The sequence below is a fragment of the Nocardia sp. NPDC005825 genome (assembly GCF_040630175.1).
Taxonomy (GTDB): domain Bacteria; phylum Actinomycetota; class Actinomycetes; order Mycobacteriales; family Mycobacteriaceae; genus Nocardia.
Genome location: NZ_JBEXXC010000003.1, coordinates 455,445 through 511,802, shown reverse-complemented (window position 1 = coordinate 511,802; position 56,358 = coordinate 455,445). Strand labels below are relative to the sequence as shown.

Genomic DNA, 56,358 nt, shown 5'->3' with positions numbered 1-56,358 from the left:
GGACTCGTCTACTACTCGCCTCGCACCGGCATGCGCGAGGGCGAACCGATCAAGGCCTTCACCGCCCTCGGCGCCATCGCCGAGGGCCCGGCCTGGCAGGTCGAAGAGCAGGGCGGCTGCTTCCGCCCGTGGCGGCGCGCGGTCGACTACGACCGCGACGCCCGCCAGACCTCCATCGACACGCTGCGCGGCGAACTGGACCTGACCAGCGTCCCCAACTGGGGCATCGCGCTGCGACGCGGCCTGATCGAACTCACCGCCCACGATTTCGCCGTCATCTCCCGCGCTATGGTCGGCCGGTGAAGGCGAATGACGGACTGCACACCGAATTCGAGCACGCCGACGAAAGCCCCGGCCTCTTGCTCTGGCAGGTGACCAACCGCTGGCAGGCCGCCCAACGCGCCGCCCTGGCCCCCTTCGACCTCACCCACGTCCAGTTCGTCCTGCTCGCCTCCCTGACCTGGCTCACCGGCCGGTCGGGCGGCGACCCCGTCACCCAGCGCGACGTCGCCGACCAGGCCGCCACCGACCCCATGATGACCTCCCAGGTCCTGCGCACCCTCGAACAGAAGGGCCTGCTCGAACGCCACGAGCACCCCACCGACAAACGCGCCCGCTCGCTGCGCCCCACGGAATCCGGTGCCGCCCTGGTCAATCGGGCCATCGGCGCGGTCGAAGCCTGCGACCGCGACTTCTTCGATCCCCTCGGCGATCAGACCCCCCGCTTCGCCGCCGCCCTTCGCAGCCTCCGCGACCGCGACTGACCTCTCGACGCGACCGAACCGCTCGGGCGGACCGCGCTCCGGCCGGGCCGATTCGGGCCGCCACGCCGATGGCCGCCCGCCGTGTCGGAGGGCGCTGTCATGATGGAGCGCGTGACTGCCGCGACCACCCAGGCCCAGCTCCGGCTCGACGACCTCGATGCCGAGCAGGCGGCGGCCGTGCGCGCGCCCCGGGGACCGGTCTGCGTGCTGGCGGGCGCGGGCACCGGTAAGACGCGCACCATCACCCATCGCATCGCGCATCTGGTGTCGGCCGGGCACGTCCGGGCCGATCAGGTGCTGTCGGTGACCTTCACCGCCCGCGCCGCCGGGGAGCTGCGCAACCGGTTGCGGGCGCTGGGTCTGAGCGGCGAGGCCGGGCAGGTGCAGGCGCGCACCTTCCACGCCGCGGCACTGCGGCAGCTCAAGTACTTCTGGCCGCAGGTGGTCGGCGACGTGCCGTGGCGGCTGATCGACGGCAAATTCCCCATCGTGGCCCAGGCCGCGGGCCGTGCGGGCCTGCCCACCGACACCGACAGCCTGCGCGACCTGATCAGCGAGATCGAATGGGCCAAGGGCTCGCTCATCGCGCCCGAGGACTACGCGGGCGAGGCGGCCCGCCGCCACCGCGACGTGCCCTACGAGGCCAAGAAGGTCTCCGCGGTCTACACCTATTACGAGGCGCTGAAGAACACCCCCGACGGCCTGCTGCTCGACTTCGACGATCTGCTGTTGCACACCGCCGCCGCGCTCGAGGACTACTCCGCGGTGGCCGAGGAGTTCCGCGGCCGCTACCGGTGTTTCGTGGTGGACGAGTACCAGGACGTCACCCCGCTGCAGCAGCGGGTGCTCGACGCCTGGCTCGGCGATCGCGACGACCTGACCGTGGTCGGCGACGCCAACCAGACCATCTACTCGTTCACCGGCGCGAGTCCGACCTTCCTGCTGGACTTCTCACGCCGCTTCCCCGAGGCCACCGTCGTCCGTCTGGAACGCGACTACCGCTCCACGCCGCAGGTGGTGTCGCTGGCCAACCGGGTGATCGGCGCGGCCCGCGGCCGGATCGCGGGCACCCGGTTGCAGCTCATCGGCCAGCGTCCCGACGGTCCGGAGCCGGCCTTCGCCGAATACGACGACGAACCCGCCGAGGCGGCCGCCGTGGCCAAGGCGGTCGCCAAACTGCTGAGCGCAGGCGTGCCCGCCGCGGAGATCGCCATTCTCTACCGCATCAACGCGCAGTCGGAGGTCTACGAGCAGGCGCTCACCGAGGCGGGCATCCCGTATCAGGTGCGCGGCGGCGAGGGCTTCTTCCAGCGGCCGGAGGTGCGGCAGGCGGTGTCCGCGCTGCGCACCGCCGCCAATCGCGACGACCTGCCCGATGCCCGCGGCCCGAAACTGGTGACCCTGGTGCGCGCGGCGCTGGCCGGGGCCGGGCTCACCAAGGAGGAGCCGGTCGGCGTCCAGGCCCGGGAGCGCTGGGCCTCGCTGGTGGCGCTGGTCGCCCTCACCGAGGAATTGGCCGAGGCCGAACCGGAACTCGATCTGTCCGGCCTGCTGCGTGAGCTGGCCGCCCGCGCCGAGGCCCGGCACCCACCGACCGTGCAGGGCGTCACGCTGGCCTCGCTGCACGCGGCCAAGGGCCTGGAGTGGGACGCCGTCTTCCTGGTCGGCCTGGCCGACGGCACCCTGCCCATCCAGCACGTGCTCGGTCCGGACGCGACCGTGTCCGACGAGGCCGCACTGGAGGAGGAACGCCGCCTGCTCTACGTCGGCGTCACCCGGGCGCGCGAGCACCTCCAATTGTCCTGGGCGCTGGCCCGTTCCGCGGGCGGGCGCAAGGTGCGCCGCCGCTCCCGGTTCCTGATCGGCCTGGTCCCCGACGATTCCCCGGCCTCGCGCATCGCCACCCACACCACCGAGCGGCCCAGCGGTCCCAAGCGGGTCCACCCGACCTGCCGCATCTGCGGCCGCCCGCTGCTCAATACCCAGGCCACCATGCTCGGCCGCTGCTCGCGCTGCCCGGCCGACGTCGATCCCGAGCTGCTCGAGGCGCTCAGGGAGTGGCGCAAGGAGAAGGCCGAAGAGCTCTCGCTGCCGCATTTCGTGGTCTTCAGCGACACCACGCTGACCGCGATCGCCGAGCAGCGTCCGGCCGACGATCGGGCGCTGGTGGCCATCCCGGGCATCGGCGCCAAGAAGTTGCAGACCTACGGTGCGGACGTGCTCGCCGTTGTGAGGTCGAAAACCGCAGGTCAAAAATAGGTTGTGCGTATCTGTATAGATACCTAATGTGGTTCAGGTGCACAGGGGAAGACCCCGCGCGCACCGAGCACTGATCGCAAACGAGTGAAGGAGGGAGGCAGACCAATGAACAGCAACGCAGGCATCGCGACGACCGGCATCACCGCCGGCCGCGTCAGCATGGCGTCAGTCATGTCCGTTGCGCCCGTCTCCCTGGGGATCCTCGCTTCGCAGGGGATTCGTATGTCCGGCGTGAGTGGCGATCTTGGTCTTCAGGTCTTTGCAAGCAAAGCCCAAGCGGATCAGCAGATCGTGATCAAGCAGGACAAGCCCGAGGGCAATTGGTACCCGGCAACCGCAGTCGTTGACACCGTCACCGGCTCGGCCGTCGAAACCGCCACAGGCGCAACCGGATCCGAGCGACCGGTGCATCTGCTGGCAGCCCGCCCCAACACCACCGACCCAGCGTCCGTGAACAGGAGTCGACACCGAAGTCGACTCAGGTAGGGATTCACCTCCCAGACCTCCTGGCCACGGATCGCGACAGACGCGAAACCGTGGCCATAGTTTTATCGGCCTCCAGCCACCGGCACCGGTTTCGCGAAACCTACGAACGACCGATGCACGAGCTGAAGGAGAACGACGTGTCCACCACGGTCATCCGTGAACGAGTGACATGCCGCAACACCGTGGCCAACACGACCGCCCGCACCCGCCGGGCCGTCACCATCAATGTCCCCTGCCGCGCCGGCAACCCCGACCTGTGGTTCGCCGAGGCTCCGGCCCAGTTGGAAGAGGCCAAGGCGCTGTGCGCCAGCTGCCCGATCCGTCAGGGCTGCCTGTCGGCCGCCCTGGATCGTGCCGAGCCGTGGGGTGTCTGGGGCGGTGAGATCTTCGACCAGGGTGTCGTGATCGCCCGCAAGCGCCCCCGTGGCCGCCCGCGCAAGGTCACGGTGGCATGACCGCCCCGGCTTCCGGGGGAATTGAACGCATACGACCCGCTTACCTCCAGGTAGGCGGGCCGTTTTGCGTGTGGGGGCAGTATTACGAAGCGGCGCGGCGGGTTTCGGCGTAGCCGGGGACCCAGTCGTTCATCAGCTTCATGAAAGGCACCTCGGCGTCGAGCTGGGCGCAGATGCCGACCGAGCCGCCCAGGACCCGGAAGATCATCACGTGTTCGGCCGGAAGTTGCAGGGAGCGAGCCGTTTTCATCATCTCGGCATTGGAGATGTCGGTGGCCTTGCCCGCGACGCGCTGCATCCAGCGGCGGGTGAAGTGGAAGGTCTCGGTCTTGATCGGGTCGGTGAAGGGGCGGAGATAGTCCTGAATCTCCTGGATGCTCACCGTCTTTCCGGGAATCACCCAGCCATGGTCGTGCAGCAGCGCCACCAGCTCGTCGAAGCGCTCCTCGACCTCCAGCGCCACCAGTTCACCCAGGACCTTGGGGAAGCCGTTGGGCAGCGGCGCGCACGCGCCGTAGTCGATGACCGCGAGCCGCCCGTCCTCGAGCACCATGAAGTTGCCCGGATGCGGATCGGCGTGCAGCAGGCCCGCGATGGCCGGTGAGCTGAAATGGAATTCGCCCATCAGCGCCGCCACCCGATTGCGCAGCTCGACCGTTCCCTCCGGATCGGCCATGCCCTGCTGGATGATTCGCGAGACCGGGGTGGCATTGTCGAGCCACTCGGTGACGATCACCTTCGGCGCGCTGGCCACCACCTTCGGCACCAGGAAGCGCGGGTGCCCGTGGAACGCCTTGGCGAACTGGCGCTGGTGCCCGCCCTCGATCCGGTAGTCCAGCTCCTCCTCGGTGCGTTCGCTGATCTCGGCGAGGATCGGCTTGATCTCCGCGCCGGGGATCAGCGCGCCCATCATGCCCGCCATCCGATTGAGTGTCTTGAGATCGGCGCGCAGCGCCTCGTCGGCGCCCGGGTACTGCACCTTCACCGCGACGGTCCGGCCGTCGGACCAGACCGCCTTGTGGACCTGGCCGATGCTGGCCGAGGCGGTGGGCTGGTCGTCGAATTCCCGGAACCGTTGCCGCCAACCGGTTCCCAGCTGCTGGTCGAGCTGCCGGTGCACGGCCGCGACGGGCATGGGCGGCGCGGCGGCCTGCAGCTTGGTGAGCGCCTCGCGGTAGTGCTCGCCGAACTCCTCGGGGACGGCGGCCTCCATCACCGACAGCGCCTGTCCGAACTTCATGGCCCCGCCCTTGAGCTCCCCGAGTACGGCGAACAGCTGTTCGGCGGCCTTCTGATTGAGCTCGGCGTTGATCTCCTGCTTGTCTCCCCCGGCAAGTTTGCGGCCGAATCCGACGGCCGCCCGCCCTGCGATGCCGAGCGGAATCTTGGCCAGCTTGGCATTGCGGGAAGAGCGCTTGCTCACAATCTCTGACACGTTCCCATCATGCCGATGTCCCAGACGGTCCGCCATGGGATTCGGGTGTTCTGCCGGGTGACGAGGGGGAGTGGTTTCCATCACACCACCGCGTCCGCGCCGCAACCGCAGTCGGGATGCGGCGTCCAGGTCCGCCGATCCAGCCGCGCGGTGTCCGGGTCCCACTCCAGGGTGGCGTTCAAACTCGCCGGTGGCCGCTCCGCGCGGCCGCGAGCCACGGTCTCGATCTCGCGCAGCGCCAGCGCCGCGGTGAGCACGGCCACCGCGGGGGAAGCGCACCCGACCCGGCCCAGCAGCTGTGCGGCCAGTTGCGGCCACGCCGGTTCGGCCGCCGTGCGGTACAGGTCCGCACAACGCAGGCACGCGGTGTCGCCCGGCAGCACCAGCGGGCCGACGATCCCGGCCCCGTCACGAATCCGCACCAGCAGGTGCGGGACGCGCGCCCGCATGAGGTCGGCGACCAGCGCCGGATCAGGCACCAGCGTGTCGGACAGCACCAGCAGATCCGGCCGCTCCGGCCACGGCTCGCCCCTGCCCGCCGCTCCCGCGCGCTCATGAGAGTGCTTGGCCCGCAACCCGATCCGTTGCAGCCCATCGAGCAGCGCGTCCGCCAACGGACCGCGCCCGTGCACCCGCACCGTCCGCAGCCGGCTCCGCGCTTCCGCCGCCGCCAGTAGCCCGGCATCCGCCAGCTCCCCCAACAGCGTCCGCACGTCCTCGACCTCGAACCCCAATTCCCGTGCCCGCCAGAGGATCTCCGCCTCGGTTCGCGACCCGTCGAGCAGCCGCACCAACGCGGGACCCGATTCCACGGGACCGGGCGGTCGCACAATGACCGCACGCTCCGAACTCCACCCCAACTGCACCGCGCCATCCGGCCGCACCAGCACCGCGATCCGCGGATGAACCATTGGTCCGCGGGTGAAGGCACTCGCCCCTCGCGAAGGCGTCGTCGCCGTTCGCGGCGAGGTCGCCACGGCCGCGCGTGGCGGAGCCGCCGTTGCCGTCAGGGAGGGAGCAGCCGACGCCGTACGCGCGGGAGCCGTCGCGGTTCGTGCGGAGGTCGTCGTGGTGGGTGGGGATGTCACTGTCGTCATAGCGTCAGTCTGCGCGTCCCCGGACCTGCGGAAACCCGCGAAAACGCTTGTTGATCAGCGCTTTCGCGGGTTATCCACAACTCTTACTTCGCGTCTTCCCCGTCCGAGGTTCCGGTCTCGGCGTCGCCGCCGCGGGCCTCCTTCTCGGCCCGTTCGCGCGCCTCGGTCTCGGCCAGCTGCGCCAGCGGGTCGTCGAACACCGTCGAGCCGCCGCCCAGCACCGAGTCGATGAAGCCCGCCGGGGAGTCCAGGTCCGAGGAGTCGGGCAGCAGGTCGGGGTGGGCCCAGACGCCGTCGCGCTTCTCGAGGCCGGTGTCGTCGGTCAGTCGCCGCCACAGCGCGGCGGCCTCGCGCACCTTGCGCGGCCGCAGCTCCAGTCCGACCAGGGTCGCGAAGGTCTGCTCGGCGGGGCCGCCGGTGGCGCGGCGGCGGCGCAGCGTCTCGGCCAGCGCGCCCGCGCCGGGCAGCCGGTCGCCCACGGCGTCGCTGACCACGGTCTCCACCCAGCCCTCGATCAGGGCGAGCAGGGTTTCCAGCCGTTCCAGCGCGGCCTTCTGCTCCGGCGTGGTCTGCGGTTCGAAAGTCCCCTGGGACAGCAGCTCTTCCAGCTTGGACGGATCCTGCGCCAGGGTCATCGGGTCCAGGCCCGCCGCGGCCTGCTCGATGGCCGAGAAGTCCATCTTGATGCCGCGCGCGTAGTCCTCGACCGCACCCAGCACCTGCTGGCGCAGCCACGGCACGTGCGCGAACAGCCGCTGGTGGGCGGCCTCGCGGGCGGACAGGTAGACCAGGATCTCGCTCTCGGGCTGCTCGAGCCCGGCGCTGAATTCGGAGATGGCGGTGGGCAGCAGCGCGGCGGTGCCGGCGGGACCCAGCGGCAGCCCGATATCGGTGGAGGTCAGCACCTCCTTGGCGAGCTGGCCCAGGGCCTGGCCCAGCTGCGAACCGAAGGCGAGCCCGCCCATCTGGCCCAGCATGCCCATCATCGGCCCGGCGAATTCGCGGGCCTCGGCCGGCAGTGTCGCGGTCCACATGCCCGAAACCTGTTCGGCCACCGGGTCGCAGAGCCGCTTCCAGGTGGGCAGCGTCTCCTCGATCCAGTCGTTGGCGGTCCAGGCCACGGTCTTGCTCGCGCCGGCCGGGAAGGTGGTGGCCGCGTCGAGCCACAGTTCCGCCAGGTGCGAGGCGTCGGTCACGGCCTTCTGCGTACCCGCGGAGACCGGCGCCACGCTCGCGCCCAATTGCTGGCGGGCCAGCCGCTTGGCGATGTCGTAATTGACCGGTCCGGCCTGGGCCCCGCCCGGCTGACCCATGCTGGAGAACATGGCGCCCAGCTGCGAGAGCATCTGGCCGAGTTGCGAGGGATCGAATCCGCCACCGCCCGGGCCGCCCATGGCGAATCCGAACGGGTTGTTCGCACCAGAACCGCTGGACTCGTCGCCGGGCTTGCGCTCCGGGTCGTCGTCGCGATTCGAGAATCCGAACGGGAAATCACTCATACCCACTACGGTACTGGAGCCGCAGATCACACGAACCGCCGAGCGGAGCGCGGCAATGGCCTCGATGACCAGTACCCTTGGCCGCGTGAACCGTCGGATATTCACCCTGCTCGCCGCTCTGATCCCGATTCTGGCGCTGGGTATCGTTGGCAGTGTCGTCACGGTGCCGTTCGTGGCGCTCGGACCAGGGCCGACCTTCAATACGCTGGGCGAATTCGACGGTAAACAGGTGGTCGACGTGCAGGGCGCGGAGCTGAAATCCGCTTCCGGCAATCTCAATATGACGACCGTCTCCGTTCGCGATCAGCTGAATATCTTCGACGCGTTCCGGCTGTGGATCGGCGGCGAACACGGATTGGTGCCGCGCGCCGAGGTGTATCCGCCGGGGCAGACACGTGACGATGTAGACAAATCCAATCAGCAGCAGTTCAAGGATTCCGAGGACTCCGCCGAATTGGCGGCGCTCAACTATCTGAAGTTGCCGACCGCGGTCCAGCTCGCGAATGTCTCCGACGACGGCCCCGCCAAGGATGTGCTGCGCAAGGGCGACGAGCTGGTGACGGTGGACGGCAAGCACATCGTCACCGCGAAAGACGTTGTCGCCGCGGTCTCCTCGGTCAAGCCCGGCACCGCCATCGGCGTGGTCTTCCGTCGCGACGGCGTCGAGCAGACCGCCGAGATCACCCTGGCCCCGCGCCCCGACGACTCCGGCAAGGGCTACCTGGGCATCACGCCCGACGAGATCTCCAAGGGCCCGATCAAGGTGGCGTTCAATCTCGGCGAGATCGGCGGCCCCTCGGCCGGACTCATGTTCACCCTCGCCCTGATCGACAAGCTCACCCCCGGCGACCTGTCCGGCGGCAAGTTCGTGGCGGGCACCGGCACCATCGATCCGGACGGCAAGGTCGGCCCGATCGGCGGCATCCAGTACAAGATGATCGCCGCGCGCGACAAGGGCGCCGAGACCTTCCTGGTCCCGGCCGCCAACTGCAACGAGGCCGCGCAGCGCACGCCCGCGGGCCTGCGCCTGGTGAAGGTCGAGAACCTGTCCGGCGCGGTCCAGGCCCTCGACGACATCAATGCGGGCAAGGACGCGCCGACCTGCGGCTGATCCGCGCCCGGTGCGGGGTCAGAACTCGTCGGGGTCGTTCTCGAGGGTGTGCAGCAGCGCCTCGACCAGATTCGGGGCGAGGTTCGGCGCGGTGCGCAGGTCGAGGTCGCCGAACGGGTCCTCTTCCTCCTCGCTGGGCCGCACCTGCAGCAGCGACAGCGAGGTGCCGTCGCGCAGCACGCCGACGAACAGCCGGGCGTCGCGGCGTTCGGCGTGGGTGAGCGCCGCCTGGCGACCGGCCTGGTCGGCGGCGTCCCGGTCGGCGAGTAGGGGAGCGATGGCGTCGTCGAGCGACTGCTCGGCGGTCGGCGGCAGCACCACGATCTGCTGCACCAGCACACAGCCTTCGACCGAGGCCGGCCAGCTGGTGGTGCCCAGGAATTCGTCGAGCGCCATGGCGTCGGCCTCCCCGGCGATGTCCTCCGGGAACGGCTCCTGCGCAATGGGAGTCAGCGCGTCCTTCTCGTCGAGCTGATCCAGCAGCGCGGGCTCGGCGGCGACCAGGTCCGCGGTCGGGACCAGCGCGAACATCTGCGGCGGCCGGTCCCAGCCCTCACCGTCGACATACTCCGCGACTTCCCGAATGCACCGGTACAGGGCCGACGCCGCCCACTGCTCTGGATTCACCCGGTCATCCTCGCATCTCGTGAATACCTGTCCGACGCGGCAGGTGTTGGGCCGCGCGGCGGGCGTTTTACGTAGAGTGGGGCGCGAACGGTCCCCTGGGACCAGCTCGCATCATCGGACTGCGACGTTCGGCGCCGGTTTCCCGGCTCGGACGTCGCCGGACCCTGGGAGAGTGGCATCGTGGGCATGCGCCCCCCGACCGGCTTACCTTCGCTGTCGCGACGCAGCCGCATTCTGCTCGTCACAGCCCTGGTGCTGGCCGCCCTGTTACTGGTCGGGCCCCGGCTGACCGACGCCTATACGAACTGGTTGTGGTTCGGGGAGGTGGGGTTCCGCAACGTCTACCACACCGTGCTGCTCACCCGGGTGCTGCTGTTCCTGGTGGTCGCGGTGGTCGTGGCGGCGATCATCTGGCTGGCGCTGCTGCTGGCCTACCGCACCCGGCCGGTGTTCGTGCCGGTCAGCGGTCCCGGCGATCCGATCGCCCGCTACCGCACCACGGTGATGAGCCGGCTGCGCCTGTTCGGCCTGGGCATCCCGGTGCTCATCGGCGTGCTGTCGGGGCTGGTGGCGCAGTCGAACTGGGTGACGGTGCAGCTGTTCCTGCACGGCGGCTCGTTCGGGGTGCAGGACCCGCAGTTCCATCTCGACGTCGGCTTCTACGCCTTCGACCTGCCGTTCTATCGCATGGTGCTGAACTGGCTGTTCGTGGCGGTGGTGATCGCCTTCTTCGCGAACCTGGTGGCGCACTACGTCTTCGGCGGGCTGCGGCTGTCGGGGCGGGAGGGCACGCTGAGCAACTCCGCGCGGGTGCAGCTGGCGATCCTGGCCGGAATCTTCGTGGCGCTCAAGGCGGTCGCCTACTGGTTCGACCGGTACGCGCTGCTGTCGAGCACCCGTAAGGAACCGACCTTCACCGGCGGTTCCTACACCGACATCAACGCGGTGCTGCCCGCCAAGCTGATCCTGCTGTCGATCGCGGTCATCTGCGCCATCGCCTTCTTCGCCGGAGTCGTGCTGCGCGACTTGCGCATTCCGGCCATGGCGGCGGCGCTGCTGGTGCTGTCCTCGGTGCTGGTGGGCGCGGTGTGGCCGCTGCTGGTGGAGCAGTTCTCGGTGCGCCCGAACGCGGCGACCAAGGAGCGCGCCTACATCGAGCGCAATATCGACGCCACCCGCGCGGCCTACGGGCTCACCCCGGACAAGGTCGAGTACGTCAACTACAAGGGCGTCGCGACCAATGACCAGGTCAGCTCGCCCGCCGACCAGCAGACCATCAAGAACATCCGCCTGCTGGACCCGAACCTGCTGACCCAGACGTTCATTCAGCGCAATCAGCAGCTGCAGAACTTCTACGGCTTCCCCGACCCGCTCGACATCGACCGCTACACCGTCAACGGTGAACTGGGCGACTACGTGGTGGCGGCGCGCGAGCTCCAGCCGCAGAACCTGTCGGAGAACCAGACCAACTGGCTCAACAAGCACACCGTGTACACGCACGGCAACGGCTTCGTGGCCTCGCCCGCCAACAAGGTGAACGCGGCCCCGCCCAAGGAATCCCAGCAGGCCGGGCAGAGCGCGGGCAGCAATGACTCCAACGGCGGCTACGGCTATCCGGTGTTCACCGTCGGCGACATGTCCACGGTCAGCGACCTGATCACCAAGAAGGCCGGGCTCAAGGAGGCCATCCCGGTCGACCAGCCGCGCATCTACTACGGCGAGCTGATCGCCAAGAGCGACGCCGACTACGCCATCGTCGGCGCCAACGGCCAGTCCCCGCGGGAATACGACACTCCCACCGACCAGTTCACCTACGCCGGTGCCGGCGGTGTGAAGATCGGCAACTGGTTCAACCGGCTGGCCTTCGCGGCCAAGTACGCCGAGCGCAACATCCTGTTCTCGGGCGCCATCGGATCCGACTCGAAGATCATCTTCAATCGCAGTCCGCGTGAGCGAGTCACCAAGGTCGCGCCGTGGCTGACCGCCGACGGCAATGCCTATCCGGCCGTGGTGAAGGGCCGCATCGTCTGGATCGTGGACGCCTACACCAGCCTCGACAACTACCCGTACGCGCAGAAGACTCCGCTGGACGGCGCGGTCGAGGACAGCATCGATCAGGCCACGGGGCGTCTACTACCCCGCAAGGAAGTCTCCTACATCCGCAACTCGGTCAAGGCGACGGTCGATGCCTACGACGGCACCGTCAACCTCTACGAGGTGGACAAGAAGGACCCGGTCCTGCAGGCGTGGATGGGCGTGTTCCCGAACTCGGTGAAGCCGGAGAGCGAGATCTCCGACGAACTGCGGTCGCACTTCCGCTATCCCGAGGATCTGTTCAAGGTGCAGCGCGAGATGCTCGCCAAGTACCACGTGGACGATCCGGTGGAGTTCTTCAACGGCAACGCCTTCTGGTCGGTCCCCAATGATCCGACCCAGGAGGGTGCGGCCAGCAGCGCCCACCAGCCGCCGTACTACGTGCTGCTCGGCGATCCGAAAACCGGTAAGCCGCAGTTCAATCTGACCAGCGCCATCGTGGGCTACAAGCGGAACTACATGTCCGCCTACCTGCAGGCGAATTCGGATCCGGCGAACTACGGCAAGCTGACCGTGCTCCGATTGCCCGCGGATTCACAGACCTCGGGCCCGGGTCAGACGCAGACGTCCATGACGACGGCCGATCAAGTGTCGAGGGACCGGAACCTGTTGACGGGCGGCAATGTCAACAAGATCAAGTACGGCAATCTGCTGACTCTGCCGGTCGGTGACGGCGGCATCCTCTACGTCGAACCCTGGTATCTGGAACGCAATACCGGCGGTCCGAACGCGCCGTCCTTCCCGCAGCTGGTGAAGGTGCTGGCGAGCTACCGCGACAAGGTCGGTTACGGCGCGACGGTCAAGGAAGCCCTCGACCAGATCCTGCCCGCCGCGGGCAATGCCGCGACCGATCAACCGGGACAAGCGGTTACACCGCCCACCCAGGGCGCGACGCCACCGGCCAATCCGCCCCCGCCGACCGGATCCACCGGTAAGGACGCGGCGGTGAAGCAGCTCGACGACGCGCTGCGGCAGGTGCAGGACGCGCAGAAGTCGGGCGATCTGGGCGCGCTGGGCAAGGCGCTCGAGCAGTTGCAGACCGCGGTGAACAACTACCAGAAGGCCGGTAGCTGATCCGTTGAACGTGAGAGGCGCTGTCATCCGTTGGATGACAGCGCCTTTCGCTTTTCGAGGTTCGGAAATTACTGTCGCACAATAAGAATTATTGCCTCGAAATAGCGAAAGGTGCCGCGTCGCCATTGACGCAGCACCTTTCCATATCTTCCGAAAAGGAAGGAGATTCGGGTTACTTGCCCCAGGTCTCGATGAGGCCGGCGTTCGAGGCGAGGATCTGGTTGTACTGATCCTGCATGCCCAGCTGCTCGGCGACGGTGTTGGCGACGCCCTTGGCCTGGTCGATCAGGGCCTGGCGGTCGGTGGGGGCCGCGGGGGAAACAGGCGCGGGGGCCGCGGGCTCCGGGGCGGGCTCGGGCTCGGAGATGCCCGCGCGCAGGTACTGGCCGCAGACCGGCCAGGCGCCGACGCCCTGGGAGGCGAGCACGTTCTCGGCCACCCGGATCTGCTCGGCCTTGCTGGCGCTGGCGGCGTTGCCGGAACCACCGTTGGCGGCCCAGGTGCTCTGCGAGAACTGCAGGCCGCCGTAGTAGCCGTTGCCGGTGTTGATGCCCCAGTTGCCGCCGCTCTCGCACTGGGCGACGCCGTCCCAGTCGTGGGCCGGAGCGGCGGAGGCGGTCGCGGTGAAGCCGAACGGGACGGCAACAAGTGCGCCGGTGACGGCGGCGAGGCCGAGGGCGCGAGTGTTGATCTTCCGGTTCTGTTTCATGTGTTTTTCCCTCCCTGTGCCGACCGGCCCGGCGCGGATGCTCCGCCGTGTCCCTGTCCCCAGGAGTCGGGGTGCTCGACCGCGGGACAGGGTTTCCGGAGTGCAGCGGTTCGAGTCGGAGCCCATCGCAGTTTGGTCCGGGCCGCGACTGACGATAACGAGGAAATCTCGGCAGATCACGTCTTGATAACTTCAGAATTGCATGAAGCGAATGACTGAAAAATCGGCGTTGATGCAGGTTGGCTATGCTGTAAATGCTGAACCAGATCGGTCTGTTATCTCACCGTGATGTGACTCGAATCACCGGGAATTTGTGACTCCGGTCACGTTTCTGGCGTATGCCAACGGCCATACGCGTGCGCGAGGCTCTCAAATGGAGGATTTTCACTCCAATGGCTCCACTTAATGGGCAACCGTCCGGTCTGATTCGCCACGCACCCCTCGCCCGGCGTGCCCGCACCCCCGCAAAATCCCGTCTGACCACCCGATTTGGTGCATCTGCTAGCCCGTGTGTAATGTTGTGTTCACCGACGCGGGGTGGAGCAGCTCGGTAGCTCGCTGGGCTCATAACCCAGAGGTCGCAGGTTCAAATCCTGTCCCCGCTACTAAGTAGAAGGGCCCGGAACCAATCGGTTCCGGGCCCTTCTGCTATCCGAGTCGCCGCGGTTCAGGCGTGCGTCAGGTCGAGAAGTCGGCGCAACGTGATCAACTGCTCCTCGAACGGCGTTTCCAGCTTTGCCAGCAGTGTCGAGATCCCGGCCGCCCGGTACTGCTCGATTCGTGCGGCGATCGTCTCCGTCGTACCGACCAGGTTTGTGTGGCTGCCCAGTTCGAGCGGCACCGCCCGCCGGGCCTCCTCGCGATTGCCCGATGCCCAGAGTTCGGCCACCTGCCGCACCGCGGGCCCGAAACCGAGTCGGGTGAAAGCCTCGTTGTAGAAGTTGCGCCCCGCCGCACCCATGGCCCCGATGGTGAACGCGTACCCCTCGGCATGACGGCGAACCCGTTGCGCCGCATCGGCCTCGTCATCGGCGAACTCGACGGCGACCGGTGCGACCAGATCGAGGTCACCGAGGGTGCGCCCGGCTGATTCCGCGCCTTCGCGCAGGGGATCCAGGAACACCTCACCGGCCTCGGGAATGAAGGCATTGCCCAGCCAGCCATCCGCGGCCGCGCCGGTGAGGCGCAGGTTCGCCGGGCCCATGGACGCCACGTAGATCGGCACCTCGCGCGGCGCGACCAGCGGACGCAGCGCGCGCCCGGCGCTGTCGGGCAGCGGGAGGGTGTAGACCTCGCCGTCGTACTCCAGGGGCTCTCCGTGGCTGATCAATCGCACGATCTCGATGGTTTCCCGGGTGGTGCGCACCGGCTTTCGGAACCGCACGCCGTGCCAGCCTTCCATGACCCGCGGACCGGATACGCCGATGCCGAGCCGGAATCGGCCGCCGGACAGCTCTTGCAGGCTCAGTGCCGACGTGGCGAGCAGCGCGGGTGAACGGGAGCCCAGCTGGACGACGAAGGTGCCCAGTCCGATCGAAGTGGTCTTGGCGGCCAGGTAGGCGAGCCCGGTGAGGGCGTCGTAACCCCACACCTCCGGCACCCACAGCGAGGTGACGCCGAGTTTCTCGGCCTCCATCGCGAAGTCGGCCGCGCCGGGCAGGCGGGGTTCGATGACGACGCCGACCTGCAGCGATTTCCGAGTGGGCTCCAATGCGACCATGGACTATGTTATAGACCATAGAAACTGTTGTTGGGAACCCCGAAAGGTTTCACCGTGCGCTATCGCGATCAACCGACCGTCGAAGTATCCGAACGTGTCACCTGTACCCCCGCCCAGGCGTGGGCATTGGTCACCGACATCACGCTGCCCTCCCGGGTCTCCGAGGAACTGGCGACGGTGGAGTGGCTGGGCGAGTCGGACGGGGTCGTGGTCGGTGCGCGCTTCCGGGGTACGAACCGGCACCAGGCTCTCGGCGACTGGAGCACCGAGTGCGAGGTGATCGAGGTCGAAGCCGAGCGGCGCTGGGTGTGGGCGGTGCACGGTCCCGAAGGCGTCAGCGCCACCTGGGGTTTCGAAGTCGACCCGGCCAATTCCGGAGTGATCGTGCGGCAATGGGGCCGGATGGGACCGGGGCCGTCGGGCCTGAACGTGGCTATCACCGCCTTGCCGGAGAAGGAGGCCCGCATCGTCGCCAATCGCCTGGTGGAGTGGGAACGCAATATGCGGGCCAATCTGGCGGCTGTGAAGGCCGCCCTGGAACTCGAGGCCTAGCGATGGCGGAACGCGGGACGACCAGACGGCGAATGCTGATCGGCGGCGTGGAGCTGTTGCGCGAACGCGGTTCGGCGGGCGTGACCATCGATGCCGTACTGGCTCGCACCGGTGCGCCGCGCGGCTCGGTCTACCACCACTTTCCCGGCGGGCGGCGGCAATTGCTGAGCGAGAGCCTGGGGCTGGCCGGGGACGCCATCACCGATCTCATCGAGTCTTCCGCGGAAGACGGTCCTCGCCAGGCCCTGCGTCGCCTGGTCGAATTCTGGCGGCAGCTGTTGCGTGACGGCGACTTTCACGCGGTGTGCCCCGCCGTCGCGGTCGCGGTCGGCGGCTCCGAGGACGATCGCGCCCTGCACCCGGAGGCCGCCACCATCCTCGCCCGCTGGCGCACCGCTCTGGTCGCTTCGCTCACCGGCGCGGGAGTGCCCATGGTCCGCGCCGAAAGCCTCGCCACCCTCAGCCTCTCCGCGATCGAGGGCGCGATCGTGCTGTCCCGCGTCGAACGCTCCCTGCGACCCCTGGAACTGGTCGCCGCCGAACTGGAACCGCTGTTGGTCGCAGCGGTCGGCGGCTCCAGTGACCAGCGTTGACACCCATGTGGGATCCGACGCGATACCCGGATCGCAACATCACACGCCGGCCGACACTGCCCCGAGCGGGTCAGGGATAGGGGGTCGGCAGCGGCATGCCCCGCTCGGTCAGCACATCGCGCAACCGGTCGGGATAGTCGGTGATGATCCCGTCCACACCCTTGCCGATCAGTGTGCGCATGGTGGCCGCGTCATTGGGAGTCCACGGAATGATCAATATGCCGTTGTCGTGCGCCTCCTCGACCATGCTCCGGGTGATCAGCGGAATCTGCACCGAGCCGTCCGGCGGCAGCGACTCCATCGGCTGAATCGCCTTCGCGCCGAAGGATTTCGCGGTCTTGACCAGACTGCCGCCGTACATGATCGGATGCAGGCCACCCAGCCACGGCGAGAACGGATACACCTTGGTCGGGTCCGTGAGCGCATAGAGCGGCAGAGCCGGGTTCACCCGATGCATGATCTGCAAGGCGCCCCAGTCGAAGCTCTGGATCTTCACCGTGCGATCGAATCCGGACCGGCCCACCTCGCCGACCACGCGATCCACGAAGTCGGCGGCCGGCCGGGTGTCGCCGCCGGAAGGATCGGTCTTCAACTCGATGCTGAACGACATCGAGGTTGCACCCCGACTACGCGCGAGCTCGAAAATCTCGGCCAGAGTTGGCATTTTGGCACCGGGGGAGGTGTGTTGACCGGGGAAATCCGACTGCGCCTTCGAGCCGCAGTCCACGGTGCGGACCTGCTCGAAGGTCAGATCTTTCACCAGCTTCCCGACATACGGATACTGCGCGTCCCCCGAGGTGACCGGCCCGGTGTCATTGCATTTCGCACCGTCGACCTTGCTGTCGTGTGTGACGACGTCGTGGCCGTCCTTGGTGATCGCGACATCCAATTCGAGTGTGGTGACGCCGATTTCCAGCGCCCGCGCGAAGGCGGGCAGGGTGTTCTCCACCGTCAGTCCGCGTCCGCCACGATGGGCCTGCAAGTCGAAGGCGGCCGGCGCAGCCTGCGCGGGTGCCGGAAGTACCACGGCGGTCACTCCGAGCACGGCCGCGCTGAGCAGGAGACGGGTCTTCACGTCGCGAAACCTCTCGTCCAGAAATGGAACGCGTTACATCAGAACACGGGATGAGGCGCATGTCCGCCGAACCGCCCCTCCGGTTCTTTCCGATTCCGGCGCACCGGATTCGGCGGCGCGGGGCGGGCTAACTGTTCGCCAGGATCACGTACTGGGCAGCGGCGCGCCGGCGCACATCCTGCTCGTCATTACTCCAGACGAAGGCGATATGTCTGCCGAACGTCACGCCGCACTGGAACCGGACGTTGGCGTCGGCGGCCCAGATCGAGTCCTTGGCCTCGAAGCAGCGCGCCGCGCCCAGCTTGGGCGGGGCGTCGATGTCGCGCTTGATGTACTCGGCTCGGTCGGACTTCACCGTCCCGGTGAGAAACGTCCGCGCGGCGTCCTCGTCGCGGGCGCGCAGCACATTGCTCTCGTTGGTGGTCGCGCACCGGTCGATCCCGGCCTTCTCCGACAGGCGGTCCCGATGCGGTTGGGCGTTCTCGCACAGCGACGCCGCGCGGGGACCGATGCTGCCGTACGTGGGGGAGATCAGCTGCTGGTCATTGGTGACGAAGGCCCGGTGCAGCATCTGATCCGGATCGCGGGTCTGCATGGTCAGCGAGGCGTCCACGACCATGCGCACGTTGTCGAGCAGCGGGGACTGGGCGGTGAACACCTGGCCGACGCGCTGGGCGAGGGCGTCGGCGTCGAGTCGTGTCATATCCAGCGCCGCGATGATGGAGGTCACGAAGGTGCGGTACGACCAGGTCGCGCCGATGGTCGGCGAGGTCGGCCGATAGTGGGCGTGCGCCTGGGCGAATCCGGGGATCGGGATCCGGACATTGTCGGGGCTGGCGGCGAAGTCGACCGCCTCCATCTCCGTCGCCGCGCGGGCCGCGGCGTCCGGGTTCGGATAGGACATGGTCAGGATCAGCAGCATGTTGCCCTCCGGCTTGCTGCTCCAATCGGTGAATCGCTTGGTGAGACCGACCACCCCGTAGGCGCTGATCATCCCGTACTTCTCCATCACGGGCTGGGTGAGTGGCGTGCTGGTCCCGGCGATCATGGTCGCTGCCCCGGCCGGACTCGTCTGCGCGGTCCCGTAGCGGTGATCGAGGGAGGTGTCGATCTGGAACGGATCGGGCATGCCCTCGGCGATCGCGCTCGCGGCGAGGGCCCGGCCCTCCTCCACGGTGGGCGAGCCGGTGAACTTTCGCGGCGTGGTCGAGTAGTGGCCGACGTCGAGCGCGGCGAGGTCGAGTTCCGAACCGCCCGATCGGCGCAGCACCTGCCAGGTGACCAGACCGGCGATGAGCGCGGCCACGAGAACGACGATGCCGATGAGCAACGGCTTCCGGCGGGAACGAGGCGGTGGTGCGGTCTGCCGCGGTGGTGCGGCGTCCATCGGACCTGGCTGCGGCACACCGAAGTACGGCATCGGCATCGACCCGATGGTGGTCACGACCGGCGTGTGCTCCGGTGCCACCGCGGCTTTGGCGGCCACGGCCAGCATGCCCGCGGTCGGGAACCGGTCGGCCGGATCCTTCGCCATGCCGCGCGCGACCACCTGGTCGAGCGCCTGCGGAACCCCGGGCCGGATCATCGAGGGCGCGGGCGGGGGCGCGTAGAGGTGAGCATGCATCAGCTGCGGCGCCGTCTTGGCCTGGAAGGGCTTCAGCCCGGTGAGGCATTCGTGCAGCACGCAGGCGAGCGCGTAGGTGTCCGCGGCCGGCGTGGTCCGGCTGTCGGCGAACCGCTCCGGGGCCATATAGGAGAAGGAGCCGATCGCCGCCCCGATCGTGGTCATCCGTTCGGAGGTCATCGTATTGGCGATGCCGAAGTCGACCAGGTACACGAAGTCGTCGTCCGCGACCAGGATGTTGTCGGGTTTCACGTCGCGGTGCACGAGGCTGTCCCGATGCGCGGCGTCGAGGGCGGAGGCCACCTGCGCGACGATCGCGACGGCGCGCGCGGGCGGCAGGAAACCGTTGTCCGCGATGAGTTCTCGCAGACTCATGCCCTCGACGAGGCGCATGTCCAGGAACAGCTTCCCGTCGATCTCCCCGTAGTCGTGGATCGGGATGACGTGGGCTTCCTTGAGCCGGGCCGCGACGTGCGCCTCGCGCTCGAACCGTTGCCGGAACCGCGGATCGTCCGCGAGCCGTTCGGTCAGCACCTTCAGGGCGACGGTCCGTCCCTTGACGGTGTCGAAGGCCTCGTAGACCTCACCCATGCCGCCGCGTCCGATCATCCGGTCGAGCCGGTAGCGGCCGAACATCGTTCCGGCGCGCCATGATTCATCGGGCACGAGAATCCCTCCCCGGTCGGCGACGGCCGCGGATCGGGCGCGGCGGCGTCTCGGGAAATTGTCCTACCGGCGGGGGAGAGGGGCGGGGTATTCGGGCGATTCGGCCGCCGGTCGATCAGGCCTGCTTCCGGCGAGCCTCGAGCGCATCGAGAATGAGGTCCAAGCCGTAGGCGAATTCGGCGGTGTGGTCGTAGCCCGCCGCGAGGGCGTGGTCGACGATCATCTCCCGCAGGTGGGGCAATTGATCGGGAGGCAGGCCTTCGAGGATCCCGCTCGCCACGTCGTCGACGTCGGCGGGTGTCGTGATCGGCAGGTTCGCTTCTTGGAGAACGTATCCGCCGGTATAGCTGTCGATGAGTGAGATCGCGTGCGCGGCCAGCGGTAGCGGGAAGCCCGCTTCGCGGAGTACGCCGAGCACCGCGTCATGGCTGCGGAGCGTGGCCGGTCCCGGGTTGCGCCGGGAGTCCACGAGTCCGAGCGCCCAGCTGTGCCGCGAGAGAACCGCGCGAGCGGATCGGGCGCGCACGCGAATCGCGTCACGCCAGTCGCCGCCTCCGGACGCGGGGAGCTCGATCGCCGCGAACACCGTGTCGACCACACCGTCCAGGAGACCGTCCTTGTTCGGCACGTGGTGGTACAGCGACATGGCCTCCACGCCCAGTTCCTGTGCCACCCGCCGCATCGTGATCGCTTCCACGCCACCACGGTCCGCGACGCGGATGGCGGCCTCCAGCACGCGTTCCCTGCTCAGTGGTTGCGATGGTCGCGACACGGCGGCTCCCTGGACGAGGTGTTGACAGGCTTACGATCGTAAGTCAACCTTACAAACGTAAGGGTGACTTACGCATGTAAGGCACCGACGTCATGCGCGCTACCGTCAGAAGGAGATGCACCATGCCGATGCCGAGATGGTGGGGGCACGTGAACAAGCGGGTGTTCAACCCGCGCGCGATCGCGAGCGGGAAGTGGCCGGTGCTGACCCATGTCGGCCGCAGCTCCGGCGCGACCTACCGCACCCCGATGGACGCCTACCCGATCGACGGCGGCTACCTGTTCGTCCCCGTGTACGGATCGCGCTCGGACTGGGTGCGCAATGTCCTGGCCGCGGGCGGAGCCGGCCTCCGAATCGACGGGACGGAAGTGGAACTCACGGCGCCGCGTCTGGTCGGAGCGGGCGAGGCCATCCCGGCCTTCCTCGAGAAGGGGGCGCGGCCACCGAAATTGCTCCGCATCACCGAGTTCCTCCGCATGAACGTGGTCACGGACTGATCGTCCGCGCCACAGGGAGGCGGCTGCTGGGCGCTACCGCGTCACAGCGCTTCCGCGATCAGGTTCGCGAACGCCTGTCCGCCAAGGGCATTGGGATGGAACGGCGCGGCCGGGGAGGCTGGCAGCAGCGGCTCGATCCAGCGGTCCTGCGGGGCGGCGCACGAGTCGTGTCCGAGACTGGCTCGACGCAGATCGACGAAGGTCGCGTTGTGGGTGGCGGCTTGGTCGGCGATGCGGTCGCCGAGGCGGTCGATGGTGGTCTGCAGGTAGTCGGCGTCGCGGGCCGTGATCGGGGCCGCGAGGTCCGGGCATCCGCCGGGGCGCAGGTACTGGCCGTAGCTGGTGATCATGATGCGCGCGCGGGGTGCGCGACGCGCGATCTCGTCGAGGGTGGCGCCGATGGTCGAGGCGGCGGCGTCCACCTTGTCCGCCAGTTGGTCGACGCCGCCACCGGTGAAGCGGTCCACGCAGGCGCGGGCGGCATTGTCCGGCGCCGGGTTCAAGCAGCCGATCAGGTCCCCGAACAGTCCGGCGTCGTTCGCTCCGATGGTGAGGGTGACCAGATCGGTGCTCGCGCTCAAGGCGTCGTACTGCGGTGTCGCGCCGCGGCCCCAGCCGGGACCGGCCTTGTCGAAGTCCTGGGCTTTGGCTCCGGAGCAGGTCACGTTCCGGAAGTTCCGGATACCCAGGGTGGCGGCCAGTCGTGCCGGATACCCGTTGTCGACCGATTGCAGGCAGCTCGCCGAGTCGCCGCCCTGGGCCGGTACCAGGGGTCCGGCCGCGAACGAGTCGCCCAGGGCGACGTACTCCTCATAACTGTGCGGGCTCGCGTCGGCCGCGGCCGGCGTCGTGAGCATCGTCGCGAAGGCCGCCGCGGCGGCGAGGCCGGTCAGTGCGGAACGCATATGTCCTCATCTCGATCGAGGCTGAAATCTGTGCGAGTGTACAGATTATTCGAATCTGTGCGTTTGTACAGGATTTTTGGGTGATTCGCTGTGCCGCTGGGGGTTTCGAGGAGCTACTCGGGTTCCGGCCCGACGCGTCGCTGCAACAGCCGGTCGGCCGCGTCGCGTTCGGGCCCGGCGAGATGCGACAGCGTCAACGCGCGCAACGCCCGGTGCAGGGAATCGGCTTCCACCGCCCGGGTGCGCGGCCGGCCGAGGCGATGCAGCAGGAATCCGTCGATCATGGCCACGATCTGCCCGGCCGCCTCCTCGGGATCGACGGCCCCGCAGGCGCGCAGCACCCGCACGGCGAGCGCTTCGAACTGTTCGAGCGCCTCGGTGACGGGACCCTCCAGTTCGGGTCGCCGCCCGGCGTCCAGGTACAGCTGGAACTGGGCGATCACCGCGGTGCGGGAGCGGGCGGCGGTGACGGCGATGAGCCGCAGCAGTTCGTCGAGGGTGGGGCGTTCGGCGAGGGCGTTCTCGAACATCGGCCCGAATTCGGCGATGCGGTCGCGGACCTGCAGTGCGAGCGCCTCGTCGATCAGGTCCTGGACGGAGGCGAAGAAGTATCCGGTCGTCGCGCCCGGTAGGTCGGCGCGGGCGGCCACCTTTCGATGGGTCACCGCCGCGGGGCCTTGCTCGGCGATCAACTCCAGTGCCGCGCGGACCAGTGCCTCGCGCCGCAGCCGGCTGCGTTCCTGTCGGGGCTGTTCGCGCGCGGGACCGCCCATGCCTCCCAAACCCTGTTCGGCGCACAGGCATCCGGGCATCCTGTGCGAATGCCCAGATTCTAGTGCCTGCGGTGTGTCAGCCGTAGAGCTGGACGAATCGTTCGAGGGAGCGTTCGATATCGCCGCGCAGGGCGCGCGCGACGGCCGAGCCGATGGGGCCGAACAGCGGCGCGCCGCCGAGTTCGAAGTTCGCGGTGACCTGTGAGCCGCTCGAACTCGGTGCGACCCGCAGTTCGATGCCGAACTTGGTGCCGCCGATGCCGGAACCGTTGAGGATCAACCGGTTCGGGGGTTCGGCCGTCTTGACGGTCCAGGTGACGCGATTGCGGAAGCCCTTGACGGTGGCGACGCCGACCAGCCGGGTGCCGGGGGTGAGTTCGTCGGGGACCGTTCCGCGCCAGCCCTCGTGCAGGGTCAGCCACTTGTCCAGTTCGGGCAGGTCGGAGGCGTGCGACCAGGCCTGGTCGGGTGGGATCGGGACGTCTACGGAAACCTTGAGCTTGGCCACGGGTGCGATGGTATCCGTTACACGACGTAGCACTGAATGTGCAGGGGTCGGGTCGGCGGTTCCTCAGCAAGCCCACAGGCAATTCGGGAGCGGAGCAGGGGTTTCGCCCGTTGAATGGGTAGTGCTGGTCGACAGCACCCCGTGAGGCCGAGTCCCAGGAGGTCGGGTCGTGCACACCGAAGCCATCGAGGTGGGAGACGTCGAGGTCGATGCGGGGGCGCTGCTCGTCCGGGTGTCGGGGGCGGGGGTGAGCCGGTTGGGTCGGCGGACCGTCAATGCGGACGCCTTCGCCACGTTCACCGATGTGCGGAGTGGGCGTAGCGCTTTCGTGGTGGCCGACGGCGTCGGCGATCATCTGGCGGCGGCCCGGGCGGCGCGACTGGCGGCCTCGATCGCGGCCAAGGTGGCGGCCACCGAGGGTGCGGAGGCCGGAATCCTGGCAGCGCAGCGGGGATTGGTGGACGAGCTACCCGAGTCGGCCGCCGACTGTGTGCTGGTGGTCGCGGTGCTGCCGGCGCAGGGGCAGCCGGACGGGCCGTGCGATATCGCGTGGGTGGGGGACTGCCGGGCCTACCGCTGGAACGGCCGCGTACTGCATCGCATGACCACCGATCACACGGTGGCCGAGTACTTCCGGGCGCGCGGGCATGACCCGCTGCCCGGTATGCGGCATCTGGTGACCACGTCGGTGCGCACGGTGCGGCCCGGCGATATCGGCCGCGCGACCACCGGGTCGAGTTCGGGACGGCTGCTGCTGTGCAGTGACGGGGTGGGCAAGCAGCTCGGCATGCCGATCATCAAATCGATCCTGGCGCAGGGGTCCTCGGCGGGTCAGGTCGCGGAGGGGCTGGTCGGTGCGGCGCTCGGGCGGGGCGGCACTGATAACACGACGGCGCTGGTGGTGGACGCGATTCGCTGACTCGTCAGGACAATTTCCCCGAATCCACCCATACTGGTCGAGCGACCAACTAGCTTGGGCTCGACCGTTTCACTGGGCAGTATCGGGGTTTCGCCGTGGCAGACAGATCGACATCCATTCGCGCACGCATCGGCGAGCTGCTCCGGACACGCCGGGCCTCGGGTCCGCTTCGGGTCCTGGTGGTGCTGTTCCTGGTGGTGCCGACGCTCATCTCGGCGGTCTACATGTGGATCATGTGGGACCCGGAGCTGTACCTGAAGCAGGTCCCGGTCGCCGTCGCCAGCGACGATGTCGGCGGTATCTCCGACGGCAAGGCCCAGAACATGGGCACCGAGATTCTCGACACCCTGGTGTCGGGCGGCGAACTGCAGTTCCATCGGGTCAGCAGCGCCGAGGCGGTGCGAGGCCTGCGGGAGAGCCGGTACGCCTTCTCGGTCGTCATCCCCGCGGACTTCACCCGCAGCGTCCTGAGCGTGACCGATCCGGTGCCGCAGCGGGCTCGAATCGCGGTGTGGTACAACGACTTCAATGGGACGCTCGGGCCCGCCGTGGCCAATAGCGTGGTCGCCGACGCCCAGCGCCAGATCGCGGCGACCATCGGGCGCGGCTACGCCTCCCAGATCCTGGTCGGCGTCAACAGTCTCGGCGGGGGCATCGGGGACGCGGCCAAGGGCGCGACCCAGCTGGCGCAGGGCACCGCCCAGCTTGCCGATGGCTCCGGGCAACTCTCGACCGGCCTCGACGAGGCCGCCACCGGCGCTTCGCAACTGGTCGCGGGCACCCGTGAACTCCACACCGGCACCGTGCAACTCGCTACCGGCGCCCATGAACTGGTCACCGGCACCGATCAACTCGGCACCGGCGCGACCCAGATCCGCGACGGCGTCGACCAGATCCTCACGCCGCTGCTCGACCTGATCGGCCAGGCGCAGCCCGGCGACTCCGATTCGCTCGTCGGCCAGCTCACCCAATTGCGTGACGGCACCAAGGAACTGGCCCGCCAGCTGACCGACCCCAAGGCCGAATACCGCGCGGGCGTTCTCGCCCTGGCCGACGGCGCCACCCAAGTGCGCGACGGCGCGGCCGAACTCGGCACCGGCGCGACCGAACTCTCCACCGGTCTGCGCCAGCTCTCCGACGGCGGCCGTGAACTCCGCACCGGCGTCACCCAATTGGACGACGGCGCCACCCAACTCGACACCGGCCTGCGCGACGGCGCGGCCGCCGCACCCCGCATCACCGACCCCACGGCCTCCGCCGACGTGATCGCCGAGCCGGTCACCATGGACATCCGCAACCAGGAACCGAGCCAGGTGGTCCGCGGCGGCGACCGCAGCCACAAGGAGATCTCCCGCGGCGCCGGCCCCGCCCTGGTGGTCATGGGCACCTTCCTCGCCGCCATCGTGCTCTGGATGCTGTTGCGCCCGTGGCGAGGATCCGCCACCGGCCGCACCCGCGCCCGCCGCACCGCGATCCCCGCCCTGCGGTCCTCGGCGATCGGCGTGGCCGCCGTAATCGCCTGCGCCGCAGCCGCGGCCGCCTACTCCGCCTCCACCGGCTGGTCCCCCCAGAACTGGTTCGTCATGGCAGCCGTGATCGCCCTGGTGGGCGCCGTAGCCGCCACCACAACCCACCTGTTCGTGATCCTCTTCGGCCGAGTAACCGGCTCCATAGCCGCCTTCGCCTTCTACATGTTCCAGATCTTCACCTTCGGCGGCGTATTCCCCGCCGGCACAACACCCCCCGCCTTCCGCCCCTTCCAAGCCATCGCCCCCATGACCTACGCCCGCCGAGCCATCATCCGCGCCGACATAGCCCTCTACGACACCATGTTCTGGACCTCCACCGCCGTCCTGCTGGTGATGCTCGCCCTATCCCTGGCCTTGATGCTCACCGCCCGCCATTTCGCCACCGCCTCCGCCCGTTCGGAGTCCCCCTCCACCCCGGGCCTCGTCCCCGCCGAAGCCTGAAAACCGCCCCTGACCACCCGATTAGGTGCATCTCCTCCCCTCTGTGTAATGTTGTATTCACCGACGCGGGGTGGAGCAGCTCGGTAGCTCGCTGGGCTCATAACCCAGAGGTCGCAGGTTCAAATCCTGTCCCCGCTACTAGGAATTACGGCCCCGGAACCAATGGTTCCGGGGCCGTAATTCGTTGGAATGGCAACGGATTTGGCAACCCTAGTCAAACTGAATGGCACCCATCGTGTCGTGTCCCGCGCTCAGTGAAGGCCGCATCGGAGTGCGCGAATTGGTCCGCCATACCGAATTCCCCGGCTCCGATCGCAACAACGCTGATTTGAGCCCAGGTGGAGTCACGCACCACGCCATGCGGCATCGCATGAGTGCGTATGGCGGCATGGTTCCGCCCACTTGCGGCTTTGGCGACGATCGATCAGGACGAGCTTGCGAGGGTAGCGGACCGGATTGGTGTCTTGCGTTGGGCCGAGCTCGCTGTCTGCTATCCGGTGGGAGCTGATGCGGGCTGTCCGGGCAGGGTATTCAGCGGTATCGTCGGCCAACTCGGTTTCATCAGTGCGGTGCCGGTGCAAGGGTTTCCGGCATCAGCCGGCTGCGTCTTCGGGTCTGCGTGCCCCTTGAACTAGGGGCACCAAGGCGGTATCACTCGGTTCTTTGCGAACGATAGTGTTCGTGGGCCTGGGTTTCCAGGGCGACGGATGGAGTGACTACGTGAGTGGAGGAACCATGTTGGTTCGTCGAATCGGCTGGGGTGCCCAGTGTTTGGTGGCGGCGGGTGCGGCTGTGGCGTTGAGTGCCGCGCCGGCTTCGGCGGCGCAGGTGATCGATCTGGGGATCGGGTTCAGCAATGGAACCCTCTTCGTCGGCGGAACCTACGCCTTGAGTGCGACGGCCACCGGGGGTGCCATGGGGTCGGCTGCGTCGCTGCCTTTCATTCCCGGCGGTGTCGTGTTCGAGGACAACGGGGCCTGCGTCGGCACGGCCAAGCCGTCGTACTCGAGTTCCGCGTCGGTGAACTGGACTCCGAGCGTTGTTGGCGAGCACACCCTCACCGCCACGTACGAGGGCAGCCGCAAGACCATTGTTGTGAATGTGGTGCCGCTCGCGGACGGCACGACGAGCGTGCCCGCGAAGCCGGGCAACTGCTTGGGTACCGGTAGCGCGTAGCCTCAGCGCATCGAACGGTTCGCGCTCCCCGATGGATACGGGGAGCGCGAACCGTGTTCGAAGGGTCCGCCGTGCCATTGATGAAGACCATGGGGACCGTGCCCTCGAGCAGCGGGCGGACCAATCGGTCGCGCATGTGCAGCCGCTGCTGGACGAAGCGGCCCACCAGGTGAGCGGCCACCGTTGTGGCGGACCACGTCCAGCAGTGAATCCACCTCGGCCCCGGTGGGTTTCGTCTCCGGGCCGAAGAGTTCGGTGAGCGCACGGCGGATGGCCGATCGGGCGAGCAGCGGGCCGATCACATGTCCGGCGGGCGAGGGCAGAATGCGCTGAATCGGACGGGAGCGGTACACCTCGGCGAAGAGGCCGCGATTGAGGAAGATCGCCGCGTCGATCGACGGCCAGGTCGAGTCCTCGGCCCGCCGCGCCAGCAATTCCTGGACCACCGACACCCCGAGGTCGTGGCCGACGACCGTGAAGCTCTCGACGGCGAGCTCGCGGAGCACCCGCCATGGTTTTGGCAATGACCCCGCCCCCGGGGTAGCGTAATCCGCACCCGACGCGGGGTGGAGCAGTTCGGTAGCTCGCTGGGCTCATAACCCAGAGGTCGCAGGTTCAAATCCTGTCCCCGCTACAAACGAGGGCGGTCCTGACCAGTAGGTTTCAGGGCCGCCCTCAATCTTTATCGAGGTTCTTGGCAGCGGATTTGGCAACCGTCCGGTAATTCGGCGCTCAGTAGCACGGCGAACGCTGCGAAACCCATTGCTACCAGTCGTTTTCCGATGGACGCGGTGGCTGAGTCAGCTGATGAGATCCCGCACGGTGGGTCCCTGCCCGTTCAGGACCACGAGCTCGGCCCAGTTCCACAGCATCACCGGGCCCGCGAAAACCTGTGCTCCGCCGGTCTGCTCGCCCCATCCGAACGCACGAAGCAAGGACATCGATCACTCCTCGGTTGAGAGACGATCGCGGCGGCCGTTTCCATGGTGGGTTCGGCGTCGAGATCATTCCTTGGATGTGAAGACGAATTCCCTGACCGTGTGCGCGAACCGACGCGGCTCCTCCAGATGCCCCATGTGCCCGCTGTGCTCCAGTACGACAAGTCGCGAATTGGGGATCAGTTCGTGCAGTTCCAGTCCCCAGCGTGGCCCGCAGATGACATCGTGTCGGCCCACAATGACCAGGGCTGGGATCGTCAGGTTCGGCAACTCCTCCCGGTCATCGACGAGATCGGGAGTCAGGTCCGCGGTCAGGCCCGATATGTAGTTGGCCCGCAGCCCTTTTCGGAAGGCCGCCCACCGCTGTTCGTCGCCCCAGTAGTCGGCGAAATACGACGGCAGGATGCCCCGCGCGACGGCCAGGGTTTGTCGGTCAGTCGAAATGGACTGCATTTCGCCGAAGGCAGTGAGGACCTCACGCAGTTCGGGCCGGTCCGCGTGCGCGGCGGCGAACTCCCGAAGGCGGCGTTCAGCCTCTGCCCCGTGTTCGGCCCCGGTGACCGGTGCGCCCTCGTACAGGACGACACCCGCCAGCCGGGCTGGTCGATGGATCGCGTGATATGCGGCCACGAAAGCCCCGTGTGAGTGCCCGAGTAGATAAACCTCCGGAGCTCTCAGGTGCTCGATCAGCCGTTGCAGCGCAAGGCTGTAGCGCTCGCGGGTATAGCCGTGTGGATGCGTCGGCAGGCGGCCGGATTCGCCGGTGCCGAGAGCCTCCACATACACCATGGTCAGGTGTTCCTCGAGCTCGGGCATACGGAGGTACTCCCAGAAGATTCCGGGGCCGCCGGGGTGGGCGAAGCAGACAGGCCCACTCCCGTACACGTGATACCGCTGGGCAACCCCATCGGAATCGAAGGTGTGGACGCCGGTCGCGAGCGGATCGCTGATCTGGGCCGGGTTCGGTGCGGACATCACGCCGCCCGCAGCGGTGTGGCGAGGGACTTGCGCAGGGACGACGGGCCGACCAGCGGCAGCAGAGCCGCGAGGAGCTTGGCCTTGAACGCCTGGGGGGCTCGGGTCAGCTCGACATCGACACGGCAGCCGGGTAGGTCGGGTGTGATGCGGAAGACCCAACCGCCGCCCGCGCCGAAAAGCTTGGAATCCAGGGTGGTGACGGTGACGGTGTCACCGCCGGGGGTCCAGTCGTAGCGGGCGCGTTCCCATGCGGCGGACGTGCCCTCGGTGACCTCGGCCCAGTTCTCACCGCGGTCGTGAACGACGAAATGCTCGGTGTCGATACTCGGCCACACGTCGGGCCGAGTGGGTCCGAAGTCGGTGAGCACGTCCATGACCTCGGCGGGGGACAGGGTGGATATCAGGTGAAAACGGATAACAGCCATGGAAATACCTTCGTCGCCGCGGGCAGGTGGCCGAATCAGTCAGTTGACGTCGAGGTGACGTAATCCTGTTTCGGTGAGGGTGGCCGGCCGCGGGCCCGGGCCGGCAGGCGCCGATTACGTCATCCGACGCTCGCGGCCACTACCTCGCGGTTTCTAGCGTTCTTGCCATGAATATCAACAGACGATTCTTCGGTGGTGCGCTCGTCGCGGGCGCGGCCAGCCTGACCGCGGCTTCGCTGGCCGCCTGCGGCACCGATTCGGCCGCGACGCCCGCGACCACGACCCCGGTTCCCGGCGCGGACTTGCGGAAAGGCTCCGGCGAGCACACCACACTCGGTCCGATCAAACAGATCGATGCCGGGGTGCTCAGCGTCGGATACGCCGAATTCGGGCCCAGCACAGGGCAACCGGTGATCCTGCTGCACGGCTGGCCCTATGACGCCTACAGCTACGCCGACGTCGGGCCGCTGCTGGCAGCGGCCGGATACCGGGTGCTGGTCCCGTTCCTGCGCGGGTACGGCCCGACTACCTTCCTGTCCGCGCGGACCGTCCGCAACGGGCAGCAGGCGGCGATCGCGCGCGACATCGTCGACTTCATGGACGCCCTGCACATCGACACGGCCGTCCTCGGCGGATTCGATTGGGGCGCGAGGACTGTCGACATCATCGCCGCGCTCTGGCCGCAGCGGGTCAAGGCGATGGTCGCCGTGAGCGGCTACCTCGTCACCGTGCAGGCCGCCCAACAGCAGCCGCTGGCACCGGAGGCTGAACTCGGTTGGTGGTACCAGTACTACTTCGCCACCGAGCGCGGACGCCTGGGCTACAGCAAGAATCGGCACGACTTCAACAAGCTGATCTGGAAACGCGCCTCGCCCGCATGGAATTTCGACGACGCCACCTTCGACCGTAGCGCCGTCGCCTTCGACAATCCCGACCACGTCGACATCGTCATCTCCAACTACCGGTGGCGCTTGAGTCTGGCACCCGGTGAGCCGCAATACGATACCTTCGAGCAGCAATTGGCCGCTGGACCGGCCATCACCGTGCCCGCCATCACCATCGGCAGCGACTTCGATGGGGCGGCCAAGGACGGAAGGCCATACGCCGCCAAATACACCGGCAAGCACGAGCATCGCGTCCTCGACGGGATCGGTCACAATGTGCCGCAGGAGGCGCCGCGCCCGTTCGCCCAGGCGATCATCGACGCCGATCACCTCTGAACGCCCCCGACGGGACTTCGTTCACCCGCCCGGTCCATGGAACCGCCGGGCGGGTTCGTGTCCACAGCCTGCCGCGCTGCCGGAGTCCACCGTCGGGGTCGAGCTCGATGACGGTGTCGATGCCGATCCGGTCCAGGAACGGATAGTCATGGCCGACAGCGAGAATCGCGCCGCGATAGTCAGCCAGGGCATCGACCGGTTGGTCGACGCTCGCAACCGATCGCTCTACCCGAGCGAATGCTGTTGGTCGCGATAGGTTTCCAGCAGCCGCAGCCAGACCTCGCTGATGGTGGGGAACGACGGCACCGCGTGCCAGAGGCGGTCTACAGGGACCTCACCGACGATGGCGATGGTGGCCGAATGGAGCAGTTCGGCGACGCCCGGTCCGGCGAAGGTCGCGCCGACGATGATCCGGCGGTCGGGGTCGATCAGGACTCGGGCCCGTCCCCGATAGCCGGGATCGTGCTGGATCGCTCCGGCGACCCGACCGATATCGTAGTCGACCACGTCCACGTAACGCCCGGTGCGCGCGGCGTCCTCGCAGGTGAGGCCGACCGCCGCGATCTCGGGATCGGTGAACACGACCTGCGGCACCGCCTCGAGGTCGGCGGTCCCGGCGTGGCGATCCCAGCGTCCGGTGTCCAGCGGCTGCTCACCTGCTCGGGCGGTGATGACCGAGCCTGCGATGCGCGCCTGGTACTTGCCCTGATGGGTGAGCAGTGCACGGTGATTCACGTCCCCGACCGCATACAGCCATTCCCCCTCGACCGCGGCCACGGTGAAGGTGTCGTCGGTGGTGAGCCACTGACCGGGGGTGAGGCCGACGGTGTCGAGACCGAGGTCGTCGGTGCGAGGTGCGCGTCCGGTCGCGAGCAGCAGCTCATCGGCAATCAGCCGCGTGCCGTCGGCGAGAGTCAGGTGGATGCTGTCGTCGGGTCCTCCCGCGCGCTCGGCGGCGGTGATTGTGGTTCCGAACCGCAGATCCACTCCGGCTTCCCGCAGCCGCTCGGCGACCAAGTCCGCGGCGAAGGCTTCGACGCGACTCAACAGCCGGTATTCGCGGGCGATGAGGGTGACCTGCGCGCCCAAAGCCTGCCAGGCGGCGGCCATTTCGGTGGCGACCACACCGGCCCCGAGAATCGCGAGCCGGTTCGGTACCTCGCGGGCAGCGGTGGCCTCGCGACTTGTCCACGGCCGCACGGCATCCAGGCCCGGCACTGGGGGCAGGGCCGCGTAACTGCCGGTGCATACGGCGACCGCGTGCCTTGCGGCCAGCCGCACGGTCCTGCCGTCGGGCGTGTGGACCGTCACCCGCCGCGGTCCGTCGAGTCGAGCGTGGCCGCGGATGAGTTCGACATCGACGGAGGCGAGCCAGGCGACCTGGTCCCGGTCGTCCCAGTCGGCCACGATGCGGTCGCGATGCTTCAGGACCGCGGTCGCGTCGAGGGCTCCGGTTACCGCCTCCCGTACTCCGGGGAAGCGGGCGGCCTCGCGGTAGAGCTGTGCGGGGCGCAGCAGTGCCTTGCTGGGTTCGCATGCCCAGTACGAGCATTCACCGCCCACCAGTTCGGATTCGACGATCACCGTGCTCAACCCGGCGGCGCGAGTCCGGTCGGCGACATTCTCGCCGACCGGACCGGCCCCGATGACCACGACGTCGTATGTTCGAGTCTCGTTGTCGGACATGAGGTTTCCTTCACCCCGACTCAGCGGCCGGGGGCGCGCTGCGTGACTTCCTGGAGGAACCAGTCGTTCCCGTCCGGATCGGCGAACGCGGCGAACGATCCGTAGCTGCGCCGCTCCGGATGCGTTCCGGGAACTCGGCTTTCGGTTCCGGCGTGGTGGAACACGCCAGTGGCATCGTGGAACGGTCCGTCGACCGCGATCCCGTGTTCGGACAGCTCCGCGATCGTCTTCTCGATGTCGGTGACGATCAAATGCAGGCCGTGCTGGGATCCGGGCGCGGCCGCGGTGACTCCCGTGCCGAAGATGATCGAGCACTCCGAGCCGGGCGGAGTGACCTGCACGACGCGATAGCCGTCGTCCACGGGGAAGTCGGCGTCGAGCCGGAAGCCCAGGCGTTCGATGTAGAAAGCCTTGGCGCGGTCGACGTCGGCGACGGGCAGGACGATGACTTCCAATTTCAAATCCATGATCCGTGTTCTCCTCGAAGGTCTTTGGCTGCTGATCAGTGGGCGGAATTCTTGGCGGCCTGCTCGATCACCTCGGCCACCCGATCGGGATGCGAGACGGCGACCGAATGCGAGGCCGCGATCTCGGTGACCTGCGCGTGCGCCCGCTCGGCCATGAACCGCTGCGCCGCCACGGGAATGTTGAGGTCCTCGGTCGTGATCACATCCCAGCTGGGCTTGTCGGTCCAGGCGGCCACGGTCGCCTTCTCCTCCAAGGCCGACTGGAGGATCGGTCGCTGCGCCGCGGCGGCCAGGACGGCACGGTCGGCGGGGACATCGGCGGCGAACTGGTCGTGGAACCTGGCCTGCCGGATGTACAGGTCGGTGCCGGAACTGCCGTCGGGATTGGTGAATGCGACCGGGTCGAGCGCGCCGGGCAAAGTGGAGCCGGGGAACTTGTTGGTCAGCTCGAGCGCCGTCTCACCGGGCGCGGGCAGGAAGGCCGCCACGTAGACCAGCGCCTTGACCTGATCGCTGCCCGCCGCGGCGGTACTGATGACCGATCCGCCGTAGGAGTGCCCGACCAGGACGACCGGCCCGTTGATGTGGCTGACCAACCCCCGCAGGGTGACGGCGTCCGCGGCGGGCCCGCGCAGCGGATTCGCCGCCGCGACAACGGGATACCCGTCTTTGCGGAGCTTGTCGATGACGTCGTTCCAGCTCGAACCGTCCGCGAACGCGCCATGGACCAGGACGACGGTGGGCTTCGGCGCGTCTCCCGTCGGCCCGGCATGTGTCGTGGTGCTCGCGGTGCACGCGACGGCGAGGCTGCCCGCCGCCACCGCGGCGGTGACCGCCGCGATCGCCCGGCGGATACGAGGGCGTCGAATGTCGACCATGTCATTGTCCTTTCGAGGAACGGTGAAACACGTTGTGCGACATCCACTGTGGTTCCCGACCCGCGGCCGCCACATCCGTCAACTGACGCCGGACCATGACGTAGTCGCGGGCCTCGACCCCGCCTCCGCCGGTCACGGAAATGCGTCGCGCCCAGCGTCACCTGACTGATTCGCCGGGATGTGCGAGTCGGAGAACGTATTTCCATGACTACTACCCGTCTCCGCAAGCCTGAACGGCCGACGATCGCAGAGCTTTTCGTGTGCGGCCCGATAGCGATGCTGATCTGGTGGGAACCCCCGGAGGTGCGGTCATCGAAAGGCTGATCCGCTTGGGAGATCAACCGCCGCAAGTCGGGGGCTGGTTCGAGGCGGCGACGAACTCGGCCACTGACTCCGCGAACAGGTCGGCCTCCTCCAGATGCCCGAAATGTCCACTGTCCTCGAGGATCAGCAGGCGCGAGCCCGGGATCAGCTCGTGGAGCTCCGCTGCCCAGCGAACACCGCAGATCACGTCGAAGCGGCCGACCACCACCAGGGTCGGCACCCGCAGCGTGGGCAGGGCGGTCCGGTCGTCGATGAGATCGACAGCGCCGTATGCGTCCAGCCCGGAAACATAGGCAGCCCGGGTCGCATCCCGGAACTCGGTCCATCTGTTCGGATCTGCCCAATACGAGGCGATGCAAGCTGGGAGCACCCCGCGCGCCACCCGCACCATCATCTCGTCATCGACTATGTCGGGCATTTCGGCGAACGCTTTCATGACGCCCGGCAGCAGCGGATTACCGGCATACCGGTCGGTGAGCTCTCCGATCCTGCGCTCGACTTCGGCCCCGAACTCGGGGCCGGTGGCCGGTGCACTCTCGTACAGGACGAGCCCCGCCAGCTGGTCGGGGCGATGGATCGCGTGGTACTGCGCCAGGAATCCCCCGTGCGAATGCCCGAGCAGGTGAACGCGTTCGACCGGGAGACGGTCGATCAGCGCGGCCAGGTGTCCGCTGTACAGATCCCTGGTGTAACCGTGCGGATGCGTGGCCAATCGGTCGGAGTCACCGGTACCGGCGGGCTCGAGGTAGACCATCGTCAGCCGCCGTTCCAGCGCGGGGGAGCGCAGATAGTTCCAGGTGATGCCGGGTCCGCCGGGATGAGCTACGCACACCGGTCCGGAGCCGTGGACGTGGTAGCGCAGGGTGATGCCGTCGACGTCGAAGGAAGGCATTTTCGATCATCCTTTGTGTTGTGCGCGCCGACATGGCGCGGTGATCAGTCCAGCCGCGCCGAGGCCGAGCTCCCCAGCAGTGAGCTCCGAGCCACAGGAGCACCGTCCGGCATGTGGTCACCCTCGCCCGCATCCCGGAACCTCACATCAGTCATCTGACGCACGAATCGCGCGGACCCCGTGCCGGGTCTCCGGCGCGAGGGACCCGGGTACAGACCAGGGTTCACCGCGGGGGCGATGCGACCTGGCCCCGGGGATCGTGGACGACGGCCGAAACAAGTTCGCAGCACTGGTGGAAGAGGGCCGACGGGCATGGAAACGAAGAGCATGACGATGGTGGGTCGAGAGGTGGAACAGACGGAGCTGCTCGCGTTCGTCGAATCCGCTACGGGCCGGGCGCTCGTCCTGCGCGGGGAGGCCGGGGTCGGCAAGAGCGCGCTGCTCAGCCATGCCGTCGCGCTGGCCGAACGCGACGGTCACACCGTGGTCCGGGCCGCGGGGGTCGAAGCCGAATGGGCGCTGCCCTATGCCGGACTTCATCAGCTCCTCCATCCGCTGCTCGCGAACGCCGACGGGTTGGATGACGGGAGCCGTGCGGTGCTCGAGGCGGTGTTCGGTGGAGTGCACAGCAATCCGCCATCCGTCATGACGCTCGGCATCGCTGTACTCGATCTCCTTTCGCTGGTATCCGCGGAGCGGTCACTGCTGCTGGTCCTCGACGACGGGCAGTGGCTGGACGACGCCAGCGTGGACGTCTGCGGCTTCGTGGGGCGCCGCCTGGTCGGTGGCTCGGTGAGGCTGCTGGTCGCGATCCGTGTCGACATCGCGTCACGCTTCGATACCGCGGCGCTGCCCGAACTGCCGATCACCGCCCTCTGCGACACGGACGCGGCGTGCTTGCTGGACGGTCGATACCCGCAGCTGGACAAGCAGATTCGCCGCACAGTGCTCGAGCAGGCGCAGGGCAATCCGCTCGCGTTGCTGGAGATGCCCGCCCACCTCGCCGGCCGACCGGACGAGGCGGCGCTGGACGACTTCGCCCGGCACGGCCTATCACTGTCTCGGCGGCTGCAACAGCTTTACGGTGCACGTATCGCGGCCCTCGACGAGAGTGTCCGGACCGAGCTACTGATGGGCGCCCTCGACGGTGCCGGGACCCCGTCCGACGCCGACACCGTCGCTGGTCCGCGTTACCGCATGCTCGACGCCGACCAGGCGGTGGCCGCCGGGCTGCTCGATATCGACCCGGCCACCGGCGATTTCGCCTTCCGCCACCCGCTGGTGGGCTCGACGATCGTGCAGACGGCCACTCCCAACCAGCGCCGCGCGGCACACCGAACGCTCGCACACGTGCACCGAGCGCATCTCGAACGCCGGGCAACACACTTGGCGGCGGCCACCGTCGAGCCCGACGAGGAGGTGGCCGGAATCTTGGAGGCGGCAGCCGAATCGGTCACCCGGCGCGGCGGCGCGCTGGCGGCCGTGGCCTGGCTGACCCGGGCCGCCGAGCTCAGTGAGGATCACGGCGAGCGGTCCCGGCGATTGGCCGACGCGGCGTTCATCGCGGGCCATGCCGCTCGCCTCGGCCAGGCAGATCGGCTCGTCCGCTCCGACCTCGTATCCGGTGCGACCGAGTCACCGGCCTTTGTGCTGGCCTGTGCCTACCAAGCGCTCTACCAGGACGGGGACGTGCGTTCCACCCACCGGCAGGTCACCGCGGCGATCGTGCGGCTGCGCGACGGCGAGTCCGTATGCGGAGATGAAGTCCGCACCCGGCTGGTGATCCTCCTGCTGGCCATCAGCCAGTACGCCGGAGATCGCGCGACTTGGGAGCGCACTCACGAACTGCTCGCGTCGATGAGTGGCATCATCACCGAACCCGAGCGGATGTTCGGCGCTGTCTGGAGCGATGTGACCAGGCACGGCGCGGACTGGGCCGGATCCGTGGAGCGGGCCACCACGCACCTGCCGGACCTGAAGCCTTGGGAAGTCGGGCGTCTCGCCGTGGCGGCCTACCACCTCGACATCCTGAACCAGTACCGTCCCTACCTCCAGCACACCATGGACCGTGAGTTGAAGACGGGAGCCGTGGCCAGCGGCATGATCATGCTGCACCTGGTCATGCTCGACCAGTTGGCGGTCGGCGAATGGGACGCGGCCGAGGACACCGGGCAGCGAGTCCTGGAACTGGCGAAAGAGCATGGATACGGCCTTTTTACGGCCCAGAGTCATGCCTATCTGGCCCTGCTGGCGGCGCTGCGCGGACAATCCCAGCGAGCGCGAGACCTCCAGGCAGAGGCCGACGCTTGGGCACGCCCCCGCGGGCTGGGGTTCATCACCCAGGTGGCGGACTCCGTCGGCGCGATCGCCGCACTGAACTCCGGCGACTACGAGGTCGCCTACCTCTACGCCATCGGCATCACGCCTCCCGGAACGATTCAGCCCTACGCCTATCAGGCCCCGCGCACGCTGCTGGACCTCGTCGAGGCCGCCCGCCACACCGGCCGCATCGACCAGGCCCGCGCTCACGCCCTGGCCGCCCGGGACGCCGGACTGCCGGACGTATCGCCGCGTCTCGCACTGATCACCTACGGTGCGTTGGCGATGACCGCCGAAAGCGAACAGGAGGCCGCCGAGATGTTCGCCCGGGTCGAGTCGCAGCCGGAGGCTGAACGATTTCCGTTCGAGCTGGCCCGAATTCGGCTGGCGCACGGGATACGGGTGCGGCACGTTCACGGGCGGGCAGCGGCCCGCCGATACCTGGTGCTGGCGACCGAGGCATTCGAGCGGCTCGGCGCGGCGGGCTGGGCCGAGCGGGCGCGAGCCGAAGTGCGGACCACCGGCGCCGTTCCCCGGGCCGCGACGCTGAACCTGAGTTCGCTGACCTGGCAGGAACGCCGCATCGCCGACTTGGCGGCGGCCGGGCTGACGAACAAGGAAATCGGTAAGCGACTGCATCTTTCGCCGCGCACGGTCAGCTCGCACCTGTACCGCATCTTCCCGAAACTGAGTGTCACGACCCGGGCGGCGCTTCGCGATGCGCTGAGCCGAACCGCGGAGGTTTGAGTTCAGCGCTCGGTCCTCCGCGGACGTTCGTACAAGACGGTGCCCGCCATGGGGATTCCGCTGAGATCATCGCTCGTCGGGAAGAGCGCCGTCGAGTTCGCGACGGGAGGAGACCCCCAGCTTGGTGAACACCTTGTGCAGGTGCCACTCGACGGTCCGCGGACTGAGGAACAACTCCGCGCCGATCTCGGCATTCGGGCGCCCCGCGCCTGCGAGCCGCGCGATCTGCGCCTCCTGCGGAGTGAGGACCGATGGGCCGGAGGTCCGTTTGCGGACCGTCTCACCGGTGGCGAGCAGCTCTCGGCGGGCCCGTTCGGCGAAGCCCGCCATGTCCATGTGCACGAACGCATCGTGCGCGGCGCGCAGCTCGACGCGGGCTTGCGCGCGTCGGTTCCGGCGGCGCAGCCATTCTCCGAACAGCAGCCGGGTCCGGGCCTCGAGCACGCCGAGCCCACCGCGGCCGAGATGGTCGACGGCCTCGCGGTAGTGGTCTTCGATCTGCTCGGCCGAGCCGGCGGGTCCGGGTGCCTCGGTGAGGGCAATGGCGAGAGCGTGCGCGCCCAGTGCCCAATGTGTGCCGGTCCGAGCCCAATCGCCCAGTTGCTCGCGTGCGTCGGCCGCGACGGACTGCTCGCCGGTGCGAGTCGCGGCCTCGACCAGTTCGCACAGTGCCCAGTTGTGCAGGGCGAAGTCCCGGTACTCCAAGGCGGAACGGGCGGCTTCCATTGCGGCCGAATAGTTTCCGAGTCCATTGTGGAGTACGGCCCGCGCGCATCCTGCGACGCCGAGGAACCGTCCGAGGCCGCGTTGCTCGCCGTCGCGTTCCAGGGCCGCGATCGGGCCCAGCGCTTGTCGTTCTTGTCCTTGGTATGCGCTGATCATGGCCGGGGCAATCGTGGACGCGCTCAGGCGCATCGATTCCTCCGTGGCAGCGAGCTCCGCGAGCAGACCCCGGGCCTCGGAGAATCGCCCGGTGTGGATCAAGGCGATCGTGCGGTAGGTCAGCGCGGTCGGGATGAGCGACAACGTGCCGGTGGCTTGGGCGGTCGCGGTTGCGCGTTCGGTGATGCTCAAACAGCCTTGCAGGTCGCCCAATTCGATTGCGGCGGCCACCGCCAGCCACAACGCGCCCGGGTCGTTGCCGGCGGCGTAGCCGTCAAGCGCTTGCTGCAGGAACGGAATTGCGGCGCGCGGGCCATCCGCGGACCAGGTGACGAAGGCGCGCAAGAACGCCCCTGCCGGGTCGTGGCCGGGTGGCAGACCGCGGGCCGTCTCGGCGGTCTTCCGCAGACCGTCAGGTTCGATCCGACCGGCCCACATGGCCGCACCGAGCGCCGACAGGCAGGTTTCGCGCGCGGCGGCAGGGTCGAGATCCCGGAGTTGGGCCGTCGCGGCAAGCAGTGGCTGCACGGCGCCGAACCCTGGTTTGGCCAGGTACGACGCCAAGGCCCGAAGGCGCGCGGCCTCGGCTTGCCGCCGCGGGTCGGGCGGCCCCAGCTCGGCGGCGGCGAGCAGGTCGGGCACTCGGGCCGTTGCGCCCGCTGCGAGATACGTCCTTGCCGCGGCCACTGCCCGCCGGGCCTGCTCATCCGGGTCGGGGGTGAGTGCGGCGGCACGTTCCAGGAAGGAGGCGGCCGCGGCTCGGCCGCCGCGTGCCAAGGCCCGGTCGGCCGAACGTTCCAGCGCTGCGGCCACCTGCTCGTCAGGCCCGACCGCGGCGTGGGCCTGATGCCAGGCCCGCCGGTCGGGATCGAGCTCGGCGTCGGTGGCCTCGGCGAGGGCCCGGTGTGCCGCGCGGAGCGTGGCGGCCTCGGCGCCGCGCCAGACGGCCGAGCGCACCAGCGGATGACGGAACCGCACCGGGGCTCCCAGGGTGATCAGGTTCGCGGCCTCGGCCGCTGCCCCGGCTTCGAGTCCGATACCCAGCAGGCCCAGGGCACGCCACAGCAGCGGGCCGTCGCCGACCGGCTCGATTGCCGCGACCAGCAAGAGGATCCGGCTGTCGGCGGGCAGCACATCGATACGCCGACGGAAGCCATCCTCGACCTGGGTCGCTATCGGGGCCCCGCCGGGACCACCGAAGCCGAAGGCCAACTCGGTCGGCGACAGTCCGCGGGGCAGCTCCAGCAGTGCGAGCGGGTTCCCGCCGGTCTCCGCGACGATCCGGTCTCGTACGCGGTCGTCGACCGGCCCCGGCAGCACACCGTCGAGCAGTGTCCGGGCATACGGGTCGGCGAGCCCGTGCACGGGAAGCTCCGCCAGACCGGCGAATTCGTCAACGCTTCCGCTATCCGTGGTGCGCTCGGCGAAGACCATCGCGACCGACTCGGCGTCCAGCCGACGCCCGACGAAGGCCAGGATCCGCTGCGACATCAGGTCCAGCCATTGCGCGTCGTCGATCAGGCACAGCAGTGGAACCTCGGCCGCCGCCTCGGCGCACAGACCCAGGACCGCCATCCCGACCAGCAGCATCTCGGGTGGCTTCCCGGCGCTCAGGCCGAATGCGACGCGCAGTGAATCCTGCTGCACCGGCGGCAATTTCTCGAGGTGTGACATCAGCGGGGCACAGAGGCGTTGCAGGGCTGAATACGCGAAATCGGATTCCGCTTCGACACCGGCCGTGCGCACGGTCTGCCCTTGGGTCGCTTGCTCTGCCAGATGGTCGAGCAGTGCCGACTTGCCGACGCCGGCGTCACCGCGCAGGACCAGTACTCGGCTGCGTCCCCCGCGCACCTCGGCGAGCAGGCGGTCCAGTACCTCCAGCTCCCGGTACCGGCCGATCAGCTGGTGTCTCGCGTCCCGCGACATGCCACCTCCGGTAGAAGTTCCTCCCGGAGGAGCTTCGCCCATCCTACGAACTGCCCGAGCCCGGCTAATCGACTGTTCGCGACCGTCCCGGTGACTCAGCGCCAGATGACGGATGTGCGATGGCGGCAACCGAAGCGACAGTGGTGCGGCTGGTCATCGGCACAATACGAAAGGTAGTTGAGATGTCGCGTACATGGTTGATCACCGGCGCCTCGCGGGGCTTCGGTCGGCGTCTGGCAGAAGCGGCGCTGGACAGCGGGGACCAGGTTCTTGCCACGGCTCGGCGCCCGGAGCAGCTGGCAGATCTGGTGTCCCGCTATGGAGTCCGAGTTCGTACCGCGGCCCTGGACGTCACCGACGCGGACGCGGCCCGCCTGGCTGTGGACCGCTCGGTCGCCGCGTTCGGGCGACTGGATGTGGTGGTGAACAACGCCGGGTATGCCAACAGCGGCCCTATCGAGGAGATGACCGAGAAGGACTTCCGCGAGCAGTTCGAGGCGAACTTCTTCGGAGTCGCCAATGTCACCAGGGCCGCGCTGCCGGTGCTGCGCAAGCAGCGGTCGGGAGTCTTCGTGCAGTTCTCGTCCCTGGGCGGCCGAGTCGGCGGTACCCCGGGAATGGGTGCCTACCAGAGTGCGAAGTTCGCCGTCGAGGGCTACTCCGAGGTGCTGGCCAGCGAGGTCGCCCCGTTCGGAGTGAAGGTGATCATCGTCGAGCCCGGCGCCTTCCGAACCGACTGGCAGGGCGCGTCCATGGAGCTCCACCCGGTGGGGGCCGACTACGAGGACACCGTCGGCGCGATGAATCGGTACCGGCGGGAGAACAACGGAACGCAGCCCGGCGACCCGGCCCGTGCCGCCCGCGTGATCATCGATGTCGTCGGTCACGACGACCCGCCGCGTCGCCTGCTGCTCGGGGCACAGGCGGTGACGGCGGCCCTCACGGCCGGTATCGAGCGGGCGGAGGAGACACGGAAGTGGGCCGAGGCCAGCCGTGCCGCCGACTTCCCGGAGGGGCAGATCTCATGAACCGCAAGACATGGCTGATCACCGGTGCATCCAGTGGCATCGGCAAGGCGCTTGCCGAGTAGCAGCCAAGCTCGATCTGTTCCGATCAGAGTTCGACGCAGGCAAGGGTCTCGCGTTGAGCACCGACTTCCCCGGGAGCGCCGACAACGCGGTGCTCTGAAAAGGCTACGGTCCTGGTCCCCTAGCTGTGCCCGGAGTAGACGGTTGGTCCGGATGGCAGTGCTTGGTCGACTCCGCTCGGCGATCGTTTGAATCCTTCTGTGGGTCCGGCGCCTCTTGTGCATGTCCTGAAATGGCTGAAGGAGGGCGGCAATGATGTCCCATCGAAGTCTCGCGAGCGCATCGCTGTCTGTTCATTTGCTTCGTGGTGCGCTCGGATTCGGCTGCCTTGTAGGGGCTTTCGCGCTGACTGCCGCTGTCGGGGCGGTGGGTCTGTTGCTTGCTCCGGTCGGCATGATCGCCTTGCGCGGTTGCCCGGCGTGCTGGGTCGCCGGGCTGGTGGCAAGGATGTCGGCCGGGCGCCGACCACCTGAGTAGCGACCTACCGGAGGGGTTCGGGGTCTTCATCGAACCCCCTCCGGCAGTGTTCATTACACAGTTTCCGCTGGTGCTGGGGCGGGGACGGCACGTCGGGTACCGGCTACCAGCAGGCCGGTTGCGATCGCCATGATCGGCCATGGCGTGAGCGGCATGATCAACGCGCCCAGCGCGGTCCACGCCCCGAGCATCCAGGCGAGGAACGGCGGTGGGGTGAGGTCGCGTCGATCCAGCCACAGAACGGTCAGTCCGACCATGACGAGCGGAATCCCGAAGCTGTCCAACGACAGCCACAGTGCGCTGTTCGCGGGGCTCATCGCGGAGAGGTCGTCGTGCCACAGCGCGCCGCTGAACCAGTCACCGGCATATCGCGCGGCGCCTTCCAGGGTCAGGGCCAGGATGGTGTGGGCGGCTCCGAAGAAGACGATGAGCCGACCCGCCCAACCAATCACCGGACCACCTCGGTTCGATGCGAGGGCATTGCGGACGCCGCGTGCGCGGGGTGGGGGAGTCGATCGGACATGACACCGTCCTCTACTGTTATACGGTTGCGTATAACGCGAGGTTAGATCCGTTATACGGTTCCGTACAACATCAGGGTGAGGTGAATCACGGCATGGGTGCGTTGCGCACGCCGCGCGAGAAGTGGGTCGACACGGGGCTGGGGGCGCTCGAGTCCGGCGGTCTCGATGCCGAATCCGTCGGAGGGTCTGTGAGATGACGACCGACAGAATGCCGCACGGCAAAAGCGTTGAGGTGCACGGGATCTTCCAGAAGATCGCCGGGTACTACGATCGGATGAACTTCATCATGACCCTCGGTCGTCATCGCCGGTGGTGTCGTGAGGTCGCCGAGTGCGCGGCGCCACCCGCGGGCGGGGACCTGCTGGATCTCGCGACCGGTACCGGCGTGATCGCGCTGGAGGCGGCTCGTATCCATCCCACTGTCACCGTAACCGGTGCCGATTTCTCCGAGCGGATGCTGGCGCACGCCAGGACCAAGCCGGGGGCCGGCGCCATCCGGTGGCGGCAGGCCGATGCCGCCGACCTGCCCTTCGACGACGAGTCGTTCGACGCGATCACCGAGGGTTACCTGTTGCGCAATGTCGAAGACCTCGAAGTGGTACTGCGCGAACAATATCGGGTGCTCCGGCCCGGCGGACGCCTCGTCATCCTTGAAACCTGCCCGCCCAGTGGACCGGTGAAGCCGGTCGTGGAGTGGGGGATGCGCACGATCGTCCCGTTGCTCGGGCACTTGGTATCCGGTGACCGATCGTCCTACACCTATCTCGAATCCAGCACGCGCGATTTCGAATCACCGCAGCGGGTCGCTGACCTGTTGCGCCGAATGGGTTTTCGCGACATCGGATGGCGCAAGAAGTTCTTCGGGACGAACGTCATCCTCTGGGCCGACAAAGCGCGTTGAACAGCCTCGCCGGTCGGGTTGGACGGTGACAGCGCCCGGAACCCTCGGGTTCCGGACCGCTTTCGGACGAGGAGACCCGCGCCGGCGAGTCAGCTGACGAGGGTCATGAACTCCTCGAGGCTGAGCTTCTGGTCGCCGTTCAGGTCGGCCTTCGCCAGGATGGACAGTGCGGCGGTTCTGGCGGCTTCGGAGGAGAAGCCGTAGGCCTCGACTGCTTGCTTGTACTCCTCGAGGGTGATGAAGCCGTCACGGTTGACGTCGACCTTCTCGAAGACCGCCTTGGCCTCTGCCACGGTGAAACCACCCATGACCCACTCCTTCATTCTCTTCCCAACACCGAACTAGCCCAAGGAGTATCGCACCCGGCCGAGCGATTCAGGCGTCCTCTCTCGCTCGCTGCTGGACGCCGCCGAGTGGGTGAACTCCGCCGGCGCCGAGCGTCGCGTCCGGTATTGCCGCAGCCCGCTCACTACCGTGGAGCCATGAGCGAACGGATGGTGGTCATCGGCGGGGACGCGGCAGGGATGGCGGCGGCATCGCAGGCGCGCAGGCTGAGGGGCGCGGGCGAGCTCGAGATCGTGGTGTTCGAGCGGGGGCATTTCACCTCCTTCTCGGCGTGCGGGATCCCGTATTGGGTGGGTGGGGAGGTCGGTGGTCGTGACGAGCTCATCGCGCGTACTCCGGAGGAGCATCGGGCGCGCGATATCGACCTGCGGTTGCGGAACGAGGTCGTCGAGATCGATGTGGACGGGCAGCGCGTGCGGTCTCGCGATCTCGAGACCGGGCAGGAGTCCTGGACCGGATTCGACAAGCTCGTGATCGCCACCGGCGCCACGCCGATCCGTCCGGCCCTGCCGGGTATCGACGCGGCCGGGGTGCACGGGGTGCAGACCCTCGACGACGGCCAAGCCCTCATCGACAGCCTCACCTCGATTCCGGGACGGCGCGCGGTCGTGGTGGGCGCGGGGTACATCGGCGTGGAGATGGCCGAGGCGCTGATCCATCGCGGATATCAGGTGACCATGATCAACCGTGGCGCCGAGCCCATGTCGACCCTCGATCCGGATATGGGGGTGCTGGTCCGCGAGGCCATGCAGGGCATGGGAATCGAGGTTTTCGACCGGACCGAGCTGACTGCCGTCCGCACCGATGAGACCGGCCGGGTCACCGCCGTCGTGACCGAGGACGCCGAATACCCGGCCGATGTGGTGGTGCTGGGTATCGGTGTCCGTCCGGCCACCGATCTCGCCCGCGCGGCCGGTCTTCCGCTGGGGTCGTCCGGTGGCCTGCTCACCGATCTCGCCATGCGGGTGCGCGGACACGAGAACATCTGGGCGGGCGGTGATTGCGTGGAGGTGCTCGACCTCGTCTCCGGTTCCGAACGGCACATTCCCCTGGGGACGCACGCCAACAAGCACGGGCAGGTCATCGGTTCCGGCGTGGGTGGCGACTACGCCACGTTCCCCGGTGTGGTGGGTACCGCGGTCAGCAAGGTGTGCGATCTGGAGATCGCCCGCACCGGTCTGCGTGAGCGCGACGCGCATGCCGTCGGCCTGCAATTCGTCACCGCCACCATCGAATCCACGAGTCGCTCGGGCTATTTCCCCGGCGCCATGCCCATGACCGTGAAGATGCTCGCTGAACGCCGCACCGGTCGGTTGCTCGGAGTGCAGATCGTGGGCCGGGAAGGCGCGGGCAAGCGCATCGACATCGCCGCCGTGGCGCTCACCGCCCGCATGACCGTCGACCAGATCGTCGCCCTCGACCTCGGGTACGCCCCGCCGTTCTCCCCGGTCTGGGACCCGATCCAGGTCGCCGCTCGCAAGGCGGTCACCGCGGTCCGCCGCGACTCCGCGAGCCCGCGGACCTAGTCCATCCGGGGATCGCCGAGATACCGCAGGGCAGCGCGGGCGGCATGGGCGCCGCACATTCCGTGGGCGCCGGGTCCCGGTGGGGTGGCCGCCGAGCAGATGTACATGCCGGGCACGCCGATCGTATACGGAGACAAGGTGATCCGGGGTCCGAAGGTCAGCTGGCGAATGTCCTTGGATCCGGTCATGATGTCGCCGCCGACGTAGTTGGGGTTGTACGCGGCCATCGCGGTGGTGTCACGGACGGTGCGGCCGATGACGCGTTCGCCGAATCCGGGTGCGAAGCGTTCGATCTGGGCGGTGATCGCCGCGGTCGCGTCGCCGGTGTATCCGTTCGGGACGTGGGCGTAGGCCCACACCGGATGGATGTCGCCGGCCGAGCGCTGGGGGTCGGCCAGGTATTGCTGTCCGACCAGGACGAACGGTCGTTCCGGCATCCGTCCGGCGTGGATCTCGCGCTCGGTGGCGGCGAGTTCGGCGTAGGTTCCGGCCAGGTGCACGGTCCCGGCCCGGCGCGCGTCGGGATTGGTCCACGGCACGCCGTCCTGCACGGCGAAGTCGATCTTGAAGGCCCCCGGTCCCCGCCGGAACCGGCTCAGGGCCCGGGCGATTCGGGACGGGAGCCGGTCGCCGAGGATCCGGGCGACCGCATCGGGTGCGAGGTCGAAGAGCGTGACGTCGGCGGGCGGCAGCTGCGCGGCGGTATCGACGCGGACGCCGGTCTCGATCTTGCCGCCGAGATCGCCGAGCAGGGCCGCCAGCGCATCGGCGATCGACTGCGATCCGCCCGCGGCGACGGGCCAGCCGTGGCGGTGTCCCGCCGTCAGGATGCCCAGTCCGATCGCGGAGGTCAGGGGGTAGTGCAGCGGCCGGAAGGCATGGGCCGCGACGCCCCCGAACAGCGCCCGGCCCTGATCGCCGCGGAAGGCGCGGGCGAGGGCGGAGGCCGGCAGCAGGGTGGGAATGCCGAAGCGCGCTAGTGTCAATGGATGGTGCGGGACCCGCAGCAGCGGTCGCATGATGTCCTCGGCCAGTGCGTCGTAGCGGGCCGATGGCCGCTCGAACAGCAACCGCCACAGTGCCGCGTCGCCGCCGAGCCCGGCCGCGGTCTGCTCGACCGACCGGTACAGGACGCCCGCGCTGCCGTCGTCGAGCGGATGCGCACAGTCGATTTCCGGTGTGCGCCAGGCCAGCCCGTACCGCTCCAATCCGAGCCCGGCCAGGAAGGGCGAGCCGATGGCCATCGGGTGCGTGGCCGAGCAATGGTCGTGCAGCAACCCGGGGACGAGGGCCTCGCTGGTGCGGGTGCCGCCCCCGATCGCGTTCGCGGCTTCGAGGACGGTCACCCGCACACCGGCCCGGGCCAGCTCGACGGCGGCGGCCAGACCGTTGGGCCCGCTGCCGACGATGGTCGCGGTGCTCATGCGGTCGTCCGATTTCGGGTGGCCAGCCGGCGCAGCGCGGGCTTGTCGATCTTGCCGACCGCGTTCTTCGGCAGGGTGTCGAGGACCGTGATATCCGCTGGGAGTTTGTATTTCGCCAGTGAGTTCCGGAGGTGCCGATCGATGTCCGGGCCGGCGAGATCGCGACCGGGGCTGAGCGCGACGAACAGCACCGGTTGTTCGCCGTACACCGGGTCCGGGCGTCCCACGGCCGCTGCCTCGGCGATCTCGGGGAGTCGATGGGCGGCGGTTTCGATCTCCTTGGGATAGATGTTCTCCCCGCCACGGATGATCATGTCCTTGGCGCGGTCGACCAGGACGAGATAGCCGTCGGCGTCCAGCCGGCCGATGTCGCCGGTGCGCAGCCAGCCGCCGGCCAGCGTGCTCGCGGTCTCCTCGGGTTTGTTCAGGTAGCCGCGCATGACATTGGGTCCGAAGATGAGTACCTCGCCGGGCTCGCCGTCGGCGACGGGAGTGCCGTCGTCGGCGACGATGCGAATGTGCTGTCCGGGCAGCGGCAGCCCGACCGTGCCCGGTTTGCGTGGACCGGCCGGCGGATTGAGGGTGCTGGCGCAGGTGCCCTCCGACAGTCCGTAGCCCTCGACGATCGGCACGCCGTACCGGGTTTCGAACTTGTCCAGCAGCTCCACGCTGGCCGGGGCCGCGCCGCAGATCGCGAACCGCACCGCGGAGGTGTCCGGCCGCACGTCGGGCGGCAGATCCGACAGCATGGTGTAGATCGTCGGCACCGCCGAGAAATAGGTCGCCCGGCTGTCCTCGAGGCGGGAGAAGAACTCCTCCGCGCGGAAGCGACCGGCGACCGTGGTGCTCCCGCCCGCGAGCAGCGGGGACAGCACCGACACGACGATGCCGTTGACGTGGAACAGCGGCAGGACCAGCAGGCTGCGATCGGCGGGTCCGAGCGAGAGCGCCTGGATCACCATGCGGCACATCGCGTTCAGGTTCGCGTGATCGAGCATGACGCCCTTGGGGCGTCCCGTCGTTCCGCTGGTATAGATCAACAGCGCCAGCGCGTGCTCGTCGAACGTCGCACTGTCGCAAGCGGAGTGGTCCTCGGCGACCCACAGTCGCCACACCGGGATCGTCCGCACCGACAGGTCCTCGAGCGATTCCGCGGCGACCAGGACGGCCGCGCCGGCGTCGGCCAGCTGATAGGCGACCTCGGCGCGCACCAGGCCCGGGTTGATGGGGGTGACGGCCGCGCCGAGCCGCCAGGCCGCGAACAGGCACACGATCAGATCGGCGGTGTTGGGCAGCATGACCGCGACCACGTCGCCGGGGCCGACGCCGTTGGCGCGCAGCGTGCTCGCGGCGCGCCGGACCGCGTCGAGAAACGCCGCGTTGTCCAGCTGCGTGGTGTCGTCGGCGATCGCGTGCGCCCGTGGATTCTCGGCGGCGCGCGCGTCCGGTAGTTCGGGGAAGTTCATCAGCAGTCCTAGCCGGCGGTGAAGTGATCCACGCCCTCGAAATCAGGCGTAGTGACGTGGACCACGGTAGGGGGCGGCGGCCCGCGCGTCGCTGTCACGCGGTGATGAAGTACCTCCGGCGCTTTGTCTCCGGAGAACAAGAAGATCGGCAATCACATCCCGCACGATGGGTGCCCGTCTAGGGTGGAGGTGTGACGAACATGCGTCACCACGACGTCGGAGCCGACCGCTTCGTCGCGGCTGTCGCCGAGCGGATGAACGAACGGGTGGCCGATGTCAGCGTGGCCATCCGCATGTTCCTGGAAGGCGATATCGCCGAGTTGCGCGGCGACCCGCGGACGGGCGAACTCCTGGGCGCGAGCGTCGAGTCCAATGTCGGGACCATTCTGAACGCCTTGCGCTACAGTCTGCCGGTCGCGGGGATCCAAGCCCCGCCCGCGGCCGTCGAGTACGCCAGACGGCTTGCTCAACAGGGGGTTCCGGCCGCCGCCTTGATCCGCGCTTATCGTCTCGGGCAGCGCCGGATGACCGAACTCGTCTTCGCCGAACTGCACACGCTGGCCATTCCGGCGGATGACCGGATCACCGTCGTCGAGCACATCACCGCGATCCTGTTCGACTACATCGACCGGATCACCGAGCAGGTCGTTGCCATCTACGACGATGAGCGCGCCCGATGGCTGGAGAATCAGAACAGCATTCGCGCGGTCCGGGTCCGGGAGGTGCTCGAGGGCCGCACCAGCATCGACGTCGACGCGGTGACGGAGGCCATCCGATATCCGTTGCGCTGGCATCACCTCGCGCTGGTGCTGTGGTACCCGGAGTCCGAGACCAACGGTGACGCGATTCCGCGCTTGCAACGCTGGATCCGAGAGCTCGCCGACGCGGTCGGCGTCGCGTCGAGTCCGCTGGTCGTCGCGGCCGATCAGGTCAGCGCCTGGGCCTGGCTGGCCTATCGGTCCGATCCGGGCGACCCGGTCGCCGAGATCCGGCAGTTCGCGGCGGCGCGTCCCGGCAGTCCGGACATCGCCGTCGGTGCTCCCGGTCAGGGTCTCGAAGGATTCCGGTCCTCCCACGGCGGCGCCCAGCGGGCCCGCGCGGTGGCGGTGGCTCGCGGACTGCCCACCGCCGGTGTGGTCGCGGCGAGCGATCCCGGACTGGCCACCGCCGCGCTGCTGAGCGCCGATCTCGCCGCGACCCGGGCCTGGGTGGGCGAGGTGCTCGGTGAGCTGGCCGGTGACAACGAGCACGACGCGCGTCTGCGCGACACCCTGTGGGCCTTCCTGCGCACGGGCTCGAGCTACAAGGCCGCCGCCGCGGAAGTGGATCTGCATTTCAACTCCGTCAAATATCGAGTCGCCCGCGCGGTCGCCCGCCGTGGCCGGCCCATCGGGGACGATCGACTCGATGTCGAGCTGGCGTTGCTGGTCTGCCACTGGTACGGGACGGCCGTCCTGCGCCCGCCGCCGCGGTAACCGCGGCCGTGTCGTTGCGTCGCTACAACTCCCGATGATCTTTTCGTCGTCGCGAGACAATGCGGCGCCTGTTGGCGCGCTCTATACCTGAATGACAGCCCAGACGACCAGCGCTGATCGCAGGCTATGGATCGGCGCGGGCACAGGGTGCCGCGACCGATCACCCGTACCCGGCAACTGGACAGTCGGCCCCGAGGCCGACATCGGGAGAACAACGATGGTCGTAGACAATTCGCCGCACTCCGCGGAACACACCGCACCCCTGGATCTGGTGTTGATCGGATCCGCGCTCGGCATCGGCCGCAGCATGCTGCCGAACGGGTCGTGGAAGAGATTCGCCCGCGAACTGGCCAAGCGCCCCCGCTTCGTCGCGGATCAGCTCGGCGGCCTCGGCGACGAGCTGGCCGCCATCGTCCGCGGTGACAGTGATCGCGCACCGGCCAAGGCGGACAAGCGATTCGCCGATTCGGCCTGGAACACCAATCCGCTGTTCCGGCGGGCCATGCAGACCTGGCTCGCCGCCGACGACACCGCGCACACGCTGCTGACCGAGGCCGACCTGGACTGGCGGGACGCCGAGCGCATGCGCTTCGTGATCGACAATATCCTCGAGGCACTGTCGCCGAGCAATATGCCGCTCTTCAGCCCGCCCGCGTGGAAAGCCTTGGTGGACACCGCCGGGCTGAGCGCGGTCCGCGGCTTCCGGCACTTCCTCGACGACATCTCGACCGCTCCGCGCGTGCCGTCGACCGTCGCCCGGGACGCGTTCACGGTGGGGGAGTCGCTGGCGCTCACCCCCGGGCAGGTGGTGGTCCGCACACCCATGTTCGAACTCATCCAGTACGCGCCGCAGACCGCGCGGGTGCGGTCGGCGCCGTTGTTGATCGTGCCGCCGATGATCAATAAGTACTACATCCTCGATATCGGCCCGGGGCGCAGCACGATCGAGTACCTGGTGCGCCAAGGGCAGCAGGTCTTCACGATCTCCTGGCGCAATCCCACTGCCGAACAGCGGGATTGGGGCCTCGACGACTACGGTCAGGCCATCCTCACGGCGCTCGACGTGGTCGAACGGGTCACGGGCTCGGAACGAACCCACGTGCAGGCGTCCTGCTCCGGCGGCATCCTCGCGGCCATGGTCGCCGCCCACCTGGCCGCGATCGGGCAGGCCGAGCGACTGGCCGGGCTGACGCTACTGGTGACCGTCCTCGATCAACGCCGCGCCGGTCTGGCCGCGGCCGCCCTCGACGAGGACACCGCGCAGGCCGCGATCGCGATGTCCGCGCGGCAGGGCTACCTCGACGGGCGTTCGCTCGCCGAGATCTTCGCGTTCCTGCGACCGACCGATCTGGTGTGGCGGTACTGGATCAACAACTATCTGCAAGGCCGCCGACCCGAACCGTTCGACGTGTTGTTCTGGAATGCCGACACCACCCGGATGCCCGCCGCCCTGCACCGGGACCTGGTCATGATGGGCGTGCGCAACAGCCTGGCCGAGCCGAATCAGGCCACGCTGCTGGGCACTCCGGTCGATTTGGCGAAGATCGCGGTCGACGCCTACGTGGTCGCGGGCATCGCCGATCACATCTCCCCGTGGCAGGCCTGCTATCGCAGCGCGCGACTGCTCGGCAGCGACGATCTGCGGTTCGTCCTGTCCACCAGCGGTCATATCGCCGCCCTGGTCAATCCGCCGGGAAACAGCAGGGCCTCCTATCGGGTCGGCGCGACGGACGGCGCAGAGCCGGACGATTGGGTCGAATCGCTGGCACCGCAACAGGGTTCGTGGTGGCCGGACTACGCCGAATGGCTCGCCGCGCGCAGCGGCCCGGAGGTCGACGCGCCCACCGTGCTCGGCAGTGCCGAATGGCCGCCCCTGGGAGCAGCGCCGGGGACGTATGTGCTCGAACAGTGAACAGCCGGGCGGACAGCAGCCGCCCGGTACGCGCGAACAACGGCTCATCGCTGTTCTCGGACAGCAGATCCGCGTCGACGTGCGCTGGGGAACCGGCGTTCCGCTGGTGCTGTGCAACGGTATCGGCGCCGGCCTGGAGGTCCTCGACCCGCTTGTCGCGCACCTGGATTCGGCGAGCACGGTCGTTCGAATCGACGTGCCGGGCACGGGCGGATCTCCGGATTCGCCACTGCCCTACGGATTCCCGTACCTGGCGGCGGTGCTCGGTCGGTTGCTGCGCACCATCGGCTGCCCCGGCCAGGTCGACATCCTCGGCTTCTCCTGGGGCGGGGCGCTGGCCCAGCAGTTCGCCTTCCAGCATCCGCGTCGTTGCCGCAGACTGATCCTGGTCGCGACCGGCACCGGCGTGATCATGGTTCCCGGTAAGCCGCGAGTGCTGCTGAGAATGCTGACACCGCGCCGATTTCTGGATCACGACTACGCCGCCCGGATCGCCGGCGAGATCTACGGCGGCAGTGCGCGCGAGGACCCCCATGTCGTGCGGAACCTGCTCGATCGCCAACTGATGGCCGGATCCCGGGTCGGCTACCTGCACCAGCTGCTCGCGGGCTCGGTCTGGACCAGTCTCCCGGCGCTCCCGTTGATTCGCCAGCCGACCCTGATCATCGCGGGATCCGACGATCCGATCATTCCCCTGGCCAATTCCCGGATCATGCGTCGGCTTCTTCCACACGCGAGCGTCCATCAGCACGACGGCGGTCATGTGGACCTGATAACGCAGGCTGCGGAGTTGGCGCCTGTCATCGAGAATTTCCGCCGGTAGCTCGGACGGGCTACCGGCCGATGGCGCCGAACCGCTCGCGTGCGGTTCGGCGCCGTCATTCGTCGCGTGTCAGTGCCGAGCGGGGACCGGCGGAGACTGTGACCAGGTCACCTGGGTCGGGATGGGCCCGTTGGGCAGCCACGGCTGCTCGGCCACGGCGTCGGCGACCTTCCAGGTGCCGCGTTCGATAACCCCGAGTGCGGCGTCGATGAGCTTGTAGCGCTGGATTCCGCTGCCGAACGCCTCCGACTCCACCCAGGCGATCACGAGTTCGCCCGGCTCGAAACCCGCCTCGTGCTGTACCGCCCGGATCAGGTCCTCGCCGTGCAGGTGTCCGTCGCCGAAGTTGAACCCGATCAACGAGTTACAGGTGAACTCGCCCTCGCGCACGATCCGGGAGTCGATGTCGGGCAGGCTCTTCAGCAGAACCGAGAACAGGCCGCGGCCCTGGCTGTGCATCGTCCGCCACGCGACCGTCTTCTGCAGCGTGATCTCGGCCCACCGGGGCTCGTATCCGAATCCGATGAACTGGTCGATCTGGTTCGAGGCCGTTCGGGTGACCCGATCCAGTTTCGCCTCCGCGCCCGGCGCGAACGTCCACACCGCCGAGGCCCAGTTGCCCGCGTACTGCCGCATGGACGGCAGGAACGACACCTTGTCCGGGCGCAGGTTGCCCAGCACCGGATAGGTCAGCAGCCCGGCCGCGATGACGGCGGTGAGCAAGGGCGAGGACATGTTCGGGACGGCGTATCCGTCCCAGTTCGGGAACCCGAGGAACAGGAACACCGTGGCGTAGGCGAACAGGATGTTCCACTCGAGCGGGACCGCCAACGGGAACGTCGAGGTGATGAACAGGTGGAAGATCACCATGACCGCCGCCGCGGCCGTCGTCAGGTACACGTTGGTGGACACCAGCAGCACCAGCGGGGCGATGATCTCGACGGTCGTGCCGCCGATATGAGCCATGGCATGCGCCGTCCGGGACGGTCGCAGGTCCTGCGGGAAGTCCCGGTAATGGGCGCGTTTGATCGCCTTCGACGGCATCGACGGACTGTTGCTGACCATGGGCGGCACCACATTCGAGAAGTGCTTGCCGAACTTGGAGAAGCCCGCGCCGACCCACACCACCACGATCAGCATCTTCAACGCGATGATCATGTCCACGAACGGCAGGGCGGCGAAGAACACCAGGGCGGGCAGGTACTGTTCGCCGCGCGCACCGAGGAAGATGGTCTTGTCCCGCAAGCCGTTCAGGATCAGCAGCACGATCGGTGCGATGAGCAGGGCCGGGCGCACCAGGCCGGTGGTGTTGCCGGGCAGGGCCGCCGACAGTGAATCGCTGTGCGCGCCAGGGGCGAGCAGAGCCGCCGCGACGGACGACAGCAGTGCGATGTAGAGCGCGACGTCGAACCAGGTGCGCCGGTCGCCGCCGGTCAACGGCAGCCATTTCCACGGGCGCAGCCGGATGGTTCCGGGCCTGGCCCAGAACAGGATTCCGCCGGTCATCGGTTTGACCTTGCCGGCCAGGGGACCCCAGGATCCGGCGACGCCGATGCTCTCGAGCAGCACGGTCCACAGGATGGCCTTCTGGTAGACGATCGGCTGATTCCACCACTGCGCCACGTGCCAGAACGCGGGTAGCCCGGAAGTCAGCGTCGCCACCGTGATGCCGCCGATCGCGTAGAGGACGGCGAGCTTGAGAATGTAGACGGTGTGCACCATCTTCGGTGATCCGAAGCCGTTCTCGGCCCAGTCGAGCGCGAGGATGCGCATCCGTTCCATCAGTGGTTCTCGTAGAAAGATGTCCGGATCGACATCGGGGAGATCCGGTGTGGTGAATCCCATGGCGTAGCTCCTGTTTCGGCGGGACGCGCGGGGCGCGAGGGGCTGCGGACCGCGGTCTTATGGCGAGGGCCATAACCGTAAGGAGAACGTGACCCGCGACACACTGTCGTGAGCCGACCAACTTCGCCGCGCCTGTTGTCTCCCGCGGACAAATGGAGCTGACCCGGACTCGGGATCGGCGCGGGCCCGGTGGTCGGCGGTGGCGGTCGCCGGGTGCTGCGCGTGTGCCACGATGCTTACCGACGGGTTGGTCCGGACTGGTCGGATGATCTACTGCGTCAACGGTTTTCGAGGTTTACACTCTTTTCGGAGCATCGAAACAGGGGGTGTAACACCGGGTGGCGGCGCTCCGCTAGACAGTCGGGGTCTGAGGTGGCATCGAGGCCCCCAACTGATCGGGATCTTTCCCTGGGGAGAATCTAGTGCTGCTCGATTCGGCTCTTGCGCTGCTCTCATTCGCTCTCTTCGCCAACGCATCCGCGACGCTGTGGTGGATGCTGCACGCGTGGCGGACGCCGGAAACCTTGGCGGCCACCAGTTTTCATGCACCGGATGGGGAGACCGGGCTATCGTTCTCGCTATTGGTGCCGGCCCGTCACGAGGACGCGGTGCTGGCCCACACGCTCGAACGACTTCTCGAATCCGGTTACGACGCCTACGAAATCATCGTCGTGGTCGGCCACGACGACCCGGCGACCACCGCGGTGGCCCGGCAGGTGGAGGCCGTGAGCAACCGGGTCACGGTGGTGGTCGACACCCACGCCGTGAAGAACAAACCGAAGGCGCTCAATACCGGTCTGGCGTACTGCCGCGGCGACGTCGTCGGTGTCTTCGACGCCGAGGACCAGGTGCATCCGGCCCTGCTCGCCCACGTCGACCACGCTTTCCGGTCGACCGCGGCCGATGTGGTGCAGGGCGGTGTGCAGCTGATCAACTTCCATTCCAACTGGTATGCCTTGCGCAATTGCCTCGAGTACTTCTTCTGGTTCCGCAGCCGGCTGCACCTGCAGGCGCGGCACGGCTTCATACCCCTGGGCGGCAATACCGTTTTCGTCCGTACCGACCGGCTCCGCGAGGTCGACGGCTGGGACGAGAACTGCCTGGCCGAGGATTGCGATCTGGGCGCCCGGCTGTCCACCCGCGGCGCGAAAGTCGTTGTCGCGTACGACTCGACGCTGGTGACCCGGGAGGAGACGCCCGGCTCGCTGTACGCGTTGTTCAAACAGCGCACCCGCTGGAATCAGGGCTTCATGCAGGTGTATCGCAAGCGCGACTGGCGTCGCCTGCCCACCGCGAGTCAGCGCGCGCTGGCGCGCTACACCCTCGCCAGCCCGTTCCTGCAGGCGTTCTCGGGGGTGGCTACAGCGGTCGGACTGGTGATCGCGGTCGCGGTGCGCGCACCGGTCGGGGTGGCGTTGCTGACCTTCCTGCCGATCATTCCGGCCCTGGCCACCGTGGCGTTCGAGATCGTCGGACTCCAGGATTTCGGCAAGCAGTACGGGCTGCGGAT

At 68.2% G+C, this 56,358-nt stretch carries 48 protein-coding genes and 3 tRNA genes (2 of these 51 running past the window's edge); 25 read left to right on the top strand and 26 right to left on the bottom strand.

Going from position 1 to position 56,358, the window contains the following annotated elements; translation table 11 throughout:
• The 5 genes from ABZ382_RS11225 to ABZ382_RS11205 form a co-directional block, all read left to right on the top strand.
• On the top strand, nucleotides 1-303 hold the 3' portion of the coding sequence (locus ABZ382_RS11225; protein WP_357086873.1) for an EVE domain-containing protein. Its footprint begins 123 nt before the window's first position; the window shows 303 of its 426 coding nt (coding positions 124-426); the start codon falls outside the window, past its left edge; it ends in the stop codon at nucleotides 301-303.
• Nucleotides 300-764 (top strand): MarR family transcriptional regulator, encoded by a 465-nt coding sequence (locus ABZ382_RS11220; RefSeq protein ID WP_357086870.1) that lies wholly within the window; start codon nucleotides 300-302, stop codon nucleotides 762-764. Before ABZ382_RS11225 ends, ABZ382_RS11220 begins: the two co-directional genes overlap by 4 nt.
• A 102-nt stretch (nucleotides 765-866) precedes the next feature.
• Nucleotides 867-3,023 carry an ATP-dependent DNA helicase UvrD2 gene (locus ABZ382_RS11215; protein ID WP_357087333.1) on the top strand — a complete coding sequence of 719 codons (2,157 nt, stop codon included), beginning with the start codon at nucleotides 867-869 and terminating at the stop codon, nucleotides 3,021-3,023.
• Between the two features lie 105 nt (nucleotides 3,024-3,128).
• Nucleotides 3,129-3,509 (top strand): hypothetical protein, encoded by a 381-nt coding sequence (locus ABZ382_RS11210; RefSeq protein WP_357086869.1) that lies wholly within the window; start codon nucleotides 3,129-3,131, stop codon nucleotides 3,507-3,509.
• A 113-nt stretch (nucleotides 3,510-3,622) separates the two neighbouring features.
• Nucleotides 3,623-3,964, top strand: coding sequence for a WhiB family transcriptional regulator (locus ABZ382_RS11205; RefSeq protein ID WP_357086867.1), 342 nt, complete (start codon nucleotides 3,623-3,625; stop codon nucleotides 3,962-3,964).
• Between the two features lie 82 nt (nucleotides 3,965-4,046).
• On the opposite strand, the gene ABZ382_RS11200 is transcribed toward ABZ382_RS11205, so the two are convergent.
• From ABZ382_RS11200 to ABZ382_RS11190, 3 genes are all read right to left on the bottom strand, one after another.
• Nucleotides 4,047-5,435, bottom strand: coding sequence for an AarF/UbiB family protein (locus tag ABZ382_RS11200; protein ID WP_357086865.1), 1,389 nt, complete (start codon nucleotides 5,433-5,435; stop codon nucleotides 4,047-4,049).
• 44 nt (nucleotides 5,436-5,479) lie between these two features.
• The gene (locus ABZ382_RS11195; RefSeq protein ID WP_357086862.1) at nucleotides 5,480-6,310 is read right to left on the bottom strand and encodes a TOMM precursor leader peptide-binding protein; all 831 of its coding nucleotides are present in this window, start codon (nucleotides 6,308-6,310) and stop codon (nucleotides 5,480-5,482) included.
• Nucleotides 6,311-6,579: 269 nt separating this feature from the next.
• A complete protein-coding gene (locus ABZ382_RS11190; RefSeq protein WP_357086859.1) occupies nucleotides 6,580-7,995 on the bottom strand; it encodes a zinc-dependent metalloprotease in 1,416 nt (471 codons plus the stop codon).
• A gap of 85 nt (nucleotides 7,996-8,080) precedes the next feature.
• Here ABZ382_RS11190 and ABZ382_RS11185 point away from each other — a divergent pair, with 85 nt between their 5' ends.
• On the top strand, nucleotides 8,081-9,106 hold the full coding sequence (locus tag ABZ382_RS11185) for a PDZ domain-containing protein (RefSeq protein ID WP_357086856.1): 1,026 nt from the start codon (nucleotides 8,081-8,083) through the stop codon (nucleotides 9,104-9,106).
• Between the two features lie 18 nt (nucleotides 9,107-9,124).
• Here the strand turns inward: ABZ382_RS11185 and ABZ382_RS11180 are convergent, their stop codons facing one another.
• Nucleotides 9,125-9,733 (bottom strand): PPA1309 family protein, encoded by a 609-nt coding sequence (locus ABZ382_RS11180; RefSeq protein ID WP_357086854.1) that lies wholly within the window; start codon nucleotides 9,731-9,733, stop codon nucleotides 9,125-9,127.
• Between the two features lie 180 nt (nucleotides 9,734-9,913).
• On the opposite strand from ABZ382_RS11180, the gene ABZ382_RS11175 reads away from it, so the two are divergent.
• Nucleotides 9,914-12,901 (top strand): UPF0182 family protein, encoded by a 2,988-nt coding sequence (locus ABZ382_RS11175; protein WP_357086851.1) that lies wholly within the window; start codon nucleotides 9,914-9,916, stop codon nucleotides 12,899-12,901.
• 172 nt (nucleotides 12,902-13,073) lie between these two features.
• Here the strand turns inward: ABZ382_RS11175 and ABZ382_RS11170 are convergent, their stop codons facing one another.
• Entirely contained in the window at nucleotides 13,074-13,610 is a 537-nt protein-coding gene (locus tag ABZ382_RS11170) for a transglycosylase family protein (RefSeq protein WP_357086848.1), read from the bottom strand.
• 531 nt (nucleotides 13,611-14,141) lie between these two features.
• Between ABZ382_RS11170 and ABZ382_RS11165 the strand changes: the two genes are divergently transcribed.
• Nucleotides 14,142-14,215 (top strand) — tRNA-Met (locus ABZ382_RS11165).
• A gap of 62 nt (nucleotides 14,216-14,277) precedes the next feature.
• Here the strand turns inward: ABZ382_RS11165 and ABZ382_RS11160 are convergent.
• Nucleotides 14,278-15,330 (bottom strand): LLM class flavin-dependent oxidoreductase, encoded by a 1,053-nt coding sequence (locus ABZ382_RS11160; protein ID WP_357086846.1) that lies wholly within the window; start codon nucleotides 15,328-15,330, stop codon nucleotides 14,278-14,280.
• A 54-nt stretch (nucleotides 15,331-15,384) separates the two neighbouring features.
• Between ABZ382_RS11160 and ABZ382_RS11155 the strand changes: the two genes are divergently transcribed.
• Nucleotides 15,385-15,882: an SRPBCC family protein gene (locus ABZ382_RS11155; protein WP_357086844.1), complete on the top strand. Its 498-nt coding sequence runs from the start codon at nucleotides 15,385-15,387 to the stop codon at nucleotides 15,880-15,882.
• A gap of 32 nt (nucleotides 15,883-15,914) precedes the next feature.
• The gene (locus ABZ382_RS11150; protein WP_357086842.1) at nucleotides 15,915-16,475 is read left to right on the top strand and encodes a TetR/AcrR family transcriptional regulator; all 561 of its coding nucleotides are present in this window, start codon (nucleotides 15,915-15,917) and stop codon (nucleotides 16,473-16,475) included.
• A 70-nt stretch (nucleotides 16,476-16,545) separates the two neighbouring features.
• On the opposite strand, the gene ABZ382_RS11145 is transcribed toward ABZ382_RS11150, so the two are convergent.
• From ABZ382_RS11145 to ABZ382_RS11135, 3 genes are all read right to left on the bottom strand, one after another.
• Nucleotides 16,546-17,550: a glycerophosphodiester phosphodiesterase family protein gene (locus ABZ382_RS11145; RefSeq protein WP_357086839.1), complete on the bottom strand. Its 1,005-nt coding sequence runs from the start codon at nucleotides 17,548-17,550 to the stop codon at nucleotides 16,546-16,548.
• Nucleotides 17,551-17,677: 127 nt separating this feature from the next.
• Nucleotides 17,678-19,840 (bottom strand): serine/threonine-protein kinase, encoded by a 2,163-nt coding sequence (locus ABZ382_RS11140; protein WP_357086836.1) that lies wholly within the window; start codon nucleotides 19,838-19,840, stop codon nucleotides 17,678-17,680.
• A 115-nt stretch (nucleotides 19,841-19,955) separates the two neighbouring features.
• Complete coding sequence (locus tag ABZ382_RS11135) at nucleotides 19,956-20,612, bottom strand: TetR/AcrR family transcriptional regulator (RefSeq protein ID WP_357086834.1); 657 nt, start codon at nucleotides 20,610-20,612, stop codon at nucleotides 19,956-19,958.
• Nucleotides 20,613-20,734: 122 nt separating this feature from the next.
• On the opposite strand from ABZ382_RS11135, the gene ABZ382_RS11130 reads away from it, so the two are divergent.
• A complete protein-coding gene (locus ABZ382_RS11130) occupies nucleotides 20,735-21,109 on the top strand; it encodes a nitroreductase/quinone reductase family protein (protein ID WP_357086831.1) in 375 nt (124 codons plus the stop codon).
• Nucleotides 21,110-21,150: 41 nt separating this feature from the next.
• Here the strand turns inward: ABZ382_RS11130 and ABZ382_RS11125 are convergent, their stop codons facing one another.
• The 3 genes from ABZ382_RS11125 to ABZ382_RS11115 all read right to left on the bottom strand — a co-directional run bounded on the left by ABZ382_RS11125 (nucleotide 21,151) and on the right by ABZ382_RS11115 (nucleotide 23,295).
• Nucleotides 21,151-22,014, bottom strand: coding sequence for an SGNH/GDSL hydrolase family protein (locus ABZ382_RS11125; protein ID WP_357086828.1), 864 nt, complete (start codon nucleotides 22,012-22,014; stop codon nucleotides 21,151-21,153).
• Nucleotides 22,015-22,127: 113 nt separating this feature from the next.
• Nucleotides 22,128-22,787, bottom strand: a complete 660-nt coding sequence (locus ABZ382_RS11120; protein ID WP_357086826.1) for a TetR family transcriptional regulator — start codon at nucleotides 22,785-22,787, stop codon at nucleotides 22,128-22,130.
• A gap of 76 nt (nucleotides 22,788-22,863) precedes the next feature.
• A complete protein-coding gene (locus ABZ382_RS11115) occupies nucleotides 22,864-23,295 on the bottom strand; it encodes an SRPBCC family protein (protein WP_357086824.1) in 432 nt (143 codons plus the stop codon).
• A gap of 169 nt (nucleotides 23,296-23,464) precedes the next feature.
• On the opposite strand from ABZ382_RS11115, the gene ABZ382_RS11110 reads away from it, so the two are divergent.
• The 4 genes from ABZ382_RS11110 to ABZ382_RS11095 all read left to right on the top strand — a co-directional run bounded on the left by ABZ382_RS11110 (nucleotide 23,465) and on the right by ABZ382_RS11095 (nucleotide 27,360).
• A complete protein-coding gene (locus tag ABZ382_RS11110; protein ID WP_357086822.1) occupies nucleotides 23,465-24,214 on the top strand; it encodes a protein phosphatase 2C domain-containing protein in 750 nt (249 codons plus the stop codon).
• Nucleotides 24,215-24,309: 95 nt separating this feature from the next.
• Nucleotides 24,310-26,184: a YhgE/Pip family protein gene (locus ABZ382_RS11105; protein ID WP_357086820.1), complete on the top strand. Its 1,875-nt coding sequence runs from the start codon at nucleotides 24,310-24,312 to the stop codon at nucleotides 26,182-26,184.
• Nucleotides 26,185-26,248: 64 nt separating this feature from the next.
• Nucleotides 26,249-26,322: transfer RNA gene (locus ABZ382_RS11100), tRNA-Met, on the top strand.
• A 597-nt stretch (nucleotides 26,323-26,919) separates the two neighbouring features.
• On the top strand, nucleotides 26,920-27,360 hold the full coding sequence (locus ABZ382_RS11095) for a hypothetical protein (protein WP_357086818.1): 441 nt from the start codon (nucleotides 26,920-26,922) through the stop codon (nucleotides 27,358-27,360).
• Nucleotides 27,361-27,362: 2 nt separating this feature from the next.
• On the opposite strand, the gene ABZ382_RS11090 is transcribed toward ABZ382_RS11095, so the two are convergent.
• Nucleotides 27,363-27,866: a hypothetical protein gene (locus ABZ382_RS11090; RefSeq protein ID WP_357086817.1), complete on the bottom strand. Its 504-nt coding sequence runs from the start codon at nucleotides 27,864-27,866 to the stop codon at nucleotides 27,363-27,365.
• Between the two features lie 54 nt (nucleotides 27,867-27,920).
• Between ABZ382_RS11090 and ABZ382_RS11085 the strand changes: the two genes are divergently transcribed.
• A tRNA-Met gene (locus ABZ382_RS11085) sits at nucleotides 27,921-27,994 on the top strand.
• Nucleotides 27,995-28,160: 166 nt separating this feature from the next.
• On the opposite strand, the gene ABZ382_RS11080 is transcribed toward ABZ382_RS11085, so the two are convergent.
• The 3 genes from ABZ382_RS11080 to ABZ382_RS11070 all read right to left on the bottom strand — a co-directional run bounded on the left by ABZ382_RS11080 (nucleotide 28,161) and on the right by ABZ382_RS11070 (nucleotide 29,701).
• A complete protein-coding gene (locus tag ABZ382_RS11080) occupies nucleotides 28,161-28,301 on the bottom strand; it encodes a hypothetical protein (protein ID WP_357086815.1) in 141 nt (46 codons plus the stop codon).
• 63 nt (nucleotides 28,302-28,364) lie between these two features.
• Entirely contained in the window at nucleotides 28,365-29,273 is a 909-nt protein-coding gene (locus tag ABZ382_RS11075; protein WP_357086813.1) for an alpha/beta hydrolase, read from the bottom strand.
• Entirely contained in the window at nucleotides 29,273-29,701 is a 429-nt protein-coding gene (locus ABZ382_RS11070; RefSeq protein ID WP_357086811.1) for a hypothetical protein, read from the bottom strand. The genes ABZ382_RS11075 and ABZ382_RS11070 overlap by 1 nt, the downstream gene beginning before the upstream one ends.
• Nucleotides 29,702-29,868: 167 nt before the next feature.
• Here ABZ382_RS11070 and ABZ382_RS11065 point away from each other — a divergent pair, with 167 nt between their 5' ends.
• Nucleotides 29,869-30,921, top strand: a complete 1,053-nt coding sequence (locus ABZ382_RS11065) for an alpha/beta hydrolase (RefSeq protein WP_357086808.1) — start codon at nucleotides 29,869-29,871, stop codon at nucleotides 30,919-30,921.
• Between the two features lie 225 nt (nucleotides 30,922-31,146).
• Here the strand turns inward: ABZ382_RS11065 and ABZ382_RS11060 are convergent, their stop codons facing one another.
• The 4 genes from ABZ382_RS11060 to ABZ382_RS11045 form a co-directional block, all read right to left on the bottom strand.
• Complete coding sequence (locus tag ABZ382_RS11060) at nucleotides 31,147-32,607, bottom strand: NAD(P)/FAD-dependent oxidoreductase (RefSeq protein ID WP_357086806.1); 1,461 nt, start codon at nucleotides 32,605-32,607, stop codon at nucleotides 31,147-31,149.
• 20 nt (nucleotides 32,608-32,627) lie between these two features.
• Entirely contained in the window at nucleotides 32,628-33,074 is a 447-nt protein-coding gene (locus ABZ382_RS11055) for a VOC family protein (protein ID WP_357086804.1), read from the bottom strand.
• 35 nt (nucleotides 33,075-33,109) lie between these two features.
• Nucleotides 33,110-33,952 carry an alpha/beta hydrolase gene (locus ABZ382_RS11050; protein WP_357086802.1) on the bottom strand — a complete coding sequence of 281 codons (843 nt, stop codon included), beginning with the start codon at nucleotides 33,950-33,952 and terminating at the stop codon, nucleotides 33,110-33,112.
• Between the two features lie 337 nt (nucleotides 33,953-34,289).
• On the bottom strand, nucleotides 34,290-35,168 hold the full coding sequence (locus ABZ382_RS11045) for an alpha/beta hydrolase (protein WP_357086800.1): 879 nt from the start codon (nucleotides 35,166-35,168) through the stop codon (nucleotides 34,290-34,292).
• Between the two features lie 237 nt (nucleotides 35,169-35,405).
• Here ABZ382_RS11045 and ABZ382_RS11040 point away from each other — a divergent pair, with 237 nt between their 5' ends.
• Complete coding sequence (locus ABZ382_RS11040; protein WP_357086798.1) at nucleotides 35,406-38,234, top strand: AAA family ATPase; 2,829 nt, start codon at nucleotides 35,406-35,408, stop codon at nucleotides 38,232-38,234.
• Between the two features lie 66 nt (nucleotides 38,235-38,300).
• Here ABZ382_RS11040 and ABZ382_RS11035 read toward each other — a convergent pair whose 3' ends face one another.
• Complete coding sequence (locus ABZ382_RS11035; RefSeq protein WP_357086797.1) at nucleotides 38,301-41,042, bottom strand: LuxR family transcriptional regulator; 2,742 nt, start codon at nucleotides 41,040-41,042, stop codon at nucleotides 38,301-38,303.
• A 182-nt stretch (nucleotides 41,043-41,224) separates the two neighbouring features.
• On the opposite strand from ABZ382_RS11035, the gene ABZ382_RS11030 reads away from it, so the two are divergent.
• Complete coding sequence (locus tag ABZ382_RS11030; RefSeq protein ID WP_357086794.1) at nucleotides 41,225-42,070, top strand: oxidoreductase; 846 nt, start codon at nucleotides 41,225-41,227, stop codon at nucleotides 42,068-42,070.
• Nucleotides 42,071-42,660: 590 nt separating this feature from the next.
• On the opposite strand, the gene ABZ382_RS11025 is transcribed toward ABZ382_RS11030, so the two are convergent.
• On the bottom strand, nucleotides 42,661-43,059 hold the full coding sequence (locus tag ABZ382_RS11025; protein WP_357086792.1) for a DUF6463 family protein: 399 nt from the start codon (nucleotides 43,057-43,059) through the stop codon (nucleotides 42,661-42,663).
• Between the two features lie 265 nt (nucleotides 43,060-43,324).
• Between ABZ382_RS11025 and ABZ382_RS11020 the strand changes: the two genes are divergently transcribed.
• Nucleotides 43,325-44,032, top strand: coding sequence for a ubiquinone/menaquinone biosynthesis methyltransferase (locus ABZ382_RS11020; RefSeq protein ID WP_357086790.1), 708 nt, complete (start codon nucleotides 43,325-43,327; stop codon nucleotides 44,030-44,032).
• A gap of 89 nt (nucleotides 44,033-44,121) precedes the next feature.
• Here the strand turns inward: ABZ382_RS11020 and ABZ382_RS11015 are convergent, their stop codons facing one another.
• Entirely contained in the window at nucleotides 44,122-44,340 is a 219-nt protein-coding gene (locus ABZ382_RS11015; protein ID WP_357086788.1) for an EF-hand domain-containing protein, read from the bottom strand.
• 174 nt (nucleotides 44,341-44,514) lie between these two features.
• Between ABZ382_RS11015 and ABZ382_RS11010 the strand changes: the two genes are divergently transcribed.
• A complete protein-coding gene (locus ABZ382_RS11010; protein ID WP_357086786.1) occupies nucleotides 44,515-45,903 on the top strand; it encodes an FAD-dependent oxidoreductase in 1,389 nt (462 codons plus the stop codon).
• Here ABZ382_RS11010 and ABZ382_RS11005 read toward each other — a convergent pair.
• Together ABZ382_RS11005 and ABZ382_RS11000 are read right to left on the bottom strand one after the other, a co-directional pair.
• Nucleotides 45,900-47,327 (bottom strand): NAD(P)/FAD-dependent oxidoreductase, encoded by a 1,428-nt coding sequence (locus ABZ382_RS11005; RefSeq protein WP_357086785.1) that lies wholly within the window; start codon nucleotides 47,325-47,327, stop codon nucleotides 45,900-45,902. The two genes, ABZ382_RS11010 and ABZ382_RS11005, sit on opposite strands and share 4 nt — an antisense overlap.
• Nucleotides 47,324-48,793, bottom strand: coding sequence for an AMP-binding protein (locus ABZ382_RS11000; RefSeq protein WP_357086783.1), 1,470 nt, complete (start codon nucleotides 48,791-48,793; stop codon nucleotides 47,324-47,326). Before ABZ382_RS11000 ends, ABZ382_RS11005 begins: the two co-directional genes overlap by 4 nt.
• A gap of 200 nt (nucleotides 48,794-48,993) precedes the next feature.
• On the opposite strand from ABZ382_RS11000, the gene ABZ382_RS10995 reads away from it, so the two are divergent.
• The 3 genes from ABZ382_RS10995 (at nucleotide 48,994) to ABZ382_RS10985 (ending at nucleotide 53,003) form a co-directional block, all read left to right on the top strand.
• Nucleotides 48,994-50,268 (top strand): helix-turn-helix domain-containing protein, encoded by a 1,275-nt coding sequence (locus tag ABZ382_RS10995; RefSeq protein WP_357087330.1) that lies wholly within the window; start codon nucleotides 48,994-48,996, stop codon nucleotides 50,266-50,268.
• Nucleotides 50,269-50,485: 217 nt separating this feature from the next.
• Nucleotides 50,486-52,180 (top strand): alpha/beta fold hydrolase, encoded by a 1,695-nt coding sequence (locus tag ABZ382_RS10990; protein WP_357086781.1) that lies wholly within the window; start codon nucleotides 50,486-50,488, stop codon nucleotides 52,178-52,180.
• Nucleotides 52,164-53,003: an alpha/beta fold hydrolase gene (locus tag ABZ382_RS10985; protein ID WP_357086779.1), complete on the top strand. Its 840-nt coding sequence runs from the start codon at nucleotides 52,164-52,166 to the stop codon at nucleotides 53,001-53,003. The genes ABZ382_RS10990 and ABZ382_RS10985 overlap by 17 nt, the downstream gene beginning before the upstream one ends.
• A gap of 69 nt (nucleotides 53,004-53,072) precedes the next feature.
• On the opposite strand, the gene ABZ382_RS10980 is transcribed toward ABZ382_RS10985, so the two are convergent.
• Nucleotides 53,073-54,848 (bottom strand): DUF3556 domain-containing protein, encoded by a 1,776-nt coding sequence (locus ABZ382_RS10980; protein WP_357086777.1) that lies wholly within the window; start codon nucleotides 54,846-54,848, stop codon nucleotides 53,073-53,075.
• Between the two features lie 422 nt (nucleotides 54,849-55,270).
• On the opposite strand from ABZ382_RS10980, the gene ABZ382_RS10975 reads away from it, so the two are divergent.
• Nucleotides 55,271-56,358: the 5' portion of a glycosyltransferase gene (locus ABZ382_RS10975; protein ID WP_357086775.1), read on the top strand. The gene runs 175 nt beyond the window's last position; only the first 1,088 of its 1,263 coding nucleotides appear in the window; the start codon lies at nucleotides 55,271-55,273; its stop codon lies beyond the right edge, outside the window.

What these genes read in the sequence shown, in the direction of transcription:
- ABZ382_RS11020 (WP_357086790.1), top strand. Translation starts at nt 43,325, where the DNA reads ATGACGACCGACAGAATGCCGCACGGCAAAAGCGTTGAGGTGCACGGG.
- ABZ382_RS11030 (WP_357086794.1), top strand. Translation starts at nt 41,225, where the DNA reads ATGTCGCGTACATGGTTGATCACCGGCGCCTCGCGGGGCTTCGGTCGG.
- ABZ382_RS11080 (WP_357086815.1), bottom strand. Translation starts at nt 28,301, where the DNA reads ATGTCCTTGCTTCGTGCGTTCGGATGGGGCGAGCAGACCGGCGGAGCA.
- ABZ382_RS11170 (WP_357086848.1), bottom strand. Translation starts at nt 13,610, where the DNA reads ATGAAACAGAACCGGAAGATCAACACTCGCGCCCTCGGCCTCGCCGCC.
- ABZ382_RS11095 (WP_357086818.1), top strand. Translation starts at nt 26,920, where the DNA reads ATGTTGGTTCGTCGAATCGGCTGGGGTGCCCAGTGTTTGGTGGCGGCG.
- ABZ382_RS11035 (WP_357086797.1), bottom strand. Translation starts at nt 41,042, where the DNA reads ATGTCGCGGGACGCGAGACACCAGCTGATCGGCCGGTACCGGGAGCTG.
- ABZ382_RS11010 (WP_357086786.1), top strand. Translation starts at nt 44,515, where the DNA reads ATGAGCGAACGGATGGTGGTCATCGGCGGGGACGCGGCAGGGATGGCG.
- ABZ382_RS11120 (WP_357086826.1), bottom strand. Translation starts at nt 22,787, where the DNA reads ATGGGCGGTCCCGCGCGCGAACAGCCCCGACAGGAACGCAGCCGGCTG.
- ABZ382_RS11150 (WP_357086842.1), top strand. Translation starts at nt 15,915, where the DNA reads ATGCTGATCGGCGGCGTGGAGCTGTTGCGCGAACGCGGTTCGGCGGGC.
- ABZ382_RS11130 (WP_357086831.1), top strand. Translation starts at nt 20,735, where the DNA reads ATGCCGATGCCGAGATGGTGGGGGCACGTGAACAAGCGGGTGTTCAAC.
- ABZ382_RS11205 (WP_357086867.1), top strand. Translation starts at nt 3,623, where the DNA reads ATGCACGAGCTGAAGGAGAACGACGTGTCCACCACGGTCATCCGTGAA.
- ABZ382_RS11190 (WP_357086859.1), bottom strand. Translation starts at nt 7,995, where the DNA reads ATGAGTGATTTCCCGTTCGGATTCTCGAATCGCGACGACGACCCGGAG.
- ABZ382_RS10980 (WP_357086777.1), bottom strand. Translation starts at nt 54,848, where the DNA reads ATGGGATTCACCACACCGGATCTCCCCGATGTCGATCCGGACATCTTT.
- ABZ382_RS11040 (WP_357086798.1), top strand. Translation starts at nt 35,406, where the DNA reads ATGCGACCTGGCCCCGGGGATCGTGGACGACGGCCGAAACAAGTTCGC.
- ABZ382_RS11075 (WP_357086813.1), bottom strand. Translation starts at nt 29,273, where the DNA reads ATGTCCGCACCGAACCCGGCCCAGATCAGCGATCCGCTCGCGACCGGC.
- ABZ382_RS11125 (WP_357086828.1), bottom strand. Translation starts at nt 22,014, where the DNA reads ATGCGTTCCGCACTGACCGGCCTCGCCGCCGCGGCGGCCTTCGCGACG.
- ABZ382_RS11065 (WP_357086808.1), top strand. Translation starts at nt 29,869, where the DNA reads ATGAATATCAACAGACGATTCTTCGGTGGTGCGCTCGTCGCGGGCGCG.
- ABZ382_RS10990 (WP_357086781.1), top strand. Translation starts at nt 50,486, where the DNA reads ATGGTCGTAGACAATTCGCCGCACTCCGCGGAACACACCGCACCCCTG.
- ABZ382_RS10995 (WP_357087330.1), top strand. Translation starts at nt 48,994, where the DNA reads ATGCGTCACCACGACGTCGGAGCCGACCGCTTCGTCGCGGCTGTCGCC.
- ABZ382_RS10985 (WP_357086779.1), top strand. Translation starts at nt 52,164, where the DNA reads ATGTGCTCGAACAGTGAACAGCCGGGCGGACAGCAGCCGCCCGGTACG.
- ABZ382_RS11200 (WP_357086865.1), bottom strand. Translation starts at nt 5,435, where the DNA reads ATGGCGGACCGTCTGGGACATCGGCATGATGGGAACGTGTCAGAGATT.
- ABZ382_RS11055 (WP_357086804.1), bottom strand. Translation starts at nt 33,074, where the DNA reads ATGGATTTGAAATTGGAAGTCATCGTCCTGCCCGTCGCCGACGTCGAC.
- ABZ382_RS11195 (WP_357086862.1), bottom strand. Translation starts at nt 6,310, where the DNA reads ATGGTTCATCCGCGGATCGCGGTGCTGGTGCGGCCGGATGGCGCGGTG.
- ABZ382_RS11210 (WP_357086869.1), top strand. Translation starts at nt 3,129, where the DNA reads ATGAACAGCAACGCAGGCATCGCGACGACCGGCATCACCGCCGGCCGC.
- ABZ382_RS11215 (WP_357087333.1), top strand. Translation starts at nt 867, where the DNA reads ATGGAGCGCGTGACTGCCGCGACCACCCAGGCCCAGCTCCGGCTCGAC.
- ABZ382_RS11015 (WP_357086788.1), bottom strand. Translation starts at nt 44,340, where the DNA reads ATGGGTGGTTTCACCGTGGCAGAGGCCAAGGCGGTCTTCGAGAAGGTC.
- ABZ382_RS11060 (WP_357086806.1), bottom strand. Translation starts at nt 32,607, where the DNA reads ATGTCCGACAACGAGACTCGAACATACGACGTCGTGGTCATCGGGGCC.
- ABZ382_RS11045 (WP_357086800.1), bottom strand. Translation starts at nt 35,168, where the DNA reads ATGCCTTCCTTCGACGTCGACGGCATCACCCTGCGCTACCACGTCCAC.
- ABZ382_RS11070 (WP_357086811.1), bottom strand. Translation starts at nt 29,701, where the DNA reads ATGGCTGTTATCCGTTTTCACCTGATATCCACCCTGTCCCCCGCCGAG.
- ABZ382_RS11005 (WP_357086785.1), bottom strand. Translation starts at nt 47,327, where the DNA reads ATGAGCACCGCGACCATCGTCGGCAGCGGGCCCAACGGTCTGGCCGCC.
- ABZ382_RS11160 (WP_357086846.1), bottom strand. Translation starts at nt 15,330, where the DNA reads ATGGTCGCATTGGAGCCCACTCGGAAATCGCTGCAGGTCGGCGTCGTC.
- ABZ382_RS11000 (WP_357086783.1), bottom strand. Translation starts at nt 48,793, where the DNA reads ATGAACTTCCCCGAACTACCGGACGCGCGCGCCGCCGAGAATCCACGG.
- ABZ382_RS11050 (WP_357086802.1), bottom strand. Translation starts at nt 33,952, where the DNA reads ATGGTCGACATTCGACGCCCTCGTATCCGCCGGGCGATCGCGGCGGTC.